Source organism: Nitrospirillum bahiense, assembly GCF_007828025.1.
Lineage (GTDB): Bacteria > Pseudomonadota > Alphaproteobacteria > Azospirillales > Azospirillaceae > Nitrospirillum > Nitrospirillum amazonense.
The window spans coordinates 1-55,989 of the sequence record NZ_VITO01000026.1 but is presented as its reverse complement, the minus strand read 5'-3'; the positions used below and the strand labels follow the sequence as shown (position 1 = coordinate 55,989).

Genomic DNA, 55,989 nt, shown 5'->3' with positions numbered 1-55,989 from the left:
TCTTTGCGGATATAGAGGGCGCCCACGCCCAGGGGCGCGCCGATCCATTTGTGCAGGTTGAACACGGCGAAATCGACGCCGTCGCCGTGCACATCCACCGGGCCCTGGCCCCAGGCCTGGGCACTGTCCACCACCACGTCCACGCCCCGCCGGCGGGCCATGGCCACGATCTCGCGCACCGGCTGTCGCAAGCCGTCGCGGTGGCTGAGATGGGTCAGCAACATCAGCCGCACGGTGGGGTGGGCGGCCAGCGCCTGGTCATAGGCGTCGATCAGGCTCTGGTGCGTCGCCGGATGGGGCAGGTCGATGCTGATGACGGTGACGCCCCGCCGCCGTTCCAGCCAGGACGCCGCCATGCGCGCGCTGTCATAGTCATGGTCGCTCATCAAGATGGCGTCGCCGGGCTTCAGCCGGGCGTAGCCGCCGATGACGGCCTGCAGCGATTCGGTGGCGTTGCGGGTGATGACGATCTCGCCGGCGTCGGCATGCACCATGGCGGCGATGCGCTGGCGCAGCGTCTGGTAATAGCCGACGAAATCCCGGCGCACGAAGGTGGCGCCTTCCTGGTTCACCTTGGCGGTGTAGCGCTCATACGCCGCCTGGATGGCCAGCGGCATCTGGCCGAAGGCGCCGTATTCCAGGTTGATGATGCCGGTCTGGAGCCGGGCGGGGTAGGCGGCCGCTACGGCGGCCCAGCCGGCCTCGTCATCCGCCGCCGGCGGGGCGGCGCCGGGGGCCAACGGGCTGGGCAAGGGGCCCGCCACGGGACCCGTCTGCTGGGCGGACACCGGCACGGCGGACCCGCTGAGCAGGCCACCGGCACCGCCGGCCAAGGCGGCTTGAAGCAGGGTGCGTCGACGCATGACAATCACTCCCTGGGTGCCGCCCCGGATGGGAAATCGGGACGGCACCCCGTGCAAACAAGAGTCGGCAATACCAGCGGCACGAGCTTTTGACTCGTGCCGCTGTAGGACGCAAACGCGTCCGCCGGAGCGAGCACCGCAGGGCGGAGCGAGGAAGCCAAGCTGCCGGATGGCAGCGCCCGGCGACTGAGGGGGCCTTTGATCGGTCACGATCAAAGGCCACGCGTAAAAGGTTCAGAAGGCGGCGTTGAAGCGGACATAGTAGCGGCCGCCGTAGGTGTCGTACGGGGCGTTGCGCGAATATTCGATGCCGCGGCTGGCCTGGTAGATCGCCTTGGCCGGATAAGTGTCGAAGATGTTCTCGCCCGCCACCTTGACCGCCAGATTGTCGGTGATGTGGTAGGTCACCGACAGATCGACGAAGGTGATGCCGCCGAAGGTCTGGAAGATGTCGCCGGTGGAATTGCCGCTGCTGTCCGTCCAGCCGCCGTAGTAGCGGACGCGCACCTGGTAATCGAAGGGATTGTCGCTGTAGGTCAGGCTGCCGGTGACGTTGTTTTTGGGCAGGCCCTGTTCATACAGCACCTTCTGCGTGGGGTTGGCGTTCAGGCTGCCACCCGTCACCATGGTCAGGTTGTGGTTGTAGGCCAGCTTCATGTCGATGCGGGCCGTGTCGAACACCGGCTGGGTGTAATCCAGCACCACGTCCAGGCCCTGGGTGCGGGTGTTGAAGTCGTTGGTGAACCAATAGACCGAGGTGAAGTTGTCCGCCCCGGGCACGCCCTGGGCCACCAGCTGCGCCTTCTGCGCCGCCGTCAGGTTGATGGTGGGGGAGCTGGAGAAACGGTGGTCCACGTCCACCTGGTAGGCATCGACCGAGCCGGACAGGCCGATGTCGGTGCGCCACACGCCACCCACGCTGTAGTTCCGCGATGTTTCAGGGCTCAGCGGCTTGGCGCCCAGGGCCACGGCCAGGGGGTTGTCCGGCGACAGGCGGCCGCTGGTGAACAGCTGCAGGGTCTTGGTGTCCAACCCCTGCGAGGTGCTGAGGGAGTTGATCTGGCCCGGCGTGGGGGCGCGGAAGCCGGTGGAGTAGGAGGCGCGCAGGGCCAGGTCCGGCGTGATCTCATACCGGGTGGAGGCCTTGTAGGTCATCTTGTCGCCGAAGCCGGAATAGGTTTCGTAGCGGCCGGCGGCGCCCACGGTCCAATCCGGCGTGAGCTTGGCCTCCATGTCCAGGTAGCCGGCGTAGCTGGTCTGGTACCAGGACCCGGCCTGCAGATTGCTGAAACCGGGGAAGCCGTTGGCGCCCGAGGCCAGGCCGGCGGCGGCACCCGGCCCCACCTGGTACGAGGCCGTGTCGCCAGCCTCCACCGTATAGATCTCAAGCCGGCGCTCGGCGCCGAAGGCGATGTTCAGCGGCTCATCCAGGCCGGCGTCCAGGCGATAGACGCCGTCGGCGTTCAGGTTGAACTCATCCTGCCGCTGGGTACCCAGGTTGAAGTTGTAGGGGCTGCTGGGCCCAAGCGAGGCGTTGATGGAATTGTTCAGGAAAAACCGGCTCTCGTTCTCGCCGTAGGTCCCGCTCAAATCCCAGTCCAGGTCGGTACCGACATGGCCCCGGGCGCCCCAGGCGGCCTGGTAGTCGGTGTACTTGATGCCTTCCTTGGGCGTGAAGCCATCGGGATACACGCTGCGCAGGTCCCAGCCGGGGAAGACCTTGGGCGCCAGGCCGTAGACGCTGGCATTGCTCTTGGGGTCGGGGATGCGCCAGTTGATGTCGTTCATGCCCTCGCCCGTGGCGATGGTCATGAAGCCATAGAGCTCCACGGCGCCCACCGGCAGCAGGCCGTCCACGGCGTAGTGGTAGCTGCTCTCGTCCGGCCGGCCCCAGCGCTGCACCGGGTTGGCGATGGTCAGCTGCGGGTTGGCTGCCTGGAAGGCCTTGGCGTCGTCGCGCTGGTGGGTGCGCGAGGTCAGTGTGCCGTCCGACCACTCGGCCGTGGCCATTAGGTGGCCGCCGTCACCGATCTCGGTGGCGCCCCGCAGGCCGCCGTTCCAGGTGGTGCCGTCGCCGGCGTAGTACTGCGAGCCCTGCATGTAGCCGTAGACGCCGGGCCGGTCGTCCAGCTGGATGTTGATGACGCCGGCGATGGCGTCGGACCCGTACTGGGCCGAGGCGCCGTCGCGCAGCACTTCCACGCGGCCGATGGCGAAGTCCGGGATCTGCGCCAGGTCCGGGCCCTGGGCGCCGCGCGTGCCCAGGTAGGCGGTGCGGTGGAAGCGCTTGCCGTTGATCAGCACCAGGGTCTGGTCGGGCGATAGGCCGCGCAGATGGGCCGGGCGGATAAACTGCCCGCCGTCGGAGCTGGGCAGCTTCTGCACGTTGAAGCCGGGAATGACCTGGGTCAGGTTCTCCAGCAGCTGGTTGGAGGCGCCGTCCTGCAGGTCCTTGGCCGACAGCACATCGACCGGCGTCATGGTGGTGAACCGGGTGCGGCCGCGATCGCGGGTGCCGGTCACCACCACCTCGTCCAGGCTGCCGCCGGCAGCGTCCGCCACCTGCACCTCCGCCGGGGCGGGCGCCGCCTGCGCCTTGCGCGCGGGGGTGCCGGTGGAAACCGGCGTGGGCGCCAGCTTCAGCACCACGGTGTGGCCGTCGTCCGACGCCACCACCAGGGGCGTGCCCTTCAGCAGGCGCGCCAGGGCCTGCTGCCGGTCCAAATCCCCCTGCAGCGCCGCCGTGGAGATGCCGTCCAGCTGGTCGGTGGGCGCTAGGATCTGGATGCCCGCCTGCTGGGCGAACAGCGGGATGGAGCGGACGGCCGGCTGGGCCGCCAGGTCGAAGTGCGCGCTCTGCGCCCAGGCCGGAACTGCCCACCCCATCAACGCCGTACTGCACAGAGCAAAGAAACTGCCATATTTCTTAATCATGACGATCATTCCCCAACAATGATGGGCGATTTGGCTGGTCGTTGCCGCCTATCGCACTCATTTCCGCATTCATACTGGGGAGAGGTCGGCAGGATTATCTTTCCGCCACTGCGTCATTTAAGTTTAACAAGCAAACTTGAGGTGCCGCGAACTGGCCGCCGCCGACTCAATCATAAAGAACTATGGAATCGCCCTCTTCCCGATACTTGGCGTTGAAGCCGACGGCCACGGCCCGGGCGAAGCCGTCCAGGTCGGTGGCCTGGAACAGGCCCGAGATATGGCGCTGCGCCAGCCGGTCGCTGGCCAGCACGATGCGCCGACGGGAATAGCGGGCGAACTGCGCCGCCGCCTGGGCCAGCGTCTCGCCCTCGAAGGCCAGCCGCCCTTCCCGCCACATCAGGGCGCGGTCGAGGGCGCCGGGGGCCACCGCCTCGAAACTGACCAGGCTGCCGTGCCCGGCGCCGCCAGGACGTACGCTGACCTCCTGCCCACCGCTCACCAGCACGGCGTCCCGCGATCCCAGGTGCAGGGTCCAGTCGCGGCCGGTGACGCGGTCCAGCGTTTCCGCCAGGGGCGAAAGCGCGCCTTCAACCGCCAGCTTCCCCGACAGCACGGCCACGGTCATGACGCCGTCGCCGTTCAGGCGGGCGCAGCAGGCGCCGCCGGTGGTGGCCAGTTGGGCCAGCGGGCTGCGGACGACAAAGGGGCGGTCGGAAACGGGGGCTACATCGAAGAACGCCTCGCCCCGCTCCAGGTACAGCAACCGCCGGCCGGCGGTATAGGCCAGGGTGGCGGAGGAGTCGGTATTCAGCGTCAGGGTGGAACCGTCGTCCAACGGGATGTGCCGCACCTCGCCCACAGCGGAGCTGTAGGTCTGCCGGGCCGCCGGCTGGCGCATCCCCGCCCCCAGCGCCGCCAGGCCGGCCACGCTGGCGGCCGCCGCCAACAGGCGACGGCGGCTGTGGAGGGGCGCGCGGTCGCTGGGGACAGCAGCCTCCCCGACGGGGGCGGGCGCCAGATCCCCCCGGCTCAGCAGCAGGGCGCGGGCGCGGGCCAGCGCGCCGAGATGGCGGGGATCGGCGGCCAGCCAGGCCTCAAGCCCCCCCCGTTCATCGGCGGTCAGGGCGCGTGCGTCCATCCGGGCCACCCAGGCGGCGGCGGCCAGATCGATCGCCCTGGCGGTTTGTCTTACGCTCACGCTCATCAGGTCCCTTGCCAACCGATCACCGTTCCCCCCGGCCGAAGCGCTCCGACAGCAACTTCAGGCCCCGGGTGATGTGCTTTTCCACGGTGTTTTCCGACAGGCGCATACGCCGCGCGATCTCCTGCTGCGGCAGGCCTTCCACCCGGCGCATGACGAAGGCGCGGCGGGTCTGGCGCGGCAGGTCGGCGATGGCGTCCTGGATCAGGCGCAGCTGCTGGCGCGCCGAGGTCACCTCTTCCGGCGAGGGGGCGTCCACCACCGCCTCCAGTGTCGACAGGTCGGCCACGGCAGCGATGGGCACGACCCGCGACTGGCGCACCAGGCGCAGCACGACGGAATAGGCGGTCTGGAAGGCGTAGGCGCGCGGGTTCTCGATCCCGGCGACACAGGCCTTGGCCACCAGGATGGCGTAGGTTTCCTGCACCACGTCATCGGCATCGAAGCCCAGGAAGGACTTCGACCGCAGCCAAGCCCTTAGCCCGTGCTCATGCGGCAGGATGTGGGTGGCCAGCCACCGCGCCCTCTCGTCGCTGAAAGGGGCGTCGCTGAAAGGGGCGTCACTAGGGGGGGCGTCGCTGTAGGGCGCGCGTTGTGGCCCGTCCTGCGGCCGGGTGATCGCGTCGTGTCGATCCTGCACGGGGGCGTCATCCACTGGAGGTGCATCCCTCAACGGCCGCCTCGGGGTGGGGCGGCGCCGGGATACTAGGGGGTGGATGCGCCGGTGGGGGACTTTCCCCCACCCGTCATAAAAATTTAAGACGGGGTGGTGGCGGGCAGTTGGGGGCAGACAGGCTCCAAGCCTGGTTCGCCGATGGTCTGGCCCGTGGGGCCGACAGGATCCCGGGGACCGTGCACGCCGTCGGCCAGTTGCCACACCCGTACCTGGCCGGTGCGGCCGCGCAGGCTGAATTCACCCACGTCGGTCATGGGCACGCCGCAGTCGGCGGCGGCGTCCACCGTGTCGGCGCTGGCCAGCACGATGCAGGCGGCGGCTGGATCGGCCAGGTCGGCGCCCAGCGCCTCCAGCCGGGCGGCGGCGTTCACCGTATCGCCCACGATGGTGTAGTTGATGCGGCTGCTGGTGCCGATGTTGCCCACGACCACCGGGCCGGAATGGATGCCGACGCGCAGGCGGATGGCGGGCCGGCCTTGGGCCACCGCCTCGTCATAGCTCTGGCGGATGCAGCGGTTGATGGCGGCGGCGGCGCGCAGGGCGCGCGCGGCATGGTCCGCCTGCTCGTCCGGCGCCCCCCAGAAGGCCATGACCGCGTCGCCGATGAACTTGTCCACCGTGCCGCCCTCGGCCTCGATGCAGGCGGACAGCAGCGTGAAATGCTCATTCAGCAGCGAGGCGGTCTGCGCCGGGGTCATGTTCTGGGCCAGGGTGCTGAAGCCCTTGATGTCGGTGAACATGACGGTGACGTCACGCTCCTCTGACAAGATCGAGCCGGCGTGGTCGCCCCGGCGGATGAGGCGCAGCACCAGGGCCTTGGGCACGTAGGACTCGAACCAGCGCAGGCCGGTCAGCATGGTGTTGAAGGCGGCGGCCGCGTCCGACAGTTCACGCAGGCGGCTGTCGGGCAGGTAGGGCACGGCGTGGAAGTCGAGGTCGCGCAGCGACGACGCCGCGTGCGACAGGCCCCGGATCTGTCGGCTGATGGTCTTGCCCAGGATCAGGCTGAGGGCGACCGACACCAGCAGGATGGCGACGCCGCCCAGGCCGAACCAACGCACGCGGCGGATTTCCTGGTCCACCTCGCGCTGCGGCAGGGCCATGACCAGGGTCCAGTTCTGGGCGCCGTAGCCGCTGAGGTCGCGCAGCAGGTAGACGTAGTCGATGTCGCCGACACTGGCCTGGCGGAAGTCCAGGTCGCGCAGCTTGCCGCCCATGCCGTCGCGCGCCACTACACGGCCGGGGGGCTGGCGCTGCCAGATGCCGGCGGCCACGGGATCGCCCAGGTCGGACAGCGTGGGCAGGGGCGGGTTGCGGCCGGCCAGGTTGAAGGTGCGGCCAATCAGGGCCGGATGGGCCAGCACGTGGTCGGCATCGAACAGGATGAAGGCGGTGACGCCCTGGCTGCTGTCCAGTTCGCCCAGGAAGCCCGACAGGTCGGCAAAGCTGACGCCCACCAGCACGGCGCCCAGGAACTTGCCGCTCTTGGACCGGACCGGCGCGCGCACGGTGAGGAAGCTGGTGCCCTCCTCCTCCGACCATACGGGGTCCACCCAGCGGGCGACGGGCGCCGCCTTCATCTCCTGCATCAGGAGATCGCTGTTGGGCGGCGGCGGCATGGTGATGACTTCGGCGTCGTTGGGGCCCGTGCGGCGCGCCACGGTCCAGTGGCTGTCGGCCGACAGGAAGCTGACCGCGGTGATCTGGGGCGAGGCCGCCAGGGCCGAGCGCAGGTTCTGGCCCAGCCGCGTCTCATCGCTGGTGTCGATCTCCCCCCGCTGGATGGACGCCACCAGGAATTCCGCCTGGTATTGCGCCGGGTCCAGCTGGGCGCGCACCCGCACCGTCATCCCATCCATGGCCAGGATGACCTTGTCGGTCAGAAGCGCCGCAGTGTTGCGGGTGGAGGTGCTGAAGCCCAGGATCAGGACGCTGGCCACCGCCACCAGGACCAGCGTGCCGAAACCCAGCAGCAGCGCGGTGGCGATGGAGACTCGCACGGCGGACCGCCGGATGGGACATCCCCCCGCCGGCCGTTCCAGGGCCTGTGTCGTTTCGCTCATGACCGCACGGTAGCCGTCGGGCGGGCCGACGGCAACTGCGGCAAGCGTGCAGGCCCCCCTGCCGCCGGTATGGGCCTAATTCCTACTTAGCATATTGCATAGTGCAAACAAGGCGCTGTGATGTAGCGCATATTGCATTAAGCAATACATAATGCATCGGTCCGCTGATGCCCTACGCATGAAAGCGATCGCGCACCGGATTGCGACCTCGGCGAAAATGGCCGGAAAAGGCCAATAAATAGTTAACGCGACGACGCGCCGCACCCTGGCCCACACTTTGCAGAGGTTGGCATGTCTCGCAGAACAACCCCGGTAAGGGACCGCAGACGATGGAACCGACGGAATTTGCCCATTCAGCGTTTTTGGCTTCGCGTCCCTGACAGCCCAGGGTCGAGGCGACCCTGGAGAGGCAGGAACACCTGACGCCCCATCACCGGCATACGCGGCCGTGCCATCAATCGGTTCTGGCAGAACGCGTAAACTATCCAACGGCGCGGATCCAGGTGGTCCGCGCCGTCTCTTTTCTTCGCATTCCCCGTGCCGTATCGTCATCGCGCCCTGGTTGCTGGAAGCCCACCGCGATGCACGCTTGGCGACTCGCCCTGTTGCCACTGCTGATCCTGACGGCGGCCCTCCAGCCGGCCGAGGCCCGGACGCATCGGGCCCACCATAAGCCACACAAGGAACGCACGGCGAAGGGCACCCACGGCCTTATCCCCGCCGGCAACGGCGTGGTCATCGGCGTGCTCAGCGGCGACACCGTCACCCTGCGCGACGGCCGGGTCGTTCGCCTGGCGGGCATCCTGGCACCCAAGATGGGAGCGCCCAAGGGCGCGCGCACCGCCCAGGCCGGCAGTTCCCAGGACGAGAATGCCGGCCGCACCCCCTGGCCCCTGGCGGGGGAGTCGCGGCATGCGCTGGAGGAACTGGTGCTGAACCGCACGGTCAAGCTGATGCTGGGCGGGGTGGACCATGACCGCTACGGCCGCATCCTGGCCCACCTGATGGTACGCGACGGGCGCCGCCTGGTGTGGGTGCAGGATGCCCTGCTGCGCCAGGGGTGGGCGGAACTGGCGCCCCACCCCGATGCGCCCAAGGGCCTGGCCGCCCTGCGCCGGGCGGAGGATCACGCCCGCGAAGGCAAGCTGGGCCTGTGGGCCGACGGCTTCTACGCCGTGCGCGACCCCGACACGGCCTTCCGGGCCCAGGGCCGCTACGCCGTCGTCACCGGCCGCGTGCTGGACGCGGCCGACGCCCGCGATCGCGTCTACCTCAACTTCGGCGCCGACCGGCGCACCGACTTCACGGTGGAGATCGACCGCCGTGACATGGCCGCCTTCCGGGCCCGCCACCTGAGCCCGCTGGACCTGAAGGACCGACTGGTGGAGGTGCGCGGCTGGATGGAGGAGCACAACGGCCCCATGATCCGCGTCACCAACCCCGACCAGATCATCACCACCGACGGCCGTTGGCCCCATCGCCGCCCGGTCCGGGGCCAGAAGGAAGACAAGGACGGGGGCGACGCGGCGCCGGCCGCATCGGATCCGTGAGCGACGGAGGATGCCCACGAGGCCTTCGTCACGGCCAACGCCAACACCTAGCGCAGATAGGCGCCGGCGTCCTCGCCCCGGGCCACCGCCAGGCCCATCTGCAGACTGCGGCCGATGCGGGCGCTGACCTCCGCCAGGCGGTCCGCCGCCTCCGCCGTGAACAGGCCCCGGGCCGTCTCCTGGAACAGGGCCAGCCAGCGGCGGAAGTGATCCGGCCCGATCAGGGGCAGACCCGCGTGCACGACCATGGGCCGGCCCTCGTAACGCCCGGTGGACAGCAGGACGGAGGACCAGAAATCCACAATGCGCGCGCGATGGCGGTCCCAGGCCTCCTCGGTGGTGCCGACGGCGCCCTCGAAGACCGGACCCAGCAGCGCGTCCTGGCGCGCCCGGTCGTAGAAAGCCCGCACCAGGACGGCCAGCGACTCTTCCGTGAAGGCGGCAAATGGTTGTGACATCGCTGTAAAAACTCCCGCGAAACAGGCTGGGCGGAACCGGCCGGGCTTGGTTGGGTTTGCGCTGGGGGCCGGCCTTGGCCTACACTTCGGCCTTAATTCGAGCAATCTGGTGTACCGACCCATGGCGCGCGGCGATCTCTTCCCACCCCTGGAACCCTATCGGACGGGCACGCTGGCCGTCAGCGGCCTGCATACCATCTACTGGGAGGAAGCCGGCAACCCCGACGGCGCGCCTGTTGTCTTCCTGCATGGCGGCCCCGGTGCCGGCGCCTCGCCCACGCACCGCCGCTTCTTCGACCCCCGGCACTACCGCATCGTCATCCTGGACCAGCGCGGCGCCGGCCGGTCAACCCCGCTGGGTGAAATCCGCGAGAACGGCATTCCCGACCTCATTTCGGATCTGGAACAATTGCGGACGGTGCTGGAGATCGACCGCTGGCTGGTGTTCGGCGGCTCCTGGGGGTCCACCCTGGCGCTGGCCTATGCCCAGGCCCATCCGGAACGGGTGAAGGGCCTGGTCCTGCGCGGCATCTTCCTGATGCGCCAGCAGGAGATCGACTGGTTCCTTTACGACATGCGCACCTTCTTCCCCGAGGCCTGGTCCACGTTCGTGGCCCACATCCCGGTGAATGAGCGTGGCGACCTGCTGGAGGCGTACTACCGCCGCCTGACCTCCGCCGATCCCCAGACCCGCATGGCCGCCGCCCGGGTGTGGAGCGTGTACGAGGGCGCCTGCTCCACCCTGCTGCCCAGCCCGGAGCTGGTGTCGGCGTCGGGCGAGGACAACCACGCCCTTGGCCTGGCGCGCATGGAGGCGCACTACTTCCGCAACAACAAGCTGTCGCCGGAAGCGGCATTGCTGGAGAACATCGACCGCATCCGGCACATCCCGGCCATCATCGTCCAAGGCCGCTACGACGTGGTCTGCCCCATCCGCACGGCGGATGAGCTGCACCGCGCCTGGCCCGAGGCCGACTACATCGTCGTGCCGGACGCGGGCCACAGCGCCATGGAGCCGGGCATCCGCTCCGCCCTGGTGCAGGCGACGGAACGGTTCAAGACCCTCTGAAGCCCCAGGGGCGTACCGGCGGCGCGCCACCGGTTTAGAAATCGCTGCACCGGCCCTTGCGTTCCCAGTCGCCGTAGCGGGTGGGTTCGGGGCCGGTGGGGCCACCGATCTCGCGCACAGGCTCGGGTCTCGCGGCCTCGGCCTTGATGGCTTCGGCCTTAACGGTTTCGGGCGCCGATGCCGTGGGGACCACGTGCGCTTTGAACACGGGGGCCTTGGGTTCGGGCAAGGGGGGCTCTGGCAGGGGGGGCAGCTTGCTCATGGCGCTATAATTGGGCCCGCCGCCCGCCGCCGCCAAGGGCTTTTGCCGGGGGCCAAACCTTCCCATCCGAATCCATGCCGGAAACGGGGGGCGGGTGGCCGAAAGGGGCCGGTGACAGCGGGCCCGTTCCGGGGTACACCCCGCCCCCATGAATACCGAAACGCTGGCCGCCCGCCGGGTGGTCCTGGATCTCTTGGAAAGCGTGCTGCGCCGCCGCGTGCCGCTGGATGACGCGCTGGACCAGCACCGGGGCCTGCCCGGCCTGGAGCCGCGCGACCGTGCCTTCGTCCGCCTGCTGACCGCCACCGTCATCCGCCGCCTGGGCCAGATCGACGCCGTGGTCCTGTCGCTGTTGGCCCGGCCGGATCTGCCCAAGGCCGGCGTGTTGGATATCCTGCGTGTTTCCGCCGCCCAGCTGCTGTTCCTGGGCACCCCCGCCCATGCCGCGGTGGACACGGGCGTGGAACTGGCCGTGGCCAAGGGCCTGGCCGGCATGAAGGGTCTGATCAACGCCGTGTTGCGCCGCCTGGCGCGCGAGGGCGCCGACCTGCTGGCCGCCCAGGACGCCGGCCGCCTGAACACGCCCGACTGGCTGTGGCTGGCTTGGCGCCAGCACTACGGCACCGGCCACACCCGCGCCATCGTCGATGCCCATCTGGTGGAGGCGCCGCTGGACATCACGGTGAAGGGCGATCCGCACGCCTGGGCGGAAAGGCTGGAGGCGACGGTGCTGCCCACCGGCACCCTGCGCCGCGCCGCCGGCGGATCGGTCACCGAGCTGCCAGGCTTCAATGAGGGCGCCTGGTGGGTGCAGGACGCCGCTGCCGCCCTGCCCGCCCGCCTGCTGGGCGACGTCGCCGGCCTGACCGTCATCGACCTGTGCGCCGCGCCGGGCGGCAAGACGGCCCAGCTGGCCGCCGCCGGCGCCAAGGTGACGGCGGTCGACCGCTCCGCCCCCCGGCTGGACCGGCTGTCGCGCAACATGGAACGCCTGGGCCTGTCGGTCGCCACGGCGGTGGCCGACGCCACCAAGTGGCAGCCGGACGAACCGGTCGATGCCGTGCTGCTGGACGCGCCGTGCAGCGCCACCGGCACCATCCGCCGCCATCCCGACGTGGCGCGGCTGAAGACGCCGGAAGATGTGGGCCGCCTGTCGGGCGTGCAGCGCCGCCTGCTGGACCGCGCCATCGACATGGTGAAGCCCGGCGGCCTGGTGGTCTACTGCACCTGCTCCCTGCAGCCGGAGGAAGGCGAGGAGCAGCTGTCCAAGCTGCTGTCGCGCCGCCTCGACGTGATGGTGGAACCCATCATCCCGGTGGATCTGGCTTATGGTGCAGAGGCCGATGTGGAGGCACTGGCCCCCCTGGTGACCGACAGCGGTGACGTGCGCACCACGCCTGGCCACTGGGCGGAGCTGGGCGGCCTCGATGGATTCTTCATGACCCGCCTGCGCCGCACCGCCTAGCGGTTGGCAAAGCGCCCGTGAGTTGATAGGAACGAAAGTCATCATGCAGCAGCCGGTACGCATCGCCCCCTCCATCCTGTCGGCCGACTTCGCCAACCTGGGCGCGGAGGTGCGGGCGGTGGACGCTGCCGGCGCCGACTACATCCATATCGACGTCATGGACGGGCATTTCGTGCCCAACCTGACCATCGGCCCCATGGTGGTGCAGGCCCTGCGCCCGCATTCGGCCAAGGTGTTCGACGTGCACCTGATGATTTCGCCGGTGGACGCCTTCGTCGCCGCCTTCGCCAAGGCCGGCGCCGACATCATCACCGTGCACCCCGAGGCCGGCGCCCACACCCACCGCACGCTGCAGCTGATCCGCAGCCTGGGCAAGAAGGCCGGCGTGGCGCTTAACCCGGCGACGCCCATCTCGGTCCTGGATTACATCATGGACGACGTCGACATGATCCTGGTCATGTCTGTCAATCCCGGCTTCGGCGGCCAGTCCTTCATCAACAGCCAGAAGGACAAGATCAGGGCCATCCGTCAGCGTATCGACGCCGTGACCGCCGGCACGTCGCGTGTCATCGACCTGGAGGTCGACGGCGGCATCAACGCCGAGATGGCGCCCGTGGCGATATCCGCCGGCGCGGACGTGCTGGTGGCCGGCACCGCCACCTTCCAGGGTGGCCCTGAGGCCTACGCTGACAACATCCGCCGCCTGCGCGGCCCGCTGGTCTAAGGGGTCAAACGGCGCATGGCCCGTGTCACTTCCGGTATGAGACGGTTCCGCGCCGGCCCCGGCGCGCTGGTCTACCGGACGCCGCTGTACGGCGTGCTGCTGAAAAGTCGCGCCCCCCAGGCGCTGGGCGTGGTGCCGGCCGACCCTTGGCCGGGCGACCCTCGCCAGGGTGAGGCGCTGCTGGCCGGCCGTTTCGCCTTCGCGGGCGAGGAGCGCCAGGCCGACCTGCCGCCCTGGCTGGACCTTTCCGCCGGATCCGCCTGGCTGACGGCCCTGCACGGCTTCGACTGGCTGCGCCACCTGAAGGCCGCCGGGGGCGACGCCGCGCGCCGCCAGGCCCGTGTGCTGGTCACCAGCTGGCTGGACGGCTTTTCCTCCTGGCATGCCGTGGCCTGGGCACCGGAGGTGACGGCCCAGCGCATCGTCGCCTGGATCGGCGCCCACGACTTCTTCCTGGCCAGCGCCGATGACGGCCTGCGCGCCCGCGTCTTCGACAGCCTGGCCCGCCAGATCCGCCACCTGGCCCGGCTGGTGCCCGGCCGCCTGCGGGGCGCGGACCTGATCCTGGGCATCAAGGGCCTGGTCTATGGCGGCTTCTGCCTGCCGGGCCGGGGCCGTACCGCCCAGCGCGCCCTGTGGCTGCTGAACCGCGAGCTGACACGCCAGGTCATGCCCGACGGCGGCCATGTGCAGCGCAGCCCCTCGCTGCAGCTGCAGGTGCTGCGCCACCTGATCGACATCCGGGGCGTTTTGCGCGCCGCGCGGGCCGACATGCCCGACGCCGTGCAGCACTCCATCGACCGCCTGACGCCCACCCTGCGCTTCTTCCGCCATGGCGACGGCGGCCTGGCCCTGTTCAACGGCGGCTGGGCGGAAGACCCCGCCTTCATCGACACGGTGCTGAGCCAGGCCGACGCCCGCGGCCGGCCCTTGCGCTCCGCCCCCCATGTGGGGTTCGAGCGGCTGGCGGCGGGCCGCGCCTGCGTGCTGTTCGACGCCGGCGCACCACCGCCGTCCGGCCTGGACGCCCGGGCCCACGCCGGCAGCCTGTCGTTCGAGATGAGCGTGGGGCGCGAGCGCCTGATCGTGAACTGCGGCAGCCACCCGTCCGAAACCGGCGCCTGGCGCGGGGCCTTGGCCTCCACCGCCGCCCATTCCACCCTGGTGGTGGCCGACACCAACTCCGCATCCGTGCGTGAGGATGGCGGCCTGGGCCGCCGCCCGCATCCGGTGGAAGCCAAGCGGCGCGAGACGGGCGGCGCCGTCCTGGTGGAGGCCGCGCACGACGGCTATCGCGACGGCTTCGGCCTGATCCACCACCGGCGTCTGTACCTGGCCGAGAACGGCGAGGACCTGCGCGGCGAGGACAAGCTGGAAGGCGGGTCCGGCGGGCAGTCCTACACCCTGCGCTTCCACCTGCATCCGGGCGTGCATGCCAGCCTGTCCCAGGGTGGCGACGGTGTGCTGCTGCGCCTGCCGTCGGGCGCCGGCTGGCGCCTGCGCCTGTCGGGCGGCACGGTGGGGCTGGAGGAAAGCGTCTACCTGGGCGATGGGCCCGAGCCGCGTGGCACCCTGCAGGTGACCGTGCGCGGCACGACCGCCCCCGGCGGCGCCACCGTGAAGTGGGCCCTGCGCCGCGAGAAGAAGGCCGAGGGCGCCGACCCCTGAGCCACTATGACCCCAAGTTTCCCTTGAAGCCCGGCGTTTGCCGGGCTTTCTCATTCCCAAATCCCACCGAAGCCGGATTGCCATCATGACCAGCCCCGATCTCGTTCCCCTGCGCCGCGCCCTCATCTCCGTGTCCGACAAGACCGGCCTGATCGAGTTGGGCCAGGCCCTGGCCGCGCGCGGCGTGCACATCCTGTCCACCGGCGGTTCCGCCCAGCGCCTGGCCGAGGCCGGCGTGCCCGTGACCGAGGTGGGCGACCACACCGGCTTCCCCGAGATGATGGACGGCCGGGTGAAGACCCTGCACCCGCGCATCCACGGCGGCATCCTGGCCCGCCGCGATGACGAGGGGCACGTGGCCGCCATGAACACCCACGACATCCCCGGCATCGACCTGGTGGTGGTGAACCTTTATCCCTTCGAGGCCACGGTGGCGAAGGGTGCAGACTTCGAAACCTGCATCGAGAACATCGACATCGGCGGCCCCAGCCTGATCCGGGGTGCCGCCAAGAACCACGATTTCGTGGCGGTGGTGACCGACCCGTCCGACTACGCCCCCTTGCTGGCCGAGCTGGCGGCCCATGACGGCCAGACCACGCTGGACCTGCGCCGCCGCCTGGCGGCCAAGGCCTATGCCCGCACCGGCGCCTATGACGCCGCCATCGGCGCCTGGTTCGCCAACCGCCTGGGCCAGACCTGGCCGGAGAGCGTCACCGTGTCCGGCACCCTGCGCCAGACCCTGCGCTATGGCGAGAACCCGCACCAGACCGCCGCCTTCTACGTGACGGGGGAGCGCCGCCCCGGCATCGCCACCGCCACCCAGCTGCAGGGCAAGGAGCTGTCGTACAACAACCTGAACGACACCGACGCGGCCTTCGAACTGGTGGCCGAGTTCGACCGGCCGGCCATCGCCATCATCAAGCACGCCAACCCCTGCGGCGTGGCCGAGGGCGATGACCTGCCCACCGCCTACGCCCGTGCCCTGGCCTGCGACCCCGTGTCCGCCTTCGGCGGCATCATCGCCGCCAACCGCACCCTGGATGCCGTGACGGCCGAGGCCATATCCCGGCTGTTCGCCGAGGTGGTGATCGCCCCCGACGCGGATGAGGCCGCCCGCGCCGTGCTGGCGTCCAAGAAGAACCTGCGCGTGCTGCTGACCGGTGACCTGCCCAACCCGGCCCAGCCCGGCACCCTGATCAAAACCGTGGCCGGCGGCTTCCTGGCGCAGAGCCGCGATGACGGCCGCGTGCTGCCGGCCAACCTGAAGGTGGTGACCAAGCGCGGCCCCACCCCGAAGGAGCTGGCCGACCTGCTGTTCGCCTTCCGCGTGGGCAAGCATGTGAAGTCCAACGCCATCGTCTATGCCAAGGACCTGGCCACGGTGGGCATCGGCGCCGGCCAGATGAGTCGAGTCGACAGCAGCCGCATCGCCGCCATCAAAAGCCGCGAGGCGGCGGAGGCCGCCGGCCTGGCCGAGCCGGGCACCAAGGGCAGTGTGGTGGCGTCCGACGCCTTCTTCCCCTTCGCCGACGGGCTGATCGCGGCGGCGGAAGCCGGGGTGACGGCCGTTATCCAGCCCGGCGGCTCCATGCGTGACCAGGAAGTGATCGACGCTGCGGACGAGCGCGGTCTGGCCATGGTATTTACCGGCATGCGTCATTTCCGTCACTGACGGCGGCAGGGACAGGGGGGATGGTTCCGTATCAGGGACCGTCCCCCTTACACCCCGCCCTATCCTTGCAAGGCGGGTGTTCAGGGATGGCGATGACCGATGGGGTAAGCCCAGGGCCGCGAAGGATGCGGTAACCTGGGCCAAGTAGGACCAGGGCAGCCCGTATGAACGCCTCCGCGCCAGACCACGCTGCTTCGGCCGGCGCCTCTCTCCCTGATCTTCTGGCTGGCGGCGTCCCGGCCCCGGATGGCACCGCCTATTCCGACGCGGCCGCCGTTCCCTTGATCCCGTCCGCCGGGCGCCCCGTGGCGGCCCTGCTGGTCATGAGCCTGGTGCTGACCCTGCTGGTCTTCGCCTGGGCCGCCTGGGACCACCACCGCCGCGTCTGGGACGACGCCCGTGAGCAGGTGGTGGACGTGACCCACGTGCTGGAAGAGCATGCGGGCAAGATCTTCAGCATCCACGCCACCAGCCTGCGCTATGTCGAGCGCCTGGTGGACGACGCCGGCTGGAAGGATATCGCCGGCGACAGCCGTTTCTACGACCGCCTGCGGGAAATCTGGCAGGCCTCTCCTGAGCTGGAGAGCGTGTGGGTGGTGGACCCCACCGGCATCATCCGCGTGAACACGGTGCAGTGGCCCACGCCGGCGCTGGATGTCAGCGACCGGGAGTATTTCCGCGCCCAGCTGAAGCCCGGCGCCGGCATCTTCATCGGGCAGCAGTTGCGCGGCCGCATCTCCGGCGCAGCCTTCCTGCCCATCAGCCAGCGCATGGAAACGCGGGACGGCCGTTTCAACGGTGTGGCCCAGCTGTCGCTGAAGCCGGACTATTTCATCGCCTTCTACCGGTCGCTGTTCTCGGCAGACCCCAAGACCATGATGCTGGTGCGCGAGGATGGTGCGATACTGCTGCGCGAGCCCGCCCCCGCCGATGGCGACCTGCAGCAGGGCTTCTATCCCGAGCTGCTCAAGACGCCGGTGGACGCCACCGGCACCTTCATCCTGACCTCTCCCATCGATGGGGTGCGGCGGCTGTACGCCCGGCGCAAGGTGCCCAACCTGCCGCTATTCGTCCTTTATGGCATCGACACGGCCAGCATTGCCAAGGAATGGGAAGACAGGGCCCTGATCTACGCCGCCGTCGCCGTCCCGGCCTCGCTGGCGCTGATGCTGGTGGCCTGGATCGCCATCCGCCGGTCACGCGACCTGGCGCGCGCCGACCGGATCCTGCGCCACGCCAATACCCTGCTGGAGGCGCGGGTGGCCGACCGCACCCGCCACCTGGACCGCGCGCTGGCGGAACGTGAGATGCTGCTGCGCGACACCCACCACCGGGTGAAGAACAATCTGCAGGTCGTCTCCAGCCTGCTGCAGCTTCAGGCCGGCATGAACCCGGCGCTGCGCCCCGCCCTGGGCGACGCCCTGCGCCGCATCCACGCCATGGGCATCCTGCACGAGCAGCTGCACCACGCGTCGGACGTCGACGTGGTGCAGCTGGACCGGGTGATCACCGCCCTGGCGCGCGAGATCGACAACATCCACCAGGGCGAGGGGCACGCGGCGGGCGGGCCGCGCCGCGTATCCGTGGTGCTGGACCTCATGCCGCTGGAGAGCGACCTGACGGCGTCCGTGCCCGTGACCCTGGTCCTGAACGAGGTGCTGTCCAACGCCTTCAAGCACGCCTACCCCGAAGGCCGCGCCGGCACCCTGGCCGTGACCCTGCGGCGGGAGGGGGATGAGCGTGTGCTGACCGTCGCCGACGACGGCGTGGGCATGCCGGACACCGCCGCCGGAACCGGCCGCAAGAGCCTGGGCCTGCTGCTGATCGACGCCTTCACCCGCCAGCTGCGCGGCCGTTTCCTTTACGAGGCGACCACGCCGGGCACGCGGTTCACCCTGCGGTTCCCGCTGGGGTGAATCCAAGATTGGTATAGTATGCTAATCGTTGCTTCATGAGCAGGTCATCGAAGGCTTGGTCTGGTCCCGGCCCGCCCCGGTCATGCGGCGTTTTTGAAAGCGCGCAAGCGCATCGGGAAGCCCTTCGGCTGGATGAAGGCCTGACTGTTAGAGCCGAATGCGTTCTTATTAGACACATTCGGCTCTAAGTCACTTAGGTTTTGGAGACAACCTGTGGGAAACTGTTGCCACCGGTTAAGTGTATAAACAGATCCTCTATTCGTTTTCCTAGAGCCACAAAAGGACGCTCTATATATTTTTCAGAAACGATGGCAACAGGAATTGTTGCGATTCCAATAAAAATGCTAGCAAAAGAACCAGAAATTACGGGGTGACTTTGCACCCAAACAGGAAATAAAGGCCTTAGCGCAAACATGACGTTCAGGAATAAGACATTCCAAAGATATACACTGTAGCTGATTTTTCCCAAAAAAACAGAACTCGGGGAGCTTAGAAATGTAACGACATTTCGAGGGGCTCCATAATAAACCTGACAAAGAAACCAAAAGCAGAGGCCAGCCTGTGCGATTTTTATCGTCACCCCTTCATATGGAGAAAACAAAAACCGCTCGTACATCATGCCCGCAATGAGTAACCAGATGTTAGTGCGTATTTTTCCGATGGCATAACCCAGTTATGTCGGAATAATCGCACCAAGTGAAAAATAAATCAACGACGAACTCAAATCAGGATAATTTAGACAGAGTTTCGGATTTTCGAATGAAAGAATAGAAAAGATTAAAAAGAAAATCAAACCAGCATTGCCTGCTTTTTTATATAACAATCCAACGATCGCCAGCGCAGGAATGGCGAGCATTTCCACTCGCAACGTCCAAGACGCACCATGAATTGGCATGCCCCACAGCATCAGGTTATCAAAGACCTGATCTTTAGTGTAAGGCGTTATCATTCCCGGGAAAGCAAAGGAGAGCGCCCAGAAAACGGCAGCAATTACACTCACGCAAACCAACAAAGCAGGCATGATGCGGAAAGCGCGTCGGATAACAAAAATGACACTTCCGCGAATATCACCGGCTTTAAGGCAGCGCTGAGATGACATGATGAGCACGCAGCCGCTCATCGCGAAAAATATATCAACAGCAGTGTGCCCACTAAAGGTCGATATAAGAAACTTGACAAAAATATGATAGGCGTCGGGAATTGATAGTAAGGGGGCGAACAAAGAATCACTAACGAAGCCCATATTAAAGCCAAGAATGGAATGAAATACGATAACAATTAATGCGGCGTATCCACGAATACCGTCAAACGCCTTGTTGCGATCGGACGGTTTTGTGTTTAGCTCAGTCAAATTTTCAACCGAGTTCAAAAATGACATCACATATACCCTATAAACTAATTTCTTCCTTAGGTAATAGCATGTTTAAATCATCCTGTTAAGACCGCCTGCAGCTCATTGATGGATATGATTGCAATGAGAAATTAGAGCCGAGTGCGTTTAATGGAACACGCACCCGGCCCCGAGCGCTTGTTCAACGAACGGAATTCACGCTCCAAATGGATTTCGCTTTTCGGCGATCCGCTCTAGTCGTCCGTGAAGAATCGCCTCAGCAATCTCAATAGGGCTGCCCGGGCCATCCTGCCTCTTAGTTGGAGTGTCCAGAGACAGGCCGCGACCTAAGAGCCCTGAGTTAGCTGACGAGGCGGCGGCTGGATCAGCCGTCACCCATCTTGAGGGCGGCAATGAAGGCGCTCTGCGGGATTTCGACCTCGCCGAACTGCCGCATGCGCTTCTTGCCTTCCTTCTGCTTGTCCAGCAGCTTGCGCTTGCGGCTGATGTCGCCGCCGTAGCACTTGGCCAGCACGTCCTTGCGCATGGCGCTGATGGTCTCGCGGGCGATGACACGGCTGCCGATGGCGGCCTGCACGGCGATCTTGAACAGCTGGCGCGGGATCAGCTCCTTCAGCCGCTCGCACAGCAGGCGGCCGCGATGCTCGGCCTGGCTGCGGTGGACGATGGTGGACAGGGCGTCCACCGGTTCCGCGTTCACCAGGATGGACATCTTGACCAGGTCGCCGGTCTCGTACCCATCCATCTGGTAGTCGAAGCTGGCATAGCCGCGGCTGATGGACTTCAGCCGGTCATAGAAGTCGAACACCACCTCGTTCAGCGGCAGCTTGTAGACCAGCATGGCGCGCCCGCCGACATAGGTCAGGTCGATCTGCTGGCCGCGCCGCTCGGTGCACAGCGCCAGGATGCCGCCCAGATACTCGTCGGGCAGCATGATGGTGGCGCGGATCCACGGCTCATCGATGTGGTCGATGCGGATGGGGTCCGGCATGTCGGCCGGGTTGTGCATGTCGATGACCGACTTGTCGGTCATGTGGACCTTGTAGATAACGCTGGGCGCCGTCGTGATCAGGTCCAGGTTGAACTCGCGCTCCAGCCGCTCCTGGATGATCTCCAGGTGCAGCAACCCCAGAAAGCCGCAGCGGAAGCCGAAGCCCAGGGCGGCCGACGTCTCCGCCTCGAACTGGAAGCTGGCGTCGTTCAGGGCCAGCTTGCCCAGGCTTTCGCGCAAATGCTCGAACTCCGCCGCGTCGGTCGGGAACAGGCCGCAGAACACCACCGGCACGCTGGGCTTGAAACCTTCCAGCGGCTCGGCGGCCGGGCGGCGCTCCTCGGTGATGGTGTCGCCGACCTTGGTCTCGCGGATGTCCTTGATGCCGGCGGTGATGAAGCCCATCTCGCCGGGCCCGAGGCGGCCGGACTGCACGGCCTTGGGCGTGAAGTGGCCGACGCGGTCGGCTTCCTTCGTGGCCCCGGTGGCCATCATGCGGATCTTCTGGCCGACCTTCAGCTCGCCATCGACCACGCGCACCAGGATGACCACGCCCAGGTAGGGGTCGTACCAGCTGTCGACCACCAGGGCCTTCAGCGGCGCCTCCAGGTCCCCCTTGGGCGGCGGCAGGCGGGTGACGATGGCCTCCAGCACGTCCTTGATGTTCAGGCCGGTCTTGGCCGAGATCATGACGGCGTTGCTGGCGTCCAGGCCGATCACATCCTCGATCTGCTGCTTGATGCGGTCGGGTTCGGCGGCCGGCAGGTCGATCTTGTTCAGGACCGGGACGATCTCATGGTTGTGGTCGATGGCCTGGTAGACGTTGGCCAGCGTCTGCGCCTCCACCCCCTGCGAGGCGTCGACCACCAGCAGCGAACCTTCGCAGGCCGCCAGCGAGCGCGAGACCTCATAGGCGAAGTCCACGTGGCCGGGCGTGTCCATCAGGTTCAGCTGATAGGTCTTCCCGTCATCGGCCTTGTAGGTCAGGCGCACGGTCTGCGCCTTGATGGTGATGCCGCGCTCGCGCTCGATATCCATGCTGTCGAGCACCTGCTCGCGCATCTCGCGGGCGTCCAGGCCGCCGCAATATTGGATCAAGCGATCGGCCAGGGTCGACTTGCCGTGGTCGATGTGGGCGATGATGGAAAAATTGCGGATGTGCGAAAGGTCGGTCATGACGGGCCGGTCTGGAAAAATTCCCGCGACCATAGGATGCCCGGCGTTCTGGCGCAACCGCGGGGTTGGCGGGGCGTTCATGTGCGACTGGGCAACTTAAGCCGCGATGGCCGCCGCCAGGTCACGCAAGTCCGGAACTGTCACCGTGGGCGGGATGCCCCAGGGGTCGAACAGCGCCTCAGGCGACCGCCGCACCCAGGCGGCGCGCCAGCCGGCGGAAAGGGCGCCGATGACATCGAAAGGGTTGCTGGAGACCAGCCAGGTCTCGGCATGCGTGGCCCCCGCCACCCGCAGGAAGTGGCTGTAGACGGCGGGGCTGGGTTTGAACGAGCGCAGGTCGTCCGTGCTGACCACGCCCTGGAACAGGCCGCTGATGACGGCGGCGTCCAGCAGGGTGCGCACCGCGTCGGCGGCGCCATTGGAAAAGGCGTAGAGGCGGAAGCCGGCCGTACGCAAGCGGGCCAGCCCGTCCGCCACGTCGGCGAAGGCCGGCAAGGTGCGGTAGGCGTCCAGCAGGGCCGTCCGCTGGTCCGGGCTCAGCGGCGTTTTGTACAGGGCGCAGGTGTGGTCGAGGGCCTGGGCGGTGCAGACGCTGAAGGATACGTAATTCTGCATCAGGGCGCGGCGGAAGGCGTATTCCAGCTGCCGCTCCCGCCAGGTGCGGGAGAAGTCCGCCGCGCGGTCGCCCACCATGCCCCTCAGCATGGTCACCAGTCCATGGGTATCGATCAGCGTGCCGTAGACGTCAAAGGCCAGCGTCACCGCCATCGGTCCCTCCCCCATTTACCATTGGTACCGACTGTGCCCCGACTGGAACGCATGGTCCAGGCCGGAGGCGGCGGCCGTTCGCCGCGCCGCCCTGGCGGGGCCACCAGGCACTTCCCACATAGGGGGACATCACGCTCGCGGCGTGGATAAGGGAGGGGACGAAAGAATGCGTCGTACCGGCTTGCTTTTACTGGCGTTCGGCCTGGGCCTCCCGATCTCGACGCCCGCGCTGGCGGCGGGGCCGGTGGTGGTGGAATTGTTCACGTCGCAGGGTTGCTCCTCCTGCCCGCCCGCCGATGCCTTCCTCACCAACCTGGCGCAGGACCGCCGGGACGTGCTGCCCCTGGCTTTCCACGTGACTTATTGGAATGGCCTGGGTTGGCGGGATCCCTATTCACTCGAGGCCGCCACGGCGCGGCAGCGGTGGTATGCGCGCAGCCTGGGCGGCGGCCAGGTCTACACGCCGGAGATGGTGGTGAACGGCGAACGCGCCTTCGTCGGTTCCGACCGTGCGCGGGGCCTGGCCGAAATCGCCGATGCCACACGGCGGCAAGCGGCGCCGGTCGGCTTACAGGTCGCGCGCGGGGAGGATGGCCTGGTCATTTCCGTTGGCGCGGGCAAGGGACAGCAGGGTGACATCCTGGTGGTGGGGTATGACCCGCAACACCGCACCCTCATCGGGCGGGGCGAGAACAGCGGCCGCACCCTGCTGGAATCCAATATCGTCCGGTCGCTCACCCCGGCCGGGCAATGGCGGGGAGACGCGGTGGAGGTCCGCCAGCCTTTGCCGGCCGGGGAACGTGTCGCGGTCCTGCTGCAGGCACCGGATGGCCGCATCCTGTCCGCCGCCATCCTGAGCCAGGCGCCAGGGGACCAGACGCCGGGGTGAACGGGGCTCAGCCCGCGCGCACCTTGGTCAGGAAGCCCGCCACCTGGTGGCGCAGATGATCGGACTGGCTGACCAGGTCCTGGGCGGCATGCAGCACGTCCACCGCCATGGTGCCAGTTTCACTGGCGGCGCGGGTAACCTGGCCGATGGTGCTGGACACGTCGGACGTGCCGGCGGCGGCCTGGGCCACGCTGCTGGCGATCTCGTTGGTGGCGGCACCCTGCTGCTCCACCGCCGCGGCGATGGTGGTGACGATGTCGCTGATGCGGCCGATGGTGCCGCTGACACCGTGGATGGCGCCGGCGGCACTGCCGGCAACGGCCTGGATCTCGCCGATCTGGGCGCTGATCTCCTCCGTGGCCTTGGCCGTCTGCGTCGCCAGGGTCTTCACCTCGCTGGCCACGACGGCAAAGCCCTTGCCCGCCTCCCCCGCCCGCGCCGCCTCGATGGTGGCGTTCAGGGCCAGCAGGTTGGTCTGGCTGGCGATGTCGCTGATCAGGCGCACCACGTCGCCGATCTTGCGCGCCGCCTCCACCAGGCCGCTCACGGTGTGGTTGCTGCGCTCCGCCTCCACCACGGCGTTCTGGGCGATCTGCGAGGACTCCTCCACCCGCCGGCCGATCTCCTGGATGCTGGCGGACAGCTGTTCGGCCGCCGCTGCCACGGTGTTGACGTTGCCGGCCGCGGCCTCGGCGGCACCCGCCACCGCCAGGGTCTGGTGGTTGGTCTGCTCGGCAATGGCCGACAGGCCCTTGGCGTTGCCCTGCATACGGTCGGCGGCGCCGGCCACCCCCTCCACCACCTGGTTCATGCTGGCCTCGAACTCATCGGCCAGTTGAGCCAAGGCGGCAAGGCGCTCGGCCTGGGCCTGGGCCTTCATCGTCTCCTGCTCATGGCGCAGGGTGTCGGCCTCCACCATGGTGCGCTGGAAGATGCGCAGCGCCCGCACGGTGGCGCCGATCTCATCCCGCCGGTCGGTCGCCCGCACCTCCACGTTCTGGTCGCCGTCGGCCAGCGCGGTCATGGTATCGACGATGCGCTTCAGCGGGCGGGACACGCTGGCCCAGGCGATCCACAGCGCCAGCGCCATGATCAGCACGGCGCCCGACAGGCCGCCCGCCAGCGTCACCCAGTAGGTGCGTTCGTTGCGGGCCTTGGCGGCGGCCTCGCCCTTGCTCAAATTCTCGTCCACCGCCTTGGTGATGACGGTCAGCCGGTCCAGCAGCTTGGACAGGCGGATGTCGAACTCATCGGTCAGGGTGGCGGCACCAGCCTTGGTGTTGCCGGCAAGCATCTGTTCGCGCGCCTCTTCCGCGAACTTCATCATAGCCTTGAACTCGTCCCGGGCCATGGCCAAGTCGTCCTTGGACCCCGGGTTCAGCCGGGCGACGCTGTCCAGGTATTTGGCGAGGTCGCCGGCCTGCTGCCCGATCTCATCCTTCATGCTATCGATGATGAACTTGTCGGTTTCCGCCAGCATCATGTAGCTGATGCGCCCGATGTTGGCGGCGGCGCCATTGGCCCGGTCGATGGCCTTCAGGGCCTCCGCCTCGCCGCGCAGCAGGTGCTGGTATTGCACAGCGCCCGTGTTCATCTGCGACAGGGTGTAGAGGGAGGTGCCGAGCGTCACCAGCCCCATCAGGATCAGGGGCAGCAGCAGCTTCTGGATGATGGGCAGATCCCGGAAAAACTTCATGCCGTCTGTCCTCCCCCAACGGGTGACACCCATAAGCGCAGGCGTCAGTGTCCGCTTTTTATCTTTCGAAAGATAGTAAGGGACGGGGGTACGGGCGGTGCAAGTGGTTAAAGTAGTCTAAAATTCACAATAAGTTGGTTAAAAAGAAAGACGCCCCCTGAAAGCCAAGGGGCGCCTACTGCAAGCGCGCGGGCTCTGTGTCAGCCGCGCAACACGGCGCCCGTCGCTTTGGCGACGGCGGCGACGACTTTGGCGGCCACGGCCTCGATTTCCGCATCCGTCAAGGTTTTGTCCACCGGTTGCAAAGTGACCGACAGCGCGATGGACTTGAAGCCAGTTTCGACTCCAGGCCCCTGGTAGACATCGAACAGCTGCACGCCGGTGATCAGGGCCTTGTCGGCCCCCTTGGCCGCGCGGATCAGCCGATCCGCCTCCACGCCGGCCTCCACCACGAAGGCGAAGTCGCGGCTGATGGGCTGGAAGGCCGACAGCTCCAGCTTCGGCTTCTCCGTCCCACCCTTTTTCTTCGGTGTGGGGATCAGGTCCAGGAACACCTCGAACGCCACCAGCGGGCCGGTCAGGTCCAGGGCCTCCAGCACCGCCGGGTGCAACTCGCCGAAGCGGGCCAGCACGGTGGGGCCCAGCCGCAGGCAGCCGGAACGGCCCGGGTGGTACCAGCCGGGGGCGTCGGTGGAGACGACCAAGTTGGCGGTGGGGGCGCCGGCAGCCTCCAGCGCCGCGATGGCGTCGGCCTTGGCGTCATAGGCGTCCACGGGGCGGGTGCCCTTGGCCCAGTGGCGGGCCACGGCCAGGCCGGCGCGCACGCCGGCGGCGATCAGGTCCTGGCCTTTCTCGCTGCCGTCGCGGAAGGCGGGGCCCACCTCGAACAGCGCCAGGTCGGCATAGCCGCGCGCGGCGTTGCGGCCGGCGGCGGCCGCCAGGTTGGCCAGAACCGACGGGCGCATGATGGCCAGGTCGGCGCTGATGGGGTTCAGCAGGGCCAGCTCATCCGGCGCGCCACCGAACAGCTTGGCCGTTTCGGGTGCCAGGAAGGACCAGGTGATGGCCTCCAGCATGCCCCGGCTGGCCAGCAGGCGGCGCACGGTGGCGGTGCGGCGCTGCTTGGGCGTCACCGCGACCTTGGGCAGGCCCTCGTCGCGCGGCAGGCTGGTGGTGGGGATGGCGTCGAAGCCGTGGATGCGCAGCACCTCCTCCACCAGGTCGGCCTCGCCATGCACGTCGGCGCGCCAGGACGGCGGCACGGCGTGGATCAGGCCGTCCTTCTGGCTGGTCTCGAAGCCCAGGGCCGTCAGGATGCGCACCTGGTCGGCTTCCGGAACGTCCACGCCGCCCAGATGGGCCACGCGGACCGGCCGCAGGGTCAGGGGGCGGCGCCAGGCGGGCTCGGCACCGGCCACGAAGACCTCGCTGGCCTCACCGCCGCAGAGTTCCAGCACCAGACGCGTGGCCTGCTCGATGCCGCTGACGACACTGGCGGGGTCTACGCCGCGCTCGAAGCGATAGCGGGCGTCGCTGTCGATCTGCAGGGCGCGCCCGGCCTCCGCCACCTTGGCGGGCTCGAACAGCGCCGCCTCGATGATGACGTCGGTAGTGGTTTCCGACACGCCGGTGCTCTCGCCGCCCATGACACCGCCCAGGGACAGCACGGCGCCGCTGGCATCGGCGATGACGGTCAGGCCGGCGGGCAGGGTGTATTCCTTGCCGTTCAGGGCCAGCAGGGTTTCACCCGCCTTGCTCTCGCGCACGGTCAGGTCGCCCTGGACCTTGGCGGCGTCGAAGACGTGCAGGGGCCGCACCTGGTCCAGGGTCATGAGGTTGGTGATGTCCACCAGGGCAGAGATGGGGCGCAGGCCGACGGCGGTCAGCTTGTCCTGCAGCCACTGCGGGCTGGGGCCGTTGCGGACGCCGCGCACCACACGGGCGGCGAACTGCGGGCAGGCCGCCGTTTCCAGCGCCACCTTCACGGGCGCGGGGAAGACACCGGGCACAGGCGCGGTGTCCAGGGGCTTCAGCGTGCCGAGGCCGGCGGCGGCGAGATCGCGGGCGATGCCGTAGACACCGGCGCAATCCACGCGGTCGGGCGTCAGCGAGATCTCGATGACGGCATCGTCCAGCTTGCGCCAGGCGGCGAAGCTGGCACCCACCGGCGCCTCCTCCGGCAGCTCAATGATGCCGTTGTGCTCATCCGACAGGTTCAGCTCGCGCTCGGAGCACAGCATGCCCCGGCTTTCCACGCCGCGGATGGCGCCGACCTTCAGCGTGTCGCCCGTGGCCGGGATGACGGCGCCGGGGCTGGCGAACACCACGGTGATGCCGGTGCGGCAGTTGGGGGCGCCGCACACCACCTGGATGGGCTCGCCCGCGCCGGTATCGACCATGGCGACGCGCAGCTTGTCGGCGTTGGGATGCTTTTCCGCCGACAGCACCTTGGCGATGACGAAGGGGGCCAGGGCCTTGCCCTGATCCTCCACGCCCTCGACCTCCAGGCCCAGGGATGTGAGCTTGTCGGTGATGACGTCCAGGGGGGCGTCGGTTTCAAGGTGCTGCTTCAGCCAGGAAAGGGTGAACTTCATCGCTACCTGCCGTTCTTCGGGTGGGGCGCCTGGCCTCAAGGCCGGCTGCCGCTCTTGGGATGGATTATCGGGTGAGGCCTTGGGCCAGGCTGGGCACGTCCAGCGACGCGAAGCCGTAGTGCTTCAGCCAACGGAGGTCGGCCTCGAAGAAGGTGCGCAGGTCGGGGATGCCGTACTTCAGCATGGCCACGCGCTCGATACCCATGCCGAAGGCGAAGCCCTGCCAGCGGGTGCTGTCGATACCGCAGTTCTCCAGCACCTTGGGGTGGACCATGCCGCAGCCCAGAATCTCCAGCCAATCGCCGTAGTTGCCCAGCTTCAGCTCACCGCCCTTGCGCGAGCAGCCGATGTCCACCTCCGCCGACGGTTCGGTGAAGGGGAAGAAGCTGGGGCGGAAGCGCAGAGGCAGGTCGTCGACCTGGAAGAAGGCGCGGCAGAATTCCAGCAGCGTGCCCTTCAGGTGGCCCATGTGGATATTCTCGCCGATCACCAGGCCTTCGATCTGGTGGAACATCGGGGTGTGGGTCTGGTCATAGTCGGACCGGTAGGTGCGGCCGGGCGCGATGATACGAATGGGCGGTTCCCCCGCCAGCATGGTGCGGATCTGCACCGGGCTGGTGTGGGTGCGCAGCACGCGGGTGCCCCCGTCCGGCCCGTTGGGCAGGTAGAAGGTATCGTGCATCTGGCGCGCCGGATGCTCCGGCGGGATGTTCAGGGCGGTGAAGTTGTTGAAGTCGGTCTCGATGTCCGGCCCCTCCGCCACGGTGAAGCCCATGTCGGCGAAGATGGCGATCATCTCCTCCACCGTCTGGCTGATGGGGTGGACGCGGCCCTCGACCTCGGGCCGGGCCGGCAGGCTGACGTCGATGCGCTCCGCCTCCAGCCGCTGGGCCAGGGCTTCCGCCTTCAGCACCTGGCGGCGGGCGTCCAGCGCCTGGCTGATCTCTTCCTTCACGGCGTTCAGGGCCTGGCCGCGTTCCCGCCGCTCATCCGGCGTCAGCGATCCCATGTCCTTCATCAGGCCGGTGATGCGGCCCTTCTTGCCCAGGGCGTCCACCCGCACCTCTTCCAGGGCGGCCAGGTCGGGGGCGGCGGCAGCGGCGGCCAGCAGGTCGGCCTTGAGGCTGTCGAGGATGTTCATCGCGACGATCCGTCTTCTCGGTGGGCAGTGGGTCGGTGGGCAGTGGGGCAATCTTGGGGGCGGATACTACCAACGGCGCGGGGCTTTGGCCCGTGCCGTTGTGGCCGGCGACCGCCGGCCCCGCAGCGAGTACCGCAGGGCGCAGCGAGGAAGCCAAGCGGCCGGATGGCCGCGCCCGGCGTTTGAGGGAATAAAAAAGGGGAGCGGGCCCGCCGGGCCTGCTCCCCTTCTTATCAGCACCGTTGATCCGGGTAGGATCAAGCGGCCTTGAGAGCGGCCTGGGCTTGATCGACCAGGACCTTAAACGCCTCCGGCTCGCGCGCGGCGATGTCGGCGAGGACCTTGCGGTCAACGTCGATGGCGGCGCGCTTCAGGCCGTGCATGAACTGGCTGTAGGTCAGGCCGTGGATGCGGGCACCGGCGTTGATGCGCTGGATCCACAGGGCGCGGAAGTTACGCTTCTTGGCGCGACGGTCGCGGTAGGCGTAACGCAGCGCCTTCTCGACCTTCTCGATCGCGATACGGAAACAGTTGTTGGAACGACCCCGGTAGCCCTTGGCCAGCTTCAGGATCTTCTTGTGACGGGCGTGGGTGGTCACGCCCCGCTTAACGCGAGCCATGGTTCAGCCCTCCTTACGGTACCCGGATGAAATTCTTGGTGATGATGATACCGTCCTGCTTGGACAGGGTCATCATGCCGCGGGCGTTCCGCTTCATCTTCTGCGGACGCTTGCGCATGCCGTGGCGCTTGCCGGCGGCCTGGGCGCGAACGAGACCGGAGGCGGTCAGCTTGAACCGCTTCTTCGTCCCGCTGTGATTCTTCAGCTTGGGCATTTTGATTCCTCACGAAAGAATAACCGCCCCGAAGGACGGCGGTGGATTCATTTGAGCGGGTGGGCATGCCCTGGACCTTTCGGTCCGGCCTCGCCGCCAAAATGAAGCGCGGTTTGTACACGGGGGCAGGGCATATGGCAAGGGCTGAGCGCGGCAGAATGACTCATTTCCAGGCACATCCGCCCCTTGCCGGACACAGGGCTGGGGCCCACTTCTGGACAACCCCTAACGCCAATCATCGACTTCCCTGCCTAGGAGGCGCCCGCCCATGCCCGAACTTTACACCATAGGGTATGAAAAGGCGGGCCAGCCGGCGCTGGTGGAGCGCCTGGTGCGGGCCGGCGTGCGCACGCTGATCGACGTGCGGGAACTGCCATTGTCGCGCCGCGCCGGCTTTTCCAAGGGCCCGCTGTCGGCCGCCCTGCGCCAGGCCGGCATCGAGTATGTGCACCTGAAGGCGCTGGGCACGCCCAAGGAGGGGCGCTTGGCCGGCCGTGCCGGCGACCAGCCGCTGTTCTGGTCCATCGTCGATCAGGCCTTGGCCCGGCCCGAAGCGCAGTATGAGCTGGGCGTGGCCGCCGCCACGGCGCTGAACCAGGGGCCGGCCTGTCTGTTGTGCCTGGAAGACGACCCGCACATCTGCCATCGCTCCCGCGTCGCTGCCGACATGGCGGCCGGCTGGGGCTTCGATGTCCAACACCTGTCGGTGGACGCCGCCTTCTAGCCCGTCACGGAATCCGCCGCCCCCAAATTTACCAGCCGGCGCCGCATGGCGGACACAATGGGCGGCGAGAAGAACCAGGTGGCCGGCGGATGGGACCCTGAAGGGGACGCTGGCCCAACGGACAGCTAGTCCAAGGGCTTGGGGCTGGGGTAAGCCTCAGGCGGTTCGGGTCAACGGGGCGCCGGAAGCGGCCGCCCGGGGGGAGCAAGTCGGCCAGTGCATCACGTCGACACCATCATCTTCGCGCTCGGGTCGCTGCTGATGCTGGCCATCCTGGCTGGCCGCGCCTCCTCCCGCATCGGCGCGCCCCTGCTGCTGGTGTTCTTGGCGCTGGGCATCGCGGTCGACAAGCTGGCCAACTTCCAGTTCAACGACTACCGCCTGGCTTCCTTGGTCGGGTCCATCGCCATCGCCGTCATCCTGTTCGACGGCGGCCTGCGCACGCCCAAGGCGGTGTTCAAGGTGGCGCGCTGGCCGGCCCTGGTCCTGTCCACTGCCGGTGTGCTGGTCACGGCCGGCGTCACCTGCGTGGTGGCGCGCTGGCTGCTGGGCGTGGGCTGGGCCCAGGGCTTCCTCATCGGCAGCATCGTCGCCTCCACCGACGCGGCCGCCGTATTCCTGCTGCTGCATCAGCGGGGCCTGCGCCTGCGCCCCCGCGTCTCGGCCCTGCTGGAGGTGGAGTCGGGCCTGAACGACCCCATGGCCGTGTTCCTGACCCTCCTGTCCATTCATGCGGTGCAGGGGGCCGGCTTCGGCTGGGCGCAACTGGGCCAGTTCGCGCTGGAGATGGGTGGTGGCGGCATCATCGGTGTCGCCGGCGGCTACGCCCTGTCAGCCATCATCAACCGGCTGGAACTGTCGGCCGGCCTCTACCCCATCCTGGCGCTGGCCGGCACCCTGTTCATCTTCGGCGCCACCCAGACCATCGGCGCCTCCGGCTTCCTGGCCGTTTATCTGGCCGGCTTCATCATGGGCAACCGCCGGGTCAAGGCGCGGCAGATCATCGAGCGTTTCCACGACGGCCTGGCGTGGCTGAGCCAGATCTCCCTGTTCCTCATGCTGGGCGTGCTGGTCTCGCCCGATACGCTGGTGCGCGTGGCCTTGCCGGCCCTGGTGGTGGCCGTGGCGCTGATCCTGGTGGCGCGGCCCCTGGCCGTCACCCTGTGCCTATCCTTCTTCGGCTTCGCCTGGAACGAGCGGCTGTTCATCTCCTGGGTCGGCCTGCGCGGCGCGGTGCCCATCTTCCTGGGCCTGCTGCCGGTGCTGTCCGGCCTGCCGGGGGCCGAAACCTATTTCGGCATCGCCTTCGCCGTGGTGCTGCTGTCCCTGCTGGCCCAGGGCTGGACCATCGGCCCGGCGGCGCGCCTGCTGGACGTGGAGATCCCGGCCGATCCCGAGCCGCCCGGCCGCGCCGACATCGACCTGCCGGTGGATGGGCCACAGCAACTGGCCATGCTGACCGTGGCGCCGGAGAGCGAGGCGGCGGTGCGCGGCCTGGGCCGGCTGGTGGTGCCGGAATCCGTGCGCGTGCTGGCCATGATCCGCGAGGGCCATCCCGTGGCGCCGGAGGAGGTGCGCGTGCTCTACCCCGGCGACGCCGTGCTGGTGCTGGGCGAACCGGCGGCCCTGACCGCCATGGAACGCCTGTTCGGCCGTCGCGACCAAGGCCGCCGCGCCGCCGGGCTGGGCGATTTCCAGGTCAAGGGCGACACGCCGCTCGCCACCGTGGCCGGGCTTTATGGCTTTGAGGCGCCACACGTCGACGGCGACATCGCCATTGGCGAGCACCTGGCCCGCCGCCTGGGCCGCCGCGCCTCCGTCGGCGTGCGCCTGAAGGTGGGCGAGGTCGCGCTGATCGTGGCGTCCATGGACGAGACCCGGGTGACCGAAGTCGGCATCGACCTGACGCCCAACGAACGCCCCTGGACGCGCCTGCGCCAGGGCCTGAAAGGGCTCAGGCGCAGCGCCTGAGCCGCTCAACCGGGGCCCGGACCGGCCCCTTTGGGGCTACCCGCGATCAGGTCCTGGGCGCGTGCTTGTTCAGGATGCGCTGCAGGGTGCGGCGGTGCATCTTCAAGCGGCGCGCGGTTTCCGAGACGTTGCGGTCGCACTGCTCGAACACCCGCTGGATGTGTTCCCAGCGGACGCGGTCGGCCGACATGGGATGTTCCGGCGGCGGCGGCAGGGGGCCGTCGGTCAGCAAGGCGGCCTCGACCGCATCAGCGTCCGCCGGCTTGGGCAGGTAGTCGACGGCGCCAGCCTTCACGGCCGCCACGGCGGTGGCGATGTTGCCATAGCCGGTCAGCATGACGATGCGCGCCTCGGGCCGGGCGTCGCGCAGGGCCTTGACCACGTCCAGGCCGCTGCCGTCCGCCAGGCGCAGGTCGACCACGGCGTAGCGGGGGGCCGCTTCCTGCGCCACGTCCACGCCCAGGGCCACGCTGTCCACCGCCACCACGTCGAAGCCGCGCTTTTCCAGCGCGCGAGCCAGACGGATACGGAAGGGGGCGTCATCGTCCACCACCAGCAAACTGCGCGACGCGTCCCCGGTGAAGCCGAGGCGCATGGGATCGATCACGTCACCGGTCTCAACGTTCATTCTCGAAAACCCCTTATTTTCCGGCCATGCCGCAGGACGGTTGCAAACTTACCAACGCCCTTACTACGCCGTGTTTGGACGCTTCCGTGCGATTCCGACACGCGGCAAAAGGACGCCCCGTGATGGCCGGAGAGATGGACACGGGATTATGTCCATCCAAGGGCGGCAATACCCGATTGTCCACCATACGAAGGTTTCCCATTCTTTTGCGCCGTTCCGGCGGCTGGCGGCTTCGTCTTGCCCGGCCCCGTCACTGGGCCGCCGGCAGCGGCCCGCTCCAGTTCACGGTGACATGGGCGCCGGCGCCCACGGGCGTGCTGCCCGGCCGACCGTTGGCGTAGGAGACGACGGCGCCGGTGCGTTCCAGCAGGATCTGGGCGATGAACAGGCCCAGCCCCATGGTGCCGCCGCCGCCGGCGCGTACCGGCACCTGCTCCAGCCGCTCATCCCGGTCGGAAACATAGGGTTCGCCCAGCCGCTCCAGCAGGCTGACGGGGAAGCCGGGGCCGTCGTCGGCCACGGTCAGCACCAGGGCGGAGGGATCGCAATGCAGGGTCACGTCCACCCGGGTGGTGGCGAACTGCATGGCGTTCTGAAGGATGTTGCCCAGGCCGTGCTGCAGCTCGGGCGACAACGGCAGGGGAGAGGGCGCGCCCTCCTCCGCCCCGGTCACGGTGATTTCCAGCGCCACGTCCGCCCGGCGGTGGGGGGCGGCCACGGCCTCGATCACCTGCACGGGGCCCAGGGGGGCGTAGGGCTCCATCTCCCCCTCCGCGTCCGGGCGGCGGGCCAAGTCGGCCAGGATGACGCGGCAGCGGTCGGACTGGCTCTGCAGAAGCTGGATATCCTCCACCCAGGGGCTGTCGGGCGGCATGTCGCGGGCCAGTTCCTTGGCCACCACGGCGATGGTGCCCAGCGGGCTGCCCAACTCATGCGCCGCCGCCGCCGCCAGCGCGCCCAGGGCGGAAGCCTTCTGCGCCCGGGCCAGCGAGACCTGGCTGGCGATCAGGGCCTGCGACAGGTCGCGGCCGGACTGCGCCACCTTGTAGACGTAGGTGGCGATGAAGATGGCGGACAGGGTCAGGGCGGCCCAGATGCCCCCCAGATAGATGGGCGGCAAGGTGACGCCGTTGCTGGTCGGCCACGACAGGGGCATGGCCAGGACCCAGACCAGGGTGAGGCAGGCGGTGGTCAGCGTGGTCAGCCCCGTGACCAGCCGGCGCCCCAGCATGCTGGCCCCAACCATCAAGGGCGCCAGCACCAGCACGGCGAAGGGGTTCTCCAGCCCGCCGGTCAGCATCAGCAGCACGGTCAGCTGCACCGTGTCATAGCCCAGGAACAGCACCGCGCCCCGTTCGGTCAGGAAGGGGCTGCGCCGGCGCCGGGCGATGGCGTAGAGGTTGATCAGCAGCGACACCGCCGTCACCGCCAGGGCGGGCAGCAGCGGGATGTCGATGCCCACCAGGTCTTCCACCGTCAGCAGGGTGACGGTCTGGCCGGCGATGGCGATCCAGCGGATGGTGTTGAGGGTGCGCAGGTTGATGCGGGCGGTGGCCCAGCGCCCGCCGCCCACCGGCCGCGCCTCGTCCGTGTCGTCGTCCGCCGTTCCTGTCCACGCCTGCCGCGTCATCGACCTGATCGTCCTGGGTGAAAATGGACCTGGATAAACCAGCGGCAACCATGCCGGGCGTCAAGCTATAGCGCACGGGCCACGGCGTCGCACCTGTCGCCGTCGACAGTTCCGTTCAGCCCCTTGCCCCCGGCCGCCGGGCGTTGATAATTGCTCCAGGAAGGGCGGCATCTCGCCCCTGCCGGTGGAGAACGATCCTTGGAAAGCCAGCGCAAATTCGCGGTGCAGAAGCCCCAGGGCAAGAAATGGGAAACCCTGGCCCTGGTCGACAATCTGTCGGCCGGCAAGCGGGAGTTCAGCGAAGCGGTGCGCAGCCACGGCCGGGGCTATGTCCGGCTGATCCAGGTGGATTTCGAGAGTGAGGAGGCGCTGTCCAACTACGACTGGCGCCTGGTGGAACTGCACGACCCCTACAAGGGCAAGGGCCGGCCCAAGCCCACCGTGGTGGCGGGATCGGAACGCCCCATCAAACCCAAGAAGGGCAAGGGCCCGGGCGAGAAGGTGGCGGTGCCCATCCGCACCTGGATGCTGGCCTGCCTGGTGGCGGTGGCCGTGGGCGTCATGTGGGTGCTGACATATCACCGGCCGTGAGTTCTCAAACTCCGCATGACGTATGGAAAGCTCCAAGCTTAGCTACGAAAGGCCTAGCCTACATCGAGCCGTCCAATGTGAACTCGGCATATTCGTGATCGACCACCGTCGCGAAAGTCCAACGCCCATTCCGTTCCTCGAAAACGAGACTGGCACCATCGGGCGACGCCCGTAGCCCATCGCGCGTCAATGTGGCGTCCATATAAGCGGTAAGGCCGAACTTCATCCTCTCAAGCCGATATGTGGATACGTCGCCGCCTCGGCGTATGGTGCCATCCGCCAGCACAATCGAACCGCAGCAGACGCTGCTGTACGTTCCGTTCACAAAAGCTGGACTTGGCTGACCGCTTCTTTTGACGAAGTAGATAAGGGCGACCAGGAGCGCCAAGCCGATGAAAGCCACATCTTTAACGCGCCCTTTGTTCCATGCGGTCCATTCCAACCGTGATCTCCATCGTTCTCACGATAGCAGGCGCATATCATGACACTGGCAGGATAACCCCAGCAGAGCGCCGGTCGCCCCCTGCTCCGACCTAATGGAGCAGGGGGCATCGTCATCAATGCGTCGCCCGGCCCTCGCCGCCGCGCGTGGACACGCCGGCCTCGGCGAAGGTGGCCATGCCGGTGTGGCAGGCGACGGCGGCCTGCAGCAGGGGCAGGGCCAGGGCGGCGCCGGAGCCTTCACCCAGGCGCATGCCCAGGGTCAGCAGCGGCTCCTGGCCGATAGCGTCCAGCAGGCGGCGGTGGGCCGGCTCGGCCGACAGGTGGCCGACGATGCAATGGTCCAGGGCGCGGGGGTCCAGCTTGTACAGCACGGCGGCGGCGGCCGTGCAGGCGTAGCCGTCCAGCACCACGGGCGTGCGGGCCATGCGGGCCGCCATGATGGCGCCGACGATGGCGGCCAGCTCATAGCCGCCCAGGGCGCGCAGGACATGCAAGGGATCGCTGAGCAGGTCGGCGTTGGCCGCCACGCCCGCCGCGACCACGGCGGCCTTGCGCGCCATGCCCTGGGCATCCAGGCCGGTGCCGGGGCCCACCCAGTCCTCGGCATTGCCGCCGAACAGGGCCAGGCACAGGGCGGCCGCCGCGGTGGAATTGCCGATGCCCATCTCCCCCAGGCACAGCACGTCGATGCCGGTTTCCACCGCCATCATGCCGTAGGCCATGGCCCGGGCGCAGGCCTCCTCGCTCATGGCGGGGCCGTGGGTGAAGTCGGCGGTGGGGTTGTCCAGGTCCAGTTCATAGACGCGCAGGTCGGCGTCGGCCTGGCCGCACAGCTGGTTCACCGCGGCACCGCCCTGGGTGAAGTTGTGCACCATCTGCGCCGTCACCGCCGCCGGATAGGCCGACACGCCCAGCGCCGCCACGCCGTGGTTGCCGGCGAACACCGCCACGCGCGGATGCTGCACCCGGGGGGGCGTGCGGCCCTGCCAGGTGGCCAGCCATTCCGTCAGGCTTTCCAGCCGGCCCAGGGCGCCGCGCGGCTTGGTCAGCTGCACCTCGCGCTGCATGACGGTGGTGGCAGCCTCCAGATCCGGGCCCGGCAGGTCGGCCAGGACGCGGCGGAATTCGTCGAAGGAGGGGATGTCGCTCATGATGCTCCGGCCCGATAATGGGACCCGCGATCAGGCGCCGGAGTGGCGCTGGCGGGCGGACGGGACTTCCCGTATACCGGAACCATGACTGATGCAACGGGGCCGCGCCTGGGCGGTGTCTTCGCCGAATTCATAGCCGCCGTGATCTTTTTGACGCGGCTGCCCATCCGTTGGCGCGGGGCCTGGCCCCAGGACCTGGATTCCCGTGCCCTCACCTGGTTCCCCATCGTCGGCACCCTGATCGGCGCCGTGGGCGGCTTGGTCTATTGGGGGCTCAGCAGCGTCAACGTCCCGCCCCTGCTGGCGGCCCTGCTGACGGTGGGCGCGCTGATGGGCCTGACCGGCGCCCTGCATGAGGACGGCCTGGCCGATGTGGCCGACGGATTCGGCGGCGGGCGCGACCGCGAGGCCAAGCTGACCATCATGAAGGACAGCCGGGTGGGCACCTATGGCGCCGCCGCCCTGGTGCTGAGCGTCGCCGCCCGCACCCTGGCCCTGGCCGCCATCGCCAGCCCGCACCACGTGGCCGTGGCCCTGATGGGCGCGCACGCCTATTCCCGCGCCTTCCTGCCGGGCATGAAGCTGTTGTTGCCGGAGGCGCGGCTGGTGGGCAACAGCGCCAATGTGGGCAAGCCCAACAGCGCCCGCGCCCTGGCGGCGCTGCTGGCCGGCTTCGTCCTGGCGGCCACCACCCTGACCAAGCTGCCGCTGGACGGCGGCATGACCCGCCTGGCCATCCTGGCGGTGGCGGCCGGCGGCGTCCTGGTCGTGGGGCAGCTGGCCCGGCGCCAGGTGGGCGGCATCACCGGCGACGTGCTGGGGGCGACGGAACAGGTGGTGGAGATCCTGTTCCTGGTGGCCGTGACCGGCGCCCTGGGCGGTTCCGTCACCATGCCATGACCACGTCCTTCCCCCCCTCAGCACCTCCCCCCTTGGCGACGCCCCCGTTGGCGAAGACGGTGCGGTGGTGGTGGGTGCGCCACGCCCCCCTGGCACAGCCGCATCAGATCGCCGGACAGGCCGATGTGGAGTTGGCCCTGTGGCCGGGCTCCAGCGCCCAGCTGACGGCGGCGCGCCTGCCCACCAGCGCCGTGTGGCTGGCCAGCCCCCTGGGCCGCACGCGGGAGACGGCCGCGCGCCTGGCGGCCCTGGTTCCCGCCGCCCCGACTGAGCCGGCGACCGATCCCCGGCTGATGGAACAGCATTTCGGCGCCTGGCAGGGCCACAGCTACGCCGAGCTGGAGGATGCGGGCGACCCACACCTGGCCCCCTTCTGGGCCGACCCAGCCAGCGTCGCCCCGCCCGGCGGCGAGAGCTTCGCCGAGGTGTGCCGCCGCGTCGCCGGGGCGGTGGAGGAGTGGAGCACCCGGCAAACCGGCGACCGCGACATTATCTGCATCAGCCACGCCGGCCCGGTGCGCGCCGCCATCGCCCAAGCCCTGGCCCTGACGCCCGCCACGGCCCTGTCGCTGGACGTGGCGCCCCTGTCGCTGACCCGCCTGGACCGCATCGCCACCGCCAATGGCCCCGTCTGGGCCGTGCGCTGGGTGAACCGCATCCCCTGACCCAACCTTGCCGCACGGCCGCCTTACTTCGCCTTTAGGGTCACCCCCACGGTGTCGGCGGCTTGGGGCCTGATGAGGCGTGCCCGTCTGGGGGCGCCCGACTGGGCCATGGGCGGCGGCATCCAGATATGGTAGGAATTCTGCCAACAACATCAAAAGATGGTTCAGCCACGCTGAACCCCGACTAATGAGGATGAGGAAGATGATCGATCGGCGGCAGGTGTTGGCGGGTGCGGCGGCGGGCGTGGCGCTCGCGCTGGGAACCGCGATGCCGGCGCGAGCGGAGGTGACGGAGGCGCAGCTGATGGTGGAGCGCGCGCGGCTGACCGCCATGACCCTGCTGGGCGATCCGCAATACGCCCCGCTGAAGAACCTGCTGGGCCGGGCCAAGGGCGTGCTGATCCTGCCCAACGTCATCCAGGCCGGCTTCTTCCTGGGTGGGGGCGGCGGCACCGGTGTGCTGGTGGCGCGCGGCACCGACGGGTCGTGGAGCGGCCCCGCCTTCTACACCATGGCCGAGGCCAGCTTCGGCCTGCAGTTCGGCGGCCAGCAGGCGCAGATGATGCTGGTGATCATGACCGACAAGGGCCTGAACGCCGTCATGGACCGCAGCGTGAAGCTGGGCGCCGACGCCAAGGTGGCGGTGGGTGAGCTGGGCACCCAGGTGGGCGCCGGCTATGGCGTGGGCGTGGATGCCGACATGTACGTCTACGCCAAGACCAGCGGCCTGTTCGGCGGCCTGGCCGTCGACGGCTCGGTCATCACCCCGCGCAAGGAATGGAACGATATCTTCTATGGCCAGCAGACCACGCCCGAGCAAATTCTGCTGGACCGCGCGTTCTTCCGCCCGGAAGCCCAGGCTTTGGCGAGTGTGCTGAGCGGTAGTTGAGGGATATCGGGATCGCCTCGGGCGCCCACCGGCGCCTGAGGACCTCTCACGCCCACACCAGCGCCAGCAGCGCGATACACACGGCCAGCAGGCCGGCGGCGGCGGTCAGGGCCACGACGGCGCGCATGTCGCTGGCGTCGACACGAGCGCGGCCGGTGCCCAGCCAGTCCTCGTAGACCACCATCTCGCCCTCCTTGCGCGGCCCGGCCAGGGCAAGGTTCAGGGCGCGGGCCACGGCGGCCAGGGGCAGGGCGGCCGTGCCCTGGATATGCTGGGTGCGCAGGGCGGCCAAGGCCGTGCCCGGGCGGCTGCCGGGCACCATCAGGCAGCCGGCGGCCAGGAACAGCACGGTCAGGCGCGCCGGCACCCAATCCATGACCAGCAGCGCGCGCCGCGCCGGCCGGCCAAAGGCGGCGTAGCGCGGTGAGGTGTGGCCCACCGTCACCGCCACCGTCTCCACCGTCACCCAGATCATCAGGCCGGGGAGGTCGAACAGCGCGAACCAGAACAGCGGCGCCACCAGGCCGCGGCTGACCTGGCCCACCAGCGCCTCCATCCCCGCCCGCAGCACGGCGTGACGGTCCATGGACCAGACGGGTTTGTGGGTCAGCGGCGCCACCGCCTGGCGCAGCGCCTCTTCATCCGCCGCCGTGGCGGCCGCCAGCAGGCCCCGCATGGTGACCAGCAGACGGCCGAAAAGCAGCGCCCGCGTCACCAGCAGCAGCGACAGCAGCCAGGCCACGCGCACATGCGCGGCGGCGATGGTCAGCACCAGGGCCGCCAGGCCCACGCCGCCGCCCAGGATGAGGATCAGCAGGGCGCCCCGCGCCAGGCGCACGCTATCCAGCCGCTCGATCCGGTTCAGCCGCTTGTCGGCCCAGCGCACCGCGCCGGCCAGCTGGCTTTGCGGCGTCGCCAGCCAGCGGTCCACAGCGGGGAAGCCGGCGATGAAGGCGTTCAGCACCAGGGCCAGCGCCAGCAGCAGCAGCGATTCCGCCCGGGGCGGGGCGAACGGCAGGGGAATCATGTCCGTCTACCGGGCCTGAAGCTGGCCAGCGTGAACGACGGCAGCCGGTTCGACAGGCCGCGCAAACCGCCGCCTGCCTCCGCCCCGCCCGCCGGCGGTTCCGGCGGCGGCAGGAAGCCCAGCGTCTCGGCCGCCGCACTGCGCGCGGCGCTGCCAGGCACCCGCCAGACCAGGGTGTCGAAGCCGCCGCAATGGCTGCACAGCGCCCCCCAGGCGGGGTTCACGCCGCCGCAGGCCTGGCATACCCAGGCGGGATCGGGGGCGGCCTTGGCCGCCTGGGCCAGGTGGCCGCGCTCCTCGGCACCCTGGCCATGCTCCGCCGTCGCCAGCGCCGCCAGGCGGCGATAGACGCGCGCGCTGGACCGCAGGGCCAGGGCGCGGGTCAGGTGGCCCCGCGCCAGGCCCCACAGGCGCGCCTCGGTCGCAGCGTCGGCCAGGGCGACGTGGGCCTCCGGCACGCTGGCATCCAACGCCACCAGTGCCTCCAGCCGCTTCACCCGCGCCAGCGGGTCGGCGGCATCGCCCGCCTTCTCACCCGCCGTGCCCCAGGCGGCGGCCAGCTCGGGATGGGGTGCCAGCCGCCAGGATTGTTCCAGGGCGCGGGTGGCGGCACGGGCGGCCCCGGTGGCCGCCAGCAGGCGCGCCGCCTGCACCGCCGCCGGCACGGAGGCGGGCTCCAGATCGTGGGCCTTGCGCGCCAACGCCAGCGCCTGATCCTGGTTGCCGTCAGCCTCCGCCGCCCGGCTGCGTTCCACCAGCAGGGCGGCGCGGTGGCGGCGCAGGGCTTCCGCCGGCAGGGCCTTGGCCGCCGTCAGGGCGTCCAGCGTGGCCGCCGCGGCGGTCCAGTCGCCGGCGCGCGCCTGCAGGTCGAACTGGGTCAGCAGGGGCCAGCGCGCCTTGGGCTTCAGGGCGACCGCCTCCTGCACCAGGCCCAGCGCCCGCTGGGTCTGGCCGGCGGCCAGCGCCTGCAGGGCCAGGCCGCGCAGGCCGACGAAGGCCATGTCCGGCTGCTTCAGCGCCGCGCCACGCTCGCGCATGGCGGTGAAATGGCCGGCCGCCGCCGCCTCGTCCCCCGCCAGTTGCGCCGCCTGGGCGGACAGCAGCAGGGTCAGCGACGGTTCGTTCAGCAGGCCGTCGGCCTTGGCGGCCAGGCGGCCGGCGCCGGCGCCGTCCCCGCTGGCCACCGCCAGGAAGCCCCGGCCGAGGGCCTGGTATCCCCGCGTGCGCCGGCTGGTGCGGCGCCCCGCGCCGAAGCGCCCGGGGCTGCGCCACACCAGCACGAAAAGGCGCACCAGGATGTAGGCCACGACCGCCAGCAGCAGCAGGGCCACGGCCACCACGCCCACCTGGGTCTGGATGATGTAACCCTGCCAATCCAGCCGCAGGGTGCCCGGCCGCTGCGCCACCCAGACGGCCAGCGCGATGACCAGGCCCAGGCGCAGCAGGAACCACAGCGTCCGCCTCATGGATGGCCCCCATCAGCCGGCTGGGGCTGCGCAGGGGCGCCCCCCTCGGTCGGCACCGGTTCCGCCGGCTTGGCATCCTCAGGCTTGGCCGCCTCGCCCTTGCCGGCGTCGGAGGACGGAGCGGGCGCGCTTTCGGCCGGTCGTTCCTTAGGAGGCGGCAGGCCGGCCTGCACGTCGCTGACGGCGCGGCGCGAGAGCCGGTTCATGGCGTCATCGGCGCTCAGCCGCGCCTGGGCGTCGCGCAGCCAGGCCTGGACCTCGGGTGCGGCCGCCGGCGGGCCGGACAGGGCCGACATTTCCGCCACCGCCGTGCCGATGTCGCCCCGGTCCAGCGCGGCGCCGGCGCGCGACACCACCGCGTCGGGCGCGTTGCCCTCGATACGGCCGTCCTTGCGGCGAATGGTGACCAGGGCCTTGATGTGGCCCCACAGCTGTTGCAGCCAGTCGGCCCCTTCCGGCACCTGGGCCGCCTGCTGGGCGGCGGTGGCGGCGCGGTCGAAGCCCTCGCGCAGCGCCACGGGGCCGGCCAGTCCGGTGGCCTGGCTTTGCGCCAGCCGATCCAGCGCCTGGCGCAGGGCATCGTCCTCCGGCGCCAGGCTGCGCACCGCCGACAGCTCCACCCCATAGGGCCGGCCGGACAATAAGGCCGCCTGCAGCTGGTTGGTCGCCACCAGCAGCGCCTGGCCGCGACCGGCGGCGGCGGTCTGCGCCGCCAGGCGGCCGCTCAATTCCTCCCGCTGCTGCGCCGACTGGGCCAGCGCCTGTTCCAGCGCCCGCTGCCGATCGGTCAGGCGGTTGAACTGGTCCGTCATCTGCTCCAGCCGGGCGGCCAGGGCGGGATCCGGGGTCGCCGGAGCCGCGGTACCGTCGGTGCCCACGACCGGGGCGGCAGCCAGTTTGGCCTTCAGGTCGGCCACCTCCTGCTCCAGCGTCTGCTGGCGCTGGCCGGCAGCGTTCAGGCGGCGGGCCATCTCGGCCAAGGTCGCCTCCGTCCCCGCCTGCTCCGCTGACTGCGCCGGCTGGGCGGACCCCGATTGGCCGATCGGTAGGGCGGCGGGCAGGCCGGCGCGGCTCAGCCACGGGTCCAGGACGCCGGCGCGGTACAGCGACCAGCCGCCGGCCCCCAGCGCCGCCAGGGAGATCAACAGGGCAAGGGCCGACACGGCCCCCCCGCCCCGGCGTGGCGGCGGGGCGGCTGGCCGGGGCGCGTCGCGGCGGATGGCGTCAGGCTTGGGTACCTCCCTGCGCGGGGCGTCCACCTGGGGCGATTCCGCCTTGGGGGCGTCCGTCTTTGGCAATTCCATGCGGGGGCGATCCGCGCGGAAGGTCTCGCCCAGTGGCGGTGGGAGCGGCGGCGGGGAGGGCGGCACGGCGTCGTCCGGCCGGGCGCCCAGGCGATAGCTGCTGGCGGGGGCCGGCGTCTCCCTATCCAGAGAGGGCTGGTCGGCGAGCGGCGCGGGGCCAGGCGGCAGGGGACGATCGTCCGGCCCCGGCAGCGCGATGACTGCAGTGGCGGACAGGCTGGCGGGCGTCTCGGGCGCGCCCATCACGGCATCCAGCTCGGCGGCTTCCAGGACCAGCCCAAGGCGCGATGCCGCCGCCTCCAGGTCGGCGCGGCGGTTGGGTGGGATATGACCGCGCTTTTTCCAGCCTTGAACAGTGGTCACAGGAATGCCCAGCTTGGCCGCCATGGGCCGGATGCCGCCGAACCGTTCGACGATGGCGTCCACCTGCGGATTGACGCCCGCCTGGGCCAAACCGCCTTGTCCTATAGCAGGGGCGGGTCCCGTGCCGGGGGTGGGGGACCGGGCGTCCGAACCTTCACCGCTCATACGGCGATCCTTTCATCCTAAAAAACGCGTCCAGGCCCGTCGGGCGCCAGGGCCAGCAGGTCCAACAGGGCGGCCTGGTTGGGATGGGCGGCCACGGCGACATGGCGGAACAGGGGGGCGTCTCCCAGGGCGCCCGCCACCGCCGGGCTGAGGCACAGGGCTGAAACGGCGCCCAGATCGGCGCCGCCCTGTACCGCAAGGTTAACAAACGTACGCGCCGACCGGGGAGAAAAAAGCAGCACATGGTCAACCGCGCCGGCCACCAACGCGTCGCGGACGCCGGGTAGCAGGGTGTCCGCCGCCACCGCGCGGTAGAGAACCAGGCGCCGGGCGGTGAAACCCTGGGCCGCTAAGGCGCCGGCGGGATCGCCCGCCACGTCGGCTCCCGCAGCGTGCAGCAGCAGACCCGCTTCGGGCCGGGTTTCAGCCGCCACCAGGCGAACCAGGTCGTCCGCGTCACCGGCGGCGGACCGCACGGCGGTGAAACCCAGTTCGCGCGCCGCGGCGGCGGTGCGGTCGCCCACTGCGTACAGGGGCCACGTACGGGGCGCGCCCTGCCGGGCCAGGGCCCGTACGCCGTTGACGCTGGTGATCAGCACGGCCTGCACATGCGGCGGCAGGGCAACGTCCATGTCCTCCACCGTAAGCAGCGGGTCGATCAGGACGTCGTGGCCCAGGGCCGCCACGGCCGCCGCCGTGCGGTCGGCCTCCGGCTGGGGGCGGGTGATGAGGACGGTGGCCATGGGTGCCGCCCCGTCCCGCCGTCAGGACGCGGTGAAGATGCCGGGCGGCAGGCGGCCCTTCAGCTCGGCACCCGCGTCCAGGCCGGCGGCCCGCGCATCACTGGCCAGGAAGCGGCGGCTGGTGGTGACGATGGTGCGGCCGTCGGGGCTGAGCGCCATGGCCTCCATATTCATGCTGCCGTCGGCCAGCACCCGCGCCAGCGCGGCGATGGGGGTGCGGCAGGACCCGTCCAGGGCCGTCAGCACCCCCCGCTCCGCCGTCACGCGCAGGGCGGTGTCGGCGCAGTTCAGCGGAGCGAGCAGGCGGTTGGTCGCGGCGTCGGCGATGCGGGCCTCGATGCCGATGGCGCCTTGGGCCACGGCGGGCAGCATCACGTCCGCCTCCAGCACCGCCGTCACCTTGTCGGCCAAGTCCAGGCGCCGCAGACCGGCCATGGCCAGCAGGGTCGCGTCCACCTCGCCCTCCGCCAGCTTGCGCAGGCGGGTCTGCACATTGCCGCGCAGGGGCACCACGGTCAGGTCGGGGCGGCGGGCCAGCACCTGCGCCTGGCGCCGCAGGCTGGCGGTGCCGACAACGGCGCCCGCCGGCAATTCCATCAGCGTGGCGCCGTCGCGGCTGAACCAGGCGTCGCGCGGATCCTCGCGCGGCAGCAGGCAGGTGATGTCCAGCCCCGCCGGCAGCACCGTGGGCACGTCCTTCATGGAATGGACGGCCAGGTCGATCTCCCCCGCCAGCAAGGCGTCCTCGATCTCCTTGGTGAACAGGCCCTTGCCGCCGGCCTCCGCCAGGGTGCGGTCCAGGATGCGGTCGCCCGTCGTCTTGATGACGACGATCTCGATGGCGCCGGGCACGGCAAGGTGGGGATGGGCCGCCCCCAGCCGGTCGCGCGTCTCATGCGCCTGGGCCAGGGCCAGGGGGCTGCCCCTTGTTCCGATACGCAGGGGCGTGCCGATGCGGAGGGGAGCCTGTGGAGTATGGGAGGGCGTCGCGGTCGTCATGCTTGCCTGTCTATCCCCCTTTGCGGTTGCGGGAAAGGGCCCGGTCGGTGACAACGGCGGAAATGATGCCGATTTGATATGGCTTAGGTCCGGCGCATGCCGGATGGCCCAAGGGTTTTGAGTGATGATCGTCCTGGGTATCGAGACCAGTTGTGATGAAACCGCCTGCGCCATCGTCGATGACGCGCGGGGCATCCGCGCCAACGTCGTGCTGTCGCAGTTGGACGAGCATCGCCCCTATGGCGGCGTCGTGCCGGAGGTGGCGGCCCGCGCCCACCTGCATTACCTGGACGGCCTGATCCGGCAGGCGCTGGATGAGGCGCACCTGGATCTGGGCCAAGTGGACGCCATCGCCGCCACCGGCGGGCCCGGCCTGATCGGCGGGGTGATCGTCGGCGTCATGACGGCCAAGGCCATGGCAGCGGCGCGCGGCCTGCCCTTCGTCGCCGTGAACCACCTGGAAGGCCACGCCCTGACGGCGCGCCTGACGGACGACGTGCCCTTTCCCTACCTGCTGCTGCTGGTATCGGGCGGGCACTGCCAGTTGTTGGAGGTGGAAGGCGTGGGCCGGTACCGCCGCCTGGGCACCACCATCGACGACGCGGTGGGCGAGGCCTTCGACAAGACGGCCAAGCTGCTGGGCCTGGGCTATCCCGGCGGCCCGCTGCTGGAGAAGGCCGCACAGAAGGCCACCAACCCCGGCCGCTTCGACCTGCCAGCCCCGATGAAGGGGCGGCCAGACTGCGACTTCTCCTTCTCCGGCCTCAAGACCGCCGTGCGCCGGCATGTGGAACAGCTGGGCACCCCGACGGAGGCCGACGTGGCGGATCTGGCCGCCGCCTTCCATCACGCCGTGGGGCAGTCGCTGCTGGACCGCTGCGACCGCGCCATCAAGGCCTTCAAGGGCCGGCATCCCGCCGATGAACAAGGAGGGGGCAGGCACCTGGTGGTGGCCGGCGGTGTCGCCGCCAACAAGTATCTGCGGGAGCAGTTGGCCAAGCTGGCGGCCAAGCGCGGCCTGACCTTCACCGCCCCGCCCCTGGCCCTGTGCACCGACAACGCCGCCATGATCGCCTGGGCGGGATTGGAACGCTTCCGCCTGGGCCAGACCGACGGCCTGGACTTCGCCCCCCGCCCTCGCTGGCCGCTGGACCCGACCGCGAAGCCGATGAAGTTCGCGGGGGTGAAGGCGTAAGCGCCGCGTCAGTTGGCGCTATTGCTCGGACGAATCAGACACTCCGCCGGAATGCCCCATTCGCGGTTGAGCTTCCATGCCATTTCCATGGTCAAGGACCGTTTGCGGGACAGGATTTCGGATGCCCGGGATCGTGACCCCAAAAGGACGGACAGGTCGCGCTGGCTGTAGCCCCGGGCCTGCATCTGGAACTTGATGGCGTCCACCGGGTCGGGGACCTCGATGGGCCAATGCTTCGCCTCATAGTCGGCGATGACCAAGGCGAGCAAATCGAAGTCGTCCGCTTCCACCGTGCCCGGGGCGGGTTCGTTTTCAAAGAAGCGCTCAATGTCGGCCAAGGCCTGTTCGTAGTCCGCTTCGGACCGTAGGGGGCGGATGTTCATCACACAGTCTCCGCATCAATCTTGTCGTATTCGGCATGCGTTCCGATAATTTCACCAGAACGCGCCCGAACGTGTAGGACACATGGACGATCAGGCGGAATTTGTTGCCGCCTAGATCAAAGATCACCCGGTTATCCCCCACGAAATCCACGGTCGAACCGAACTGCGCCTTGATGTCGGCGGGGCCGGCCCACTCAGCCCTGGTGGCCATTGCGTACCATCCCCGAATGGAAGCTTCCGCCCGGGGATGTTTTTCCCAGAACTGGCGTAGCGTACGCAGGGCTATGACTTGCATGATCCAACCACAACCTGTTCCCGGACCGGGAACAAGTGGCGTTCCCGGTCCGGGAACATCCTTGCCCCTGAGACCATGTCCTTGATAGCGCGTCGCTAGGCCGGTGCCCCGCCACCATCGGCGAAGGCAGCCTCCCTCAATGCGCGGTGCTGGTGAACACCTGTTCCGCACCGCCCTTCTTGAAGACGACGCCGCCCTTCATCACGAAGTCGACCTTGCCCATCAGCATGATGTCCTTGGTCGGGTCGCCGGGAACGGCGACGATGTCGGCGTACTTGCCGGCGGCAACGCTGCCGATATCCTTATCCTTCTTCAGCAGGGTGGCGGCGTTGATGGTCGCCATCTGCAGGGCGTACATCGCCGGCATGCCCACCTGGACCAGCAGGGGGAAGTCCTTCCAGTTCTCACCGTGCGGGTAGACGCCGGCGTCGGTGCCATAGGCGAACTTCACCCCGGCCTTGTAGGCGTCGCCCACCGTCTTCATCAGCTGCGGGCCCACCAGCAGGGCCTTGGCCTGCACCGCCGGCGGATAGGCGTGGGGGTTGCCCTTGGCCTTCTCCGTCACATAGGTGCCCGTGTAGATGGTGGGCACGTAGTAGGTGCCGTGCTCCTTCATCAGCTTCATGTCCTGGGCGTCCATGAAGGTGCCGTGCTCGATGCTGTCGGCGCCGGCGACGACGGCGCGGCGGATGCCCTCCGCCCCGTGGGCGTGGACGCCGACGATGTAGCCGTACTCATGCGCCGCGGCGACCAGGGCCTTGGTCTCCTCCTCCGTCAGCTGGCTGTTGTCGACGCTGCCCGACAGGTCCAGCACGCCGCCGGTGGTCATGATCTTGATGGTGTCGACGTTCTGCTTGTAATGCTCGCGCACCGCCTTCCAGGCGTCGGCCGTGCCGTTGATGATGCTGTCGTGCGCGCCGACGTCGGGCTGCAGGTCCATGCGCAGGCCATCGCCGTCGTCGGCATGGCCGCCGGTGGAGCCGATGGCGGGACCGGCCGTGAGGATGCGCGGGCCGGCCACCCAGCCCTTGTTGATCTGGTCGCGCAGGGCCACCGTCTCATAATGGCTGTCGCCCAGGTTGCGCACGGTGGTGAAGCCGCCCAGCAGGGTGCGCTTGGCCCACACCGTGCTGCGCACCACCCAGTCGGCCAGGTTGAAGTGCAGCATGTCGCTGTAGACGGTGGGGGTGAATTCGTTGCTGAGATGGACATGGGCGTCGATGAGGCCGGGCAGGCAGGTCTCCCCCGCCAGTTCAACCACCTCGGCCTCAGGCCGGGTGATATAGCCGGAGACCACCTCGGTGACGCGGTCGCCCTGGATGACCACGCTGCTCTGGCCCAGCATCTTGCCGGCCACCGAGTCAAGCAACGCCGGGCAGTGCAGCACCACCGGCTTGGGCGCCGGGGCGGCGTCCTGGGCGTGCGCGCCCAGTGGGGCCAGCGCGCAACCGGCCAGCAGGGCAAAGGAATAGGCGGCGCGGCGGGCGCGGCCCGCCGTCGTCATGGTACCAACAGCCATTTCGGCATCCCCTTATTCAGAAGCCATGTCCCTGTTTCACCCGCCGGTTCACCGCCCGGTCGGCTGGGCGCCACGGTATCATCGCCTCGGCACCGCCGCCACCGGCCCATTGCGGAAGCCGGCCCATCCGGGGTAAGCCAAGGCCAGCAATCGCTTATGACGTCCGGAGGGGATGGAGATGCAGCGGATCGGTGTCATCGGGGCGGGCGCCTGGGGCACGGCGCTGGCCATGGCCGCCCGCCGGGCCGGGCGTGACGTGGTGCTATGGGCGCGCGAGCCCGAAGTGGTGGCCACCGTCAATGGCAGCCACGAGAACACCCCCTTCCTGGCCGGCGTGGCGCTGGACCCCGCCATCCGCGCCACTGGCGACCTGGCGGAGGCCGTGCGGGCCGACGCTGTGCTGCTGGTGACGCCGGCGCAGCATATCCGCACCACGACGGCGAAGCTGAAGCCCCTGCTGGTCAGTGGCACACCGGTGGTGCTGTGCGCCAAGGGTATCGAGATCGCCACCGGCAGCCTGATGACCGAGGTGACGGCCGGCGAGTTGCCCGGCACGCCGCTGGCCGTGCTGTCCGGCCCCACCTTCGCCGCCGAGGTGGCGCGGGGTCTGCCCACCGCCGTGACCCTGGCTTGCCGCGACGCGGGCCTTGGCCAGCGCCTGGCCCAGGCCCTGGGCAGCCTAACGTTCCGCCCCTATGCCAGCGACGACCTGGTGGGGGCGGAGATCGGTGGGGCGGTGAAGAACGTGCTGGCCATCGCCTGCGGCATCGTCGCCGGGCGCGCCCTGGGCGACAACGCCCGCGCCGCCCTGATCACCCGCGGACTGGCGGAGATCGCCCGCCTGGGCCAGTCGCTGGGCGCCAGGCCGGAAACCTTCATGGGCCTGTCCGGCCTGGGTGACCTGACGCTGACCTGCGGCAGCCTGCAGTCGCGCAACATGTCGCTGGGCCATGCCCTGGGCCAGGGGCAGCCTCTGGCCACCATCCTGGCCGGCCGCAATTCCGTGGCGGAAGGGGTTTACACGGCGGAAGCCGTGGTGCGCCTGGCGGCCCGCCGGGGCGTGGACATGCCCATCTGTCAGGCGGTGGATGCCATCCTGAACCATGGTGCCGACGTCAACGCCACCATCCAATCCCTGTTGTCCCGCCCCCTCAAGCCCGAGGGCGCATAAGCCTTACCGGAGAGCCGTTCCCATGCACTTCGCCATCACCTGCACCGACAAGCCCGGCAACCTGGACCTGCGCCTGGCCACCCGGCCGAAGCACCTGGAATATCTGGATAGCCAGGTGGCCCATATCGTCGTGGCCGGCCCCCTGCTGGACACCGAGGGCAAGAACCCCGTGGGCAGCCTGTTGGTGGTGGATTTCCCCGACGAAGCTGCCGCCCAGGCCTTCGCTGCCGCCGACCCTTATGCCCAAGCCGGTGTTTTCGAATCCGTAACGATCCAACCCTTCCGCGTCGTTTATCCGAAGGCCTGATCGGCAGCACCGCCATCCCAGTTTTTCCCTAGGCTGCGCCCCCCGTTTAAATACAAGGGGGCCGCCGGAGATTTACGGGGAGCCGCAGGCGGACTGGAAGTCGAGGATAAGCCAAGCGGTCAGGTCGCCGCGTCCGGCGCCTGAGGGAACAAGGAAACAAGAGATGCCCTACTGGCTGGTGAAGTCGGAACCCTTCAAATATGCGTGGGACAAGTTCGTGGCCGACGGCCGCACCCATTGGGATGGCGTGCGCAATTACCAGGCCGCCAACAACCTGAAGGCCATGAAGGTGGGCGACCGCGCCTTCTTCTATCACTCCAACGAGGGGCTGGAGATCGTGGGCATCGCCGAGGTGGTGCGCGAGGCCTACCCCGACCCGTCGGATGAAAGCGGCCGCTTCGTCATGGTGGATCTGAAGCCGGTAATGCCGGTGAAGACGCCCCTGACGCTGAAGGAGATCAAGGCCGACCCCGAGCTGTCCAGCATGGCCCTGGTGCGCCAGTCGCGCCTGTCCGTCTGCCCCATCACGGATGCGGAGTGGAAAGGCGCCTGCCAGCGCATGGGCGTCGATGCCTGAGGCGGCCACCCCTCTGGCCCCCTCTCCCCTGTGCCGCCTGGCGGACATCGCCGATGGACAGGCGAAAGGGATCAATTGGGGCAGCGGCAGCGCGCGCGAGGAAATCCTGGTGGCCCGGCGGGGCGACCGGGCCTTCGCCTATCACAACCGCTGTCCCCATGTCGGCACCACCCTGGACTGGACGCCCGACCAGTTCATGAGCGCCGACGGCCGTCACCTGCAGTGCGCCACCCACGGCGCCCTGTTCCGGGTGGAGGATGGCCTGTGCATTCACGGCCCCTGCGCCGGCCGCAGCCTGACACCGGTGCGGGTGCGCGTCGAGGACGGCGCCGTCCATCTGGACGGCTGATCAGGCGCCACCGATATAGGCCGCCAGTTCCTCCGGCGCGCCGGCGGGAAACGCCTCCTTCAAGTAATCCAGGAAGGCTGAGACTCGCGCGCTGAGCAGCCGCCGCGAGGGGTAGAGCGCCCACAGGGCGATCTCCGGCCCCTCCACATCCCCCCAATGCACCAGCGTGCCGGCGGCCAGGTCGTGGCTCACCAGGGAAATGGGCAGCCGCGCGGCGCCGACGCCCGCCCGGACGGCATCGCGGACCATGACCAGCGACGACAGGCGCAGCACCGGGTCCACCGCGATGCGCGCCCGACCCGCCGGCCCCACGACATCCCAGGTCCCGCCCCCGCCCGCCGGCCCCCGCACCACAGCCGGAACCACGCGGTCATCCGCTGGCCGGTCGAGGTGGGGCCGGGCCAGATGCGGACTGGCGACGACGACCAGGCGGTCACGCAGGAAGCTGCGCCCGACCAGGCTTTCGTCCGGATCGGGGTTCACCCGGATCACCAGGTCGTAGCCTTCCTCCACCATGTCGACGGGCCGGTCCTCCGTCGTGACCTCCAACCGGACGTCGGGGTATTTCAGCGCGAAGCCGGCGGCGATCCTGCCCATGGCGGTCTGCGAGAACAGCAGCGGCGCGCTCACCCGCAGCCGCCCCCGCGGCCGGTCCCCGCCCGAGGCAATCGCCGCCGCCGTCTCATCCAGTTCGGTCAGCAGCGCGCCCGTCCGCTGGAACAGGGCCCGCCCCTCCTCCGTCAGCTTCAGAAGCCGGCCGCCACGCTCGAACAGGCGCAGGTCCAGGGCGGCCTCCAGCTCGGCCACCCGGCGGGACAGGGTCGCCTTGGGCCGGCCCGAGGCGCGGGCGGCCCGCCCGAACCCGCCATGGCGGGCGACAAGGTTGAAATCGGCGAGGGCGAGCAGGTCCATCTGTTCCACCATAGAGACGATACGTCTAAATCTACCGGCTATCGGCCCGGATATGGATCAATAAATTTGGGGTGTCTTCAGACGCCAGGCGCGGCCCAGCCGGACGCCCTGGCAAATCCAACCTGAGCGAGGAGCGCCATCATGATCTATTCGACCGCCACCGTTCTCGTTAACCCGCAGGGCGAGGCCCCGCTGACCCGCGCCCAGGTCTGGAAGGGCCTGGTGCTGAAGGCCCGCGACGCCCGCCTGTTCCTGCCGCCCAACCTCTGCACCCGCTGCGACGTGGTGGAGGAGAGCGCCACGCACATCGTGCGGGAGGCCACGATCGGTGGTGCCGACCTGCGGGAGATCATCACCTTCGAGCCCGAGGCCAAGGTCACCTTCTTCCAGGCCACCGGCCCGCGCGAGGGCGCCATCGTCAACGAGCTGTTCGAGGATGCCAACGGCGCGCTTCAGCTCCGCTTCTATTGCTATCTCGGCCTGCGCGGCAAGGAACCGAACGGGGCCGAGGAACAGGCCGAGCAGGCGCAGTTCGACAGCGACCGGGGCTACAAGGCCGCCCTGCTGTCGACGCTGAAGCGGACCCGCGAGCTGCTGGCGGAAGGCCGGCTCTGATCGACGCCCCTACCATCCACGCGGGGCGCCGCCCAGCCGGCGTCCCCTTTTCCGAGGCAGTCATGTGGATCAGATATGCGACGACACTTGGCTGCGCCGCGCCCCGCTGATCACCTGGTGACGGCGCGCCGGTGCCGTTAAGCCGAGCGGGTCTTCATGGTGGCGGCGAAGTCCTCGGTCGTGGTGACCATGCGGCGGGCGATTACCCCCACCTCGCGCGCCACGTCGGCGACGGTGGGGGCGGACAGGGCGTCGGCGGCGTCATTGGCGACCGCCGCCGAGGACGAGCCCCCCTCCGCCGTGGCCAGGCCCGAGGTGGTGCGGGTCACGGCCGGATGGGACAGCGCGCGCAGCACGCTGTCGATGGCCATGAGGCTGGTGCGGCTGCTGATCTGGCTCAGCCGGCCGATCAGATCCGTCGCGTCATGTCCCGTACCGTTGTCCCCAACACCCGTGGTCATGGGTATCCCTATCCGCGCAAAGTCCGGGCCGGAAGGTGGCCCGCCCCGAATGACAATAGCGGCATTATGAATAACACAAGATGAACACGGGCGGGAGCGGCGCCGAAGGGGAAAGGACCTGAGGAAAACCATCCTTTCGCGTCACCCTGAATGGTTGGCGGGGTGATCCATGTCATGGACCCGCCATGCCTCCCTGATTTTTCATGATCCACAGCCCCGGAAAAGTCGGCAAACCCGTGAATTGCCGTGAATTTACCGGCGGCCGCAACGGCCCCGCGCTTGTGGAATGCGGGGGCAAGAGGGATACTCGGCCCGGCAAGCGATGGCGATCGCCGCGCCAGGCCCGACAGACAGGGCCGGCCAGAGCCCCCCGGTGCGGAGGGGCCGGGCCGGACATGGGTGGAGGCTCCAATGAGCCCCGGCCGGCGACAACACATCAGGGAAGGAAACCAAGGTCCCATGAGCAACAACACCCTGTTCCCCGTTCCCGACGCGGTGGCGGCAGACGCCTGGGTCGACGCGACGAAATACCAGCAGATGTACGACCGTTCGATCAGCGATCCGGACGGGTTCTGGGGCGAGCATGGCCGCCGGCTGGACTGGATCCAGCCCTACACCAAGGTGAAGAACACCAGCTTCACCGGCGACGTCTCCATCCGCTGGTTCGAGGATGGGGTGCTGAACGCCTGCGCCAACTGCGTGGATCGCCACCTGCCCGCGCGCGCCGACCAGACCGCCATCCTGTGGGAGGGCGACAGCCCGTCCGAGCACAAGCACATCACCTATTCCGAGCTGTACGACAACGTCACCCGCCTGGCCAACGTGCTGAAGGCGCGCGGCGTCAAGAAGGGCGACCGGGTCACCATCTACCTGCCCATGATCCCGGAGGCGGCCTACGCCATGCTGGCCTGCGCCCGCATCGGCGCCGTCCATTCCGTGGTGTTCGGCGGCTTCTCCCCCGACAGCCTGAAGGACCGGGTGCAGGACTGCGGCAGCACCGTGGTCATCACCGCGGACGAGGGCCTGCGCGGTGGCCGCAAGGTGGGCCTGAAGGTCAACGCCGACCAGGCACTGAAGGCCTGCCCCGGTGTGGACACCGTCATCGTCGTGCGCCGCACCGGCGGCGCCGTGAACTGGGTCGAGGGCCGGGACATCTGGTACCATGAGGCCGTCGCCGCCGCCTCCCCCGACTGCCCGCCCGAGCCGATGAGCGCGGAAGACCCGCTGTTCATCCTCTACACCTCCGGTTCCACCGGCAAGCCCAAGGGTGTTCTGCACACCACCGGCGGCTACCTCGTCTACGCCAGCATGACGCACCAGTACGTCTTCGATTACCACGAGGGCGACGTCTACTGGTGCACGGCGGACGTGGGCTGGGTCACGGGCCACAGCTACATCCTGTACGGGCCCCTGGCCAACGGCGCCGTCACGCTGATGTTCGAGGGCGTGCCCAATTACCCGGATAGCGGCCGGTTCTGGCAGGTCATCGACAAGCACAAGGTCAACATCTTCTATACCGCCCCCACCGCCATCCGCGCCCTGATGCGCGAGGGCGAAGGGCCGGTGAAGCGCCACAGCCGCAAGAGCCTGCGCCTGCTGGGCTCGGTGGGTGAACCCATCAACCCCGAGGCTTGGCTGTGGTACCACTCCGTTGTGGGTGATGAGCGTTGTCCCATCGTCGACACCTGGTGGCAGACGGAAACCGGCGGCATCCTGATCACCCCGCTGCCCGGTGCCACCGCCACGAAGCCGGGCTCGGCCACCCTGCCCTTCTTCGGGGTGAAGCCGGTCATCGTCGACAATGAGGGCCACGTGCTGGAAGGGGCGACCGAGGGCAACCTCTGCATCGCCGACAGCTGGCCGGGCCAGATGCGTACCGTGTTCGGCGACCACGAGCGCTTCAAGCAGACCTACTTCTCCACCTTCGCCGGCAAGTATTTCACCGGCGACGGCTGCCGTCGGGACGAGGACGGCTATTACTGGATCACCGGCCGCGTAGACGACGTCATCAACGTGTCCGGCCACCGCCTGGGCACGGCCGAGGTGGAAAGCGCCCTGGTGGCCCATCCCAAGGTGGCCGAGGCCGCCGTGGTGGGCTATCCGCACGACATCAAGGGCCAGGGCATCTATGCCTACGTCACCCTGAACGCCGGGGAGAACCCGTCGGAGGAGCTGCGCAAGGAACTGGTGGCCTGGGTACGCAAGGAGATCGGGCCCATCGCCACGCCCGACCTGATCCAATGGGCACCGGGCCTGCCCAAGACCCGCTCCGGCAAGATCATGCGCCGCATCCTACGCAAGATCGCCGCCAACGAGCATGAGGCGCTGGGCGACACCTCCACCCTGGCCGATCCCACCGTGGTCACCGACCTGGTGGACAGCCGCATGAACCGGGGCTGAGGCGCGGAATCATGAATGAGGGAAGGCCGGCTGGGGCGACCTAGCCGGCTTTTTTTACGCTCTGGAAAGCCACCCCTTGCAGCGGCGTGATACCAACGAGCATTAATTACGACCCATGTGCCCAGCGTCGAAGTCCAATGGACATGATGCGGTAAGGCTGTTCGACGAGTTTGTTCCAGGCGTG

50 protein-coding genes (1 of these 50 only partly in view) are annotated in these 55,989 nt (G+C 68.9%); 21 read left to right on the top strand and 29 right to left on the bottom strand.

What is annotated here, in order from left to right:
• The 5 genes from FBZ88_RS26440 to FBZ88_RS26420 form a co-directional block, all read right to left on the bottom strand.
• Positions 1-863, bottom strand: the 5' portion of a protein-coding gene (locus FBZ88_RS26440; protein WP_145620006.1) for an aminotransferase class V-fold PLP-dependent enzyme. Its footprint begins 454 nt before the window's first position; only the first 863 of its 1,317 coding nucleotides appear in the window; it begins with the start codon at positions 861-863; its stop codon lies off the left edge, out of view.
• 234 nt (positions 864-1,097) lie between these two features.
• Positions 1,098-3,749, bottom strand: a complete 2,652-nt coding sequence (locus FBZ88_RS26435) for a TonB-dependent receptor (protein WP_246138872.1) — start codon at positions 3,747-3,749, stop codon at positions 1,098-1,100.
• Between the two features lie 214 nt (positions 3,750-3,963).
• The gene (locus FBZ88_RS26430) at positions 3,964-4,995 is read right to left on the bottom strand and encodes a FecR family protein (RefSeq protein WP_186464606.1); all 1,032 of its coding nucleotides are present in this window, start codon (positions 4,993-4,995) and stop codon (positions 3,964-3,966) included.
• Positions 4,996-5,020: 25 nt separating this feature from the next.
• Positions 5,021-5,653: an RNA polymerase sigma factor gene (locus FBZ88_RS26425; protein WP_186464605.1), complete on the bottom strand. Its 633-nt coding sequence runs from the start codon at positions 5,651-5,653 to the stop codon at positions 5,021-5,023.
• Between the two features lie 101 nt (positions 5,654-5,754).
• Positions 5,755-7,737, bottom strand: a complete 1,983-nt coding sequence (locus tag FBZ88_RS26420; RefSeq protein WP_145620002.1) for an adenylate/guanylate cyclase domain-containing protein — start codon at positions 7,735-7,737, stop codon at positions 5,755-5,757.
• A gap of 581 nt (positions 7,738-8,318) precedes the next feature.
• On the opposite strand from FBZ88_RS26420, the gene FBZ88_RS26415 reads away from it, so the two are divergent.
• Positions 8,319-9,287 (top strand): thermonuclease family protein, encoded by a 969-nt coding sequence (locus FBZ88_RS26415; RefSeq protein WP_145620001.1) that lies wholly within the window; start codon positions 8,319-8,321, stop codon positions 9,285-9,287.
• A gap of 47 nt (positions 9,288-9,334) precedes the next feature.
• On the opposite strand, the gene FBZ88_RS26410 is transcribed toward FBZ88_RS26415, so the two are convergent.
• Positions 9,335-9,745, bottom strand: a complete 411-nt coding sequence (locus FBZ88_RS26410; protein ID WP_145620000.1) for a group III truncated hemoglobin — start codon at positions 9,743-9,745, stop codon at positions 9,335-9,337.
• Between the two features lie 121 nt (positions 9,746-9,866).
• Between FBZ88_RS26410 and pip the strand changes: the two genes are divergently transcribed.
• Positions 9,867-10,814: a prolyl aminopeptidase gene (gene pip / locus FBZ88_RS26405; protein ID WP_145619999.1), complete on the top strand. Its 948-nt coding sequence runs from the start codon at positions 9,867-9,869 to the stop codon at positions 10,812-10,814.
• Positions 10,815-10,848: 34 nt separating this feature from the next.
• Here pip and FBZ88_RS26400 read toward each other — a convergent pair whose 3' ends face one another.
• Complete coding sequence (locus FBZ88_RS26400; protein WP_246138871.1) at positions 10,849-11,043, bottom strand: DUF1674 domain-containing protein; 195 nt, start codon at positions 11,041-11,043, stop codon at positions 10,849-10,851.
• A gap of 181 nt (positions 11,044-11,224) precedes the next feature.
• On the opposite strand from FBZ88_RS26400, the gene FBZ88_RS26395 reads away from it, so the two are divergent.
• The 5 genes from FBZ88_RS26395 to FBZ88_RS26375 all read left to right on the top strand — a co-directional run bounded on the left by FBZ88_RS26395 (position 11,225) and on the right by FBZ88_RS26375 (position 18,521).
• A complete protein-coding gene (locus FBZ88_RS26395; protein WP_145619998.1) occupies positions 11,225-12,541 on the top strand; it encodes an RsmB/NOP family class I SAM-dependent RNA methyltransferase in 1,317 nt (438 codons plus the stop codon).
• Between the two features lie 43 nt (positions 12,542-12,584).
• Positions 12,585-13,265, top strand: coding sequence for a ribulose-phosphate 3-epimerase (rpe, locus tag FBZ88_RS26390; protein WP_145619997.1), 681 nt, complete (start codon positions 12,585-12,587; stop codon positions 13,263-13,265).
• Between the two features lie 15 nt (positions 13,266-13,280).
• The gene (locus tag FBZ88_RS26385) at positions 13,281-14,933 is read left to right on the top strand and encodes a heparinase II/III family protein (protein ID WP_246138870.1); all 1,653 of its coding nucleotides are present in this window, start codon (positions 13,281-13,283) and stop codon (positions 14,931-14,933) included.
• Positions 14,934-15,018: 85 nt separating this feature from the next.
• Positions 15,019-16,605, top strand: coding sequence for a bifunctional phosphoribosylaminoimidazolecarboxamide formyltransferase/IMP cyclohydrolase (gene purH, locus FBZ88_RS26380; RefSeq protein ID WP_145619996.1), 1,587 nt, complete (start codon positions 15,019-15,021; stop codon positions 16,603-16,605).
• Positions 16,606-16,769: 164 nt separating this feature from the next.
• Positions 16,770-18,521 (top strand): sensor histidine kinase, encoded by a 1,752-nt coding sequence (locus tag FBZ88_RS26375; protein ID WP_145619995.1) that lies wholly within the window; start codon positions 16,770-16,772, stop codon positions 18,519-18,521.
• Between the two features lie 673 nt (positions 18,522-19,194).
• Here FBZ88_RS26375 and FBZ88_RS26370 read toward each other — a convergent pair.
• The 3 genes from FBZ88_RS26370 to FBZ88_RS26360 form a co-directional block, all read right to left on the bottom strand.
• Positions 19,195-19,899, bottom strand: coding sequence for an acyltransferase family protein (locus tag FBZ88_RS26370; RefSeq protein ID WP_145619994.1), 705 nt, complete (start codon positions 19,897-19,899; stop codon positions 19,195-19,197).
• Between the two features lie 337 nt (positions 19,900-20,236).
• A complete protein-coding gene (gene lepA / locus FBZ88_RS26365) occupies positions 20,237-22,039 on the bottom strand; it encodes a translation elongation factor 4 (protein ID WP_088870743.1) in 1,803 nt (600 codons plus the stop codon).
• Positions 22,040-22,135: 96 nt separating this feature from the next.
• Complete coding sequence (locus FBZ88_RS26360) at positions 22,136-22,807, bottom strand: haloacid dehalogenase type II (RefSeq protein ID WP_145619993.1); 672 nt, start codon at positions 22,805-22,807, stop codon at positions 22,136-22,138.
• Between the two features lie 166 nt (positions 22,808-22,973).
• Between FBZ88_RS26360 and FBZ88_RS26355 the strand changes: the two genes are divergently transcribed.
• Positions 22,974-23,696 carry a DUF1223 domain-containing protein gene (locus tag FBZ88_RS26355; RefSeq protein ID WP_145619992.1) on the top strand — a complete coding sequence of 241 codons (723 nt, stop codon included), beginning with the start codon at positions 22,974-22,976 and terminating at the stop codon, positions 23,694-23,696.
• Between the two features lie 7 nt (positions 23,697-23,703).
• Here FBZ88_RS26355 and FBZ88_RS26350 read toward each other — a convergent pair whose 3' ends face one another.
• From FBZ88_RS26350 to rpmI, 5 genes are all read right to left on the bottom strand, one after another.
• Positions 23,704-25,392 (bottom strand): methyl-accepting chemotaxis protein, encoded by a 1,689-nt coding sequence (locus FBZ88_RS26350; RefSeq protein WP_145619991.1) that lies wholly within the window; start codon positions 25,390-25,392, stop codon positions 23,704-23,706.
• Between the two features lie 200 nt (positions 25,393-25,592).
• On the bottom strand, positions 25,593-27,986 hold the full coding sequence (gene pheT, locus FBZ88_RS26345) for a phenylalanine--tRNA ligase subunit beta (protein ID WP_145619990.1): 2,394 nt from the start codon (positions 27,984-27,986) through the stop codon (positions 25,593-25,595).
• A gap of 64 nt (positions 27,987-28,050) precedes the next feature.
• Positions 28,051-29,127 (bottom strand): phenylalanine--tRNA ligase subunit alpha, encoded by a 1,077-nt coding sequence (pheS, locus tag FBZ88_RS26340; protein ID WP_186464604.1) that lies wholly within the window; start codon positions 29,125-29,127, stop codon positions 28,051-28,053.
• 257 nt (positions 29,128-29,384) lie between these two features.
• Positions 29,385-29,747: a 50S ribosomal protein L20 gene (gene rplT, locus FBZ88_RS26335; RefSeq protein WP_040843389.1), complete on the bottom strand. Its 363-nt coding sequence runs from the start codon at positions 29,745-29,747 to the stop codon at positions 29,385-29,387.
• Positions 29,748-29,760: 13 nt separating this feature from the next.
• A complete protein-coding gene (gene rpmI, locus FBZ88_RS26330) occupies positions 29,761-29,961 on the bottom strand; it encodes a 50S ribosomal protein L35 (RefSeq protein WP_004271784.1) in 201 nt (66 codons plus the stop codon).
• 268 nt (positions 29,962-30,229) lie between these two features.
• Between rpmI and FBZ88_RS26325 the strand changes: the two genes are divergently transcribed.
• Together FBZ88_RS26325 and FBZ88_RS26320 are read left to right on the top strand one after the other, a co-directional pair.
• Positions 30,230-30,685 carry a DUF488 domain-containing protein gene (locus FBZ88_RS26325; RefSeq protein WP_145619989.1) on the top strand — a complete coding sequence of 152 codons (456 nt, stop codon included), beginning with the start codon at positions 30,230-30,232 and terminating at the stop codon, positions 30,683-30,685.
• Positions 30,686-30,901: 216 nt separating this feature from the next.
• On the top strand, positions 30,902-32,656 hold the full coding sequence (locus FBZ88_RS26320) for a potassium/proton antiporter (RefSeq protein ID WP_145619988.1): 1,755 nt from the start codon (positions 30,902-30,904) through the stop codon (positions 32,654-32,656).
• 46 nt (positions 32,657-32,702) lie between these two features.
• Here the strand turns inward: FBZ88_RS26320 and FBZ88_RS26315 are convergent, their stop codons facing one another.
• Both FBZ88_RS26315 and FBZ88_RS26310 read right to left on the bottom strand, forming a co-directional pair.
• Positions 32,703-33,284 (bottom strand): ActR/PrrA/RegA family redox response regulator transcription factor, encoded by a 582-nt coding sequence (locus FBZ88_RS26315; protein WP_322954632.1) that lies wholly within the window; start codon positions 33,282-33,284, stop codon positions 32,703-32,705.
• A gap of 250 nt (positions 33,285-33,534) precedes the next feature.
• Positions 33,535-34,914: an ActS/PrrB/RegB family redox-sensitive histidine kinase gene (locus FBZ88_RS26310; protein ID WP_145619987.1), complete on the bottom strand. Its 1,380-nt coding sequence runs from the start codon at positions 34,912-34,914 to the stop codon at positions 33,535-33,537.
• A 198-nt stretch (positions 34,915-35,112) separates the two neighbouring features.
• On the opposite strand from FBZ88_RS26310, the gene FBZ88_RS26305 reads away from it, so the two are divergent.
• On the top strand, positions 35,113-35,505 hold the full coding sequence (locus FBZ88_RS26305; protein ID WP_040843388.1) for a hypothetical protein: 393 nt from the start codon (positions 35,113-35,115) through the stop codon (positions 35,503-35,505).
• A gap of 58 nt (positions 35,506-35,563) precedes the next feature.
• On the opposite strand, the gene FBZ88_RS26300 is transcribed toward FBZ88_RS26305, so the two are convergent.
• Both FBZ88_RS26300 and cobT read right to left on the bottom strand, forming a co-directional pair.
• The gene (locus FBZ88_RS26300) at positions 35,564-35,947 is read right to left on the bottom strand and encodes a hypothetical protein (RefSeq protein ID WP_145619986.1); all 384 of its coding nucleotides are present in this window, start codon (positions 35,945-35,947) and stop codon (positions 35,564-35,566) included.
• 115 nt (positions 35,948-36,062) lie between these two features.
• Positions 36,063-37,100, bottom strand: a complete 1,038-nt coding sequence (gene cobT, locus FBZ88_RS26295) for a nicotinate-nucleotide--dimethylbenzimidazole phosphoribosyltransferase (protein WP_145619985.1) — start codon at positions 37,098-37,100, stop codon at positions 36,063-36,065.
• Positions 37,101-37,184: 84 nt separating this feature from the next.
• Here cobT and cobS point away from each other — a divergent pair, with 84 nt between their 5' ends.
• The 3 genes from cobS (at position 37,185) to FBZ88_RS26280 (ending at position 39,554) form a co-directional block, all read left to right on the top strand.
• Complete coding sequence (gene cobS, locus FBZ88_RS26290) at positions 37,185-38,000, top strand: adenosylcobinamide-GDP ribazoletransferase (protein WP_145619984.1); 816 nt, start codon at positions 37,185-37,187, stop codon at positions 37,998-38,000.
• Positions 38,001-38,047: 47 nt separating this feature from the next.
• Positions 38,048-38,665, top strand: a complete 618-nt coding sequence (locus FBZ88_RS26285; RefSeq protein ID WP_244909332.1) for a histidine phosphatase family protein — start codon at positions 38,048-38,050, stop codon at positions 38,663-38,665.
• Between the two features lie 202 nt (positions 38,666-38,867).
• Positions 38,868-39,554: a lipid-binding SYLF domain-containing protein gene (locus FBZ88_RS26280; RefSeq protein WP_088870728.1), complete on the top strand. Its 687-nt coding sequence runs from the start codon at positions 38,868-38,870 to the stop codon at positions 39,552-39,554.
• Between the two features lie 46 nt (positions 39,555-39,600).
• Here the strand turns inward: FBZ88_RS26280 and FBZ88_RS26275 are convergent, their stop codons facing one another.
• The 5 genes from FBZ88_RS26275 to hemC are packed head-to-tail and all read right to left on the bottom strand — an operon-like array spanning position 39,601 to position 45,621.
• Positions 39,601-40,581: a cobalamin biosynthesis protein CobD/CbiB gene (locus FBZ88_RS26275; RefSeq protein WP_088870727.1), complete on the bottom strand. Its 981-nt coding sequence runs from the start codon at positions 40,579-40,581 to the stop codon at positions 39,601-39,603.
• Positions 40,578-42,047, bottom strand: a complete 1,470-nt coding sequence (locus FBZ88_RS26270; RefSeq protein WP_145619983.1) for a heme biosynthesis protein HemY — start codon at positions 42,045-42,047, stop codon at positions 40,578-40,580. The genes FBZ88_RS26275 and FBZ88_RS26270 overlap by 4 nt, the downstream gene beginning before the upstream one ends.
• Positions 42,044-43,879 (bottom strand): COG4223 family protein, encoded by a 1,836-nt coding sequence (locus FBZ88_RS26265; RefSeq protein ID WP_145619982.1) that lies wholly within the window; start codon positions 43,877-43,879, stop codon positions 42,044-42,046. Before FBZ88_RS26265 ends, FBZ88_RS26270 begins: the two co-directional genes overlap by 4 nt.
• Positions 43,880-43,896: 17 nt before the next feature.
• Positions 43,897-44,622, bottom strand: coding sequence for a uroporphyrinogen-III synthase (locus FBZ88_RS26260; protein WP_145619981.1), 726 nt, complete (start codon positions 44,620-44,622; stop codon positions 43,897-43,899).
• Between the two features lie 21 nt (positions 44,623-44,643).
• On the bottom strand, positions 44,644-45,621 hold the full coding sequence (hemC, locus tag FBZ88_RS26255; RefSeq protein WP_145619980.1) for a hydroxymethylbilane synthase: 978 nt from the start codon (positions 45,619-45,621) through the stop codon (positions 44,644-44,646).
• 124 nt (positions 45,622-45,745) lie between these two features.
• Between hemC and tsaD the strand changes: the two genes are divergently transcribed.
• The gene (gene tsaD / locus FBZ88_RS26250; protein ID WP_145619979.1) at positions 45,746-46,816 is read left to right on the top strand and encodes a tRNA (adenosine(37)-N6)-threonylcarbamoyltransferase complex transferase subunit TsaD; all 1,071 of its coding nucleotides are present in this window, start codon (positions 45,746-45,748) and stop codon (positions 46,814-46,816) included.
• 8 nt (positions 46,817-46,824) lie between these two features.
• On the opposite strand, the gene FBZ88_RS26245 is transcribed toward tsaD, so the two are convergent.
• The 3 genes from FBZ88_RS26245 to FBZ88_RS26235 form a co-directional block, all read right to left on the bottom strand.
• Positions 46,825-47,199 carry a helix-turn-helix domain-containing protein gene (locus FBZ88_RS26245; protein WP_186291224.1) on the bottom strand — a complete coding sequence of 125 codons (375 nt, stop codon included), beginning with the start codon at positions 47,197-47,199 and terminating at the stop codon, positions 46,825-46,827.
• Positions 47,141-47,410: a type II toxin-antitoxin system HigB family toxin gene (locus FBZ88_RS26240; RefSeq protein ID WP_246138869.1), complete on the bottom strand. Its 270-nt coding sequence runs from the start codon at positions 47,408-47,410 to the stop codon at positions 47,141-47,143. Before FBZ88_RS26240 ends, FBZ88_RS26245 begins: the two co-directional genes overlap by 59 nt.
• 220 nt (positions 47,411-47,630) lie before the next feature.
• Positions 47,631-49,013 (bottom strand): metal-dependent hydrolase family protein, encoded by a 1,383-nt coding sequence (locus FBZ88_RS26235; RefSeq protein WP_145619978.1) that lies wholly within the window; start codon positions 49,011-49,013, stop codon positions 47,631-47,633.
• 178 nt (positions 49,014-49,191) lie between these two features.
• Between FBZ88_RS26235 and FBZ88_RS26230 the strand changes: the two genes are divergently transcribed.
• The 4 genes from FBZ88_RS26230 (at position 49,192) to FBZ88_RS26215 (ending at position 51,417) form a co-directional block, all read left to right on the top strand.
• Entirely contained in the window at positions 49,192-50,184 is a 993-nt protein-coding gene (locus FBZ88_RS26230; protein ID WP_411861223.1) for an NAD(P)H-dependent glycerol-3-phosphate dehydrogenase, read from the top strand.
• Between the two features lie 22 nt (positions 50,185-50,206).
• A complete protein-coding gene (locus FBZ88_RS26225) occupies positions 50,207-50,491 on the top strand; it encodes a YciI family protein (RefSeq protein ID WP_145619976.1) in 285 nt (94 codons plus the stop codon).
• A 163-nt stretch (positions 50,492-50,654) separates the two neighbouring features.
• The gene (locus tag FBZ88_RS26220) at positions 50,655-51,068 is read left to right on the top strand and encodes an EVE domain-containing protein (RefSeq protein ID WP_145610523.1); all 414 of its coding nucleotides are present in this window, start codon (positions 50,655-50,657) and stop codon (positions 51,066-51,068) included.
• Positions 51,061-51,417: a Rieske (2Fe-2S) protein gene (locus tag FBZ88_RS26215; protein ID WP_145619975.1), complete on the top strand. Its 357-nt coding sequence runs from the start codon at positions 51,061-51,063 to the stop codon at positions 51,415-51,417. Before FBZ88_RS26220 ends, FBZ88_RS26215 begins: the two co-directional genes overlap by 8 nt.
• On the opposite strand, the gene FBZ88_RS26210 is transcribed toward FBZ88_RS26215, so the two are convergent.
• A complete protein-coding gene (locus FBZ88_RS26210) occupies positions 51,418-52,329 on the bottom strand; it encodes a LysR family transcriptional regulator (RefSeq protein ID WP_145619974.1) in 912 nt (303 codons plus the stop codon).
• Between the two features lie 141 nt (positions 52,330-52,470).
• On the opposite strand from FBZ88_RS26210, the gene FBZ88_RS26205 reads away from it, so the two are divergent.
• Positions 52,471-52,944, top strand: a complete 474-nt coding sequence (locus tag FBZ88_RS26205; protein ID WP_145619973.1) for an SRPBCC family protein — start codon at positions 52,471-52,473, stop codon at positions 52,942-52,944.
• 137 nt (positions 52,945-53,081) lie between these two features.
• Here the strand turns inward: FBZ88_RS26205 and FBZ88_RS26200 are convergent, their stop codons facing one another.
• Positions 53,082-53,405 (bottom strand): hypothetical protein, encoded by a 324-nt coding sequence (locus tag FBZ88_RS26200; protein WP_145619972.1) that lies wholly within the window; start codon positions 53,403-53,405, stop codon positions 53,082-53,084.
• 459 nt (positions 53,406-53,864) lie between these two features.
• Here FBZ88_RS26200 and acs point away from each other — a divergent pair, with 459 nt between their 5' ends.
• Positions 53,865-55,805 carry an acetate--CoA ligase gene (acs, locus tag FBZ88_RS26195; protein ID WP_145619971.1) on the top strand — a complete coding sequence of 647 codons (1,941 nt, stop codon included), beginning with the start codon at positions 53,865-53,867 and terminating at the stop codon, positions 55,803-55,805.
• Positions 55,806-55,989: the final 184 nt, after the last annotated feature.

What these genes read in the sequence shown, in the direction of transcription:
- FBZ88_RS26435 (WP_246138872.1), bottom strand. Translation starts at nt 3,749, where the DNA reads ATGGGGTGGGCAGTTCCGGCCTGGGCGCAGAGCGCGCACTTCGACCTG.
- FBZ88_RS26420 (WP_145620002.1), bottom strand. Translation starts at nt 7,737, where the DNA reads ATGAGCGAAACGACACAGGCCCTGGAACGGCCGGCGGGGGGATGTCCC.
- FBZ88_RS26415 (WP_145620001.1), top strand. Translation starts at nt 8,319, where the DNA reads ATGCACGCTTGGCGACTCGCCCTGTTGCCACTGCTGATCCTGACGGCG.
- FBZ88_RS26410 (WP_145620000.1), bottom strand. Translation starts at nt 9,745, where the DNA reads ATGTCACAACCATTTGCCGCCTTCACGGAAGAGTCGCTGGCCGTCCTG.
- pip (WP_145619999.1), top strand. Translation starts at nt 9,867, where the DNA reads ATGGCGCGCGGCGATCTCTTCCCACCCCTGGAACCCTATCGGACGGGC.
- FBZ88_RS26395 (WP_145619998.1), top strand. Translation starts at nt 11,225, where the DNA reads ATGAATACCGAAACGCTGGCCGCCCGCCGGGTGGTCCTGGATCTCTTG.
- rpe (WP_145619997.1), top strand. Translation starts at nt 12,585, where the DNA reads ATGCAGCAGCCGGTACGCATCGCCCCCTCCATCCTGTCGGCCGACTTC.
- FBZ88_RS26385 (WP_246138870.1), top strand. Translation starts at nt 13,281, where the DNA reads ATGGCCCGTGTCACTTCCGGTATGAGACGGTTCCGCGCCGGCCCCGGC.
- purH (WP_145619996.1), top strand. Translation starts at nt 15,019, where the DNA reads ATGACCAGCCCCGATCTCGTTCCCCTGCGCCGCGCCCTCATCTCCGTG.
- FBZ88_RS26375 (WP_145619995.1), top strand. Translation starts at nt 16,770, where the DNA reads ATGAACGCCTCCGCGCCAGACCACGCTGCTTCGGCCGGCGCCTCTCTC.
- FBZ88_RS26370 (WP_145619994.1), bottom strand. Translation starts at nt 19,899, where the DNA reads ATGTCATTTTTGAACTCGGTTGAAAATTTGACTGAGCTAAACACAAAA.
- lepA (WP_088870743.1), bottom strand. Translation starts at nt 22,039, where the DNA reads ATGACCGACCTTTCGCACATCCGCAATTTTTCCATCATCGCCCACATC.
- FBZ88_RS26360 (WP_145619993.1), bottom strand. Translation starts at nt 22,807, where the DNA reads ATGGCGGTGACGCTGGCCTTTGACGTCTACGGCACGCTGATCGATACC.
- FBZ88_RS26355 (WP_145619992.1), top strand. Translation starts at nt 22,974, where the DNA reads ATGCGTCGTACCGGCTTGCTTTTACTGGCGTTCGGCCTGGGCCTCCCG.
- FBZ88_RS26350 (WP_145619991.1), bottom strand. Translation starts at nt 25,392, where the DNA reads ATGAAGTTTTTCCGGGATCTGCCCATCATCCAGAAGCTGCTGCTGCCC.
- pheT (WP_145619990.1), bottom strand. Translation starts at nt 27,986, where the DNA reads ATGAAGTTCACCCTTTCCTGGCTGAAGCAGCACCTTGAAACCGACGCC.
- pheS (WP_186464604.1), bottom strand. Translation starts at nt 29,127, where the DNA reads ATGAACATCCTCGACAGCCTCAAGGCCGACCTGCTGGCCGCCGCTGCC.
- rplT (WP_040843389.1), bottom strand. Translation starts at nt 29,747, where the DNA reads ATGGCTCGCGTTAAGCGGGGCGTGACCACCCACGCCCGTCACAAGAAG.
- rpmI (WP_004271784.1), bottom strand. Translation starts at nt 29,961, where the DNA reads ATGCCCAAGCTGAAGAATCACAGCGGGACGAAGAAGCGGTTCAAGCTG.
- FBZ88_RS26325 (WP_145619989.1), top strand. Translation starts at nt 30,230, where the DNA reads ATGCCCGAACTTTACACCATAGGGTATGAAAAGGCGGGCCAGCCGGCG.
- FBZ88_RS26315 (WP_322954632.1), bottom strand. Translation starts at nt 33,284, where the DNA reads ATGAACGTTGAGACCGGTGACGTGATCGATCCCATGCGCCTCGGCTTC.
- FBZ88_RS26310 (WP_145619987.1), bottom strand. Translation starts at nt 34,914, where the DNA reads ATGACGCGGCAGGCGTGGACAGGAACGGCGGACGACGACACGGACGAG.
- cobT (WP_145619985.1), bottom strand. Translation starts at nt 37,100, where the DNA reads ATGAGCGACATCCCCTCCTTCGACGAATTCCGCCGCGTCCTGGCCGAC.
- cobS (WP_145619984.1), top strand. Translation starts at nt 37,185, where the DNA reads ATGACTGATGCAACGGGGCCGCGCCTGGGCGGTGTCTTCGCCGAATTC.
- FBZ88_RS26280 (WP_088870728.1), top strand. Translation starts at nt 38,868, where the DNA reads ATGATCGATCGGCGGCAGGTGTTGGCGGGTGCGGCGGCGGGCGTGGCG.
- FBZ88_RS26275 (WP_088870727.1), bottom strand. Translation starts at nt 40,581, where the DNA reads ATGATTCCCCTGCCGTTCGCCCCGCCCCGGGCGGAATCGCTGCTGCTG.
- FBZ88_RS26270 (WP_145619983.1), bottom strand. Translation starts at nt 42,047, where the DNA reads ATGAGGCGGACGCTGTGGTTCCTGCTGCGCCTGGGCCTGGTCATCGCG.
- FBZ88_RS26265 (WP_145619982.1), bottom strand. Translation starts at nt 43,879, where the DNA reads ATGAGCGGTGAAGGTTCGGACGCCCGGTCCCCCACCCCCGGCACGGGA.
- FBZ88_RS26260 (WP_145619981.1), bottom strand. Translation starts at nt 44,622, where the DNA reads ATGGCCACCGTCCTCATCACCCGCCCCCAGCCGGAGGCCGACCGCACG.
- hemC (WP_145619980.1), bottom strand. Translation starts at nt 45,621, where the DNA reads ATGACGACCGCGACGCCCTCCCATACTCCACAGGCTCCCCTCCGCATC.
- tsaD (WP_145619979.1), top strand. Translation starts at nt 45,746, where the DNA reads ATGATCGTCCTGGGTATCGAGACCAGTTGTGATGAAACCGCCTGCGCC.
- FBZ88_RS26245 (WP_186291224.1), bottom strand. Translation starts at nt 47,199, where the DNA reads ATGAACATCCGCCCCCTACGGTCCGAAGCGGACTACGAACAGGCCTTG.
- FBZ88_RS26240 (WP_246138869.1), bottom strand. Translation starts at nt 47,410, where the DNA reads ATGGCCACCAGGGCTGAGTGGGCCGGCCCCGCCGACATCAAGGCGCAG.
- FBZ88_RS26235 (WP_145619978.1), bottom strand. Translation starts at nt 49,013, where the DNA reads ATGGCTGTTGGTACCATGACGACGGCGGGCCGCGCCCGCCGCGCCGCC.
- FBZ88_RS26230 (WP_411861223.1), top strand. Translation starts at nt 49,192, where the DNA reads ATGCAGCGGATCGGTGTCATCGGGGCGGGCGCCTGGGGCACGGCGCTG.
- FBZ88_RS26225 (WP_145619976.1), top strand. Translation starts at nt 50,207, where the DNA reads ATGCACTTCGCCATCACCTGCACCGACAAGCCCGGCAACCTGGACCTG.
- FBZ88_RS26220 (WP_145610523.1), top strand. Translation starts at nt 50,655, where the DNA reads ATGCCCTACTGGCTGGTGAAGTCGGAACCCTTCAAATATGCGTGGGAC.
- FBZ88_RS26215 (WP_145619975.1), top strand. Translation starts at nt 51,061, where the DNA reads ATGCCTGAGGCGGCCACCCCTCTGGCCCCCTCTCCCCTGTGCCGCCTG.
- FBZ88_RS26210 (WP_145619974.1), bottom strand. Translation starts at nt 52,329, where the DNA reads ATGGACCTGCTCGCCCTCGCCGATTTCAACCTTGTCGCCCGCCATGGC.
- FBZ88_RS26205 (WP_145619973.1), top strand. Translation starts at nt 52,471, where the DNA reads ATGATCTATTCGACCGCCACCGTTCTCGTTAACCCGCAGGGCGAGGCC.
- FBZ88_RS26200 (WP_145619972.1), bottom strand. Translation starts at nt 53,405, where the DNA reads ATGACCACGGGTGTTGGGGACAACGGTACGGGACATGACGCGACGGAT.
- acs (WP_145619971.1), top strand. Translation starts at nt 53,865, where the DNA reads ATGAGCAACAACACCCTGTTCCCCGTTCCCGACGCGGTGGCGGCAGAC.